Raw genomic sequence first — 48,490 nt, 5'->3', positions numbered from 1 at the left:
TCCTACAGCCTGCGGTAGGCCCTTCCGGCTGTCACAGCCTGCCGACAGTGCTAAGGTTCTGCCTTGGCTTTTGTACTTTTCCAAGGAAGCTTTTATGCCGGACGCCTCGTCCCTCAACGCTGCATTCATGGTGGTTCAGAGCAATAGCCTGGACGAGCTGCGCAGCCTGGTGGTCAGCATCATGCGGCGCTACCCATTGGCTCCCTTGGAGAATGAAATCGCTCTGGTCCAAAGCAACGGTATCGCCCAATGGCTCAAGCTGGCATTGGCAGAAGATCCTGAAGAGGACGATCTCGGTGGTTGCGGAATAGCCGCTGCCATCGATGTGCAGCTTCCAGGCAGTTTCATGTGGCAGCTCTACCGTATGGTGTTGGGCCGAGACGAAATCCCCGCCACATCCTTGCTCGACAAAGCTCCCCTGACCTGGCGGCTGATGCGCCTGTTGCCGCAAGTGATTGATCGCCCCCATTTCGAACCGCTACAACGCTTCCTCACCCATGACACCGACTTGCGCAAGCGCTACCAGTTGTCCGAGCGCCTGGCAGACCTGTTTGACCAATATCAGGTGTATCGGGCCGACTGGCTCGAAGATTGGGCCGAGGGCCGGCATCAGTTACGTAATGTTCGAGGCGAGATAAAGCCACTGCCTCCAGTCAGTTGCTGGCAGGCTGAATTGTGGCGTGCTCTTTTGGAAGATGTCGGTGAGCAAGGCATGGCCCAGAGCCGCGCCGGTGTTCATCAACGATTTATCGAGTGCATAAATTCCCTCGAACATGCACCAGCAGGACTACCCTCGCGGGTGATCGTGTTCGGTATATCCTCGTTGCCCGCCCAGGTGCTTGAAGCGTTGGCCGGACTCGCACGTTTCAGTCAGGTGCTGTTGTGTGTACACAACCCTTGCCGACACCACTGGGCCGATATCGTCGCCGACAAGGATCTGCTGCGTCATCAATACAAGCGTCAGAGCCGCAAGAACGGCATGCCGGTCGTACTCGATCCTGAAACGTTGCACCAACATGCTCATCCGCTGCTCGCCGCCTGGGGCAAGCAAGGCCGCGACTATATCAACCTGCTCGACAGTTACGATGACCCCAACAGCTATCGCGCGGCGTTTCGTGATGGGCGCATTGATCTGTTCAGCGAAAATCAGCCACATAACATGCTCAACCAACTTCAGGACGACATCCTCGAGTTGCGGCCACTGAATGAAACGCGTGAGCGCTGGCCTGCCGTTGACTTGACGCAGGATGGGTCGATCCGCTTTCACATAGCCCACAGTGCCCAGCGCGAAGTGGAAATCCTTCACGATCAGTTACTCGCACGCTTCAGCGCTAATCCAGATCTGCGCCCACGAGATGTAATTGTGATGGTGCCGGACATCGACAGCTATGCGCCGCATATCCGGGCGGTGTTCGGACAACTGGATCGACATGATCCACGCTTCATTCCATTTACCTTGGCCGACCAGGGCCAGCGGGGCCGCGATCCGTTGCTGATTGCTATCGAGCACCTGCTGAAGCTGCCCGATAGTCGTTTCCCGGTGAGCGAGATCCTCGATCTGCTCGACGTCCCTGCGTTGCGCGCCCGATTTGGCGTACAAGAGCGTGATTTGCCTACTCTGCATCGCTGGATCGAAGGAGCAGGCGTGCGCTGGGGAATGAACGCCGGGCAACGTGCCGGCCTGGGCTTGCCGGATGAGCTTGAACAGAACAGCTGGCATTTCGGTTTGCGGCGGATGTTGTTGGGGTACGCAGTTGGCAGCTCCAGCGCCTGTGCCGGTATCGAACCCTACGATGAAATCGGTGGTCTGGATGCTGCGTTGATCGGTCCGTTGGTTGCCCTGCTCGATGCATTGGAACTGGCCCATCACGAACTCACTCAAGTCGCTCAGCCCAAGGTGTGGGGCCAGCGCCTGCAAATCCTGATGCAGCTGTTTTTCAAGGCCAGTAATGAGCACGACGATTATCTGCTCACGCAACTTGAGGAGTTGCGCGAAACCTGGCTGCAGACCTGTGAATCCGTTGGGTTGGTCGATGAATTGCCGCTGACGGTGGTTCGCGAAGCCTGGCTCGCGGGGCTGGATCAGGGGCGTCTGTCCCAGCGTTTTCTCGCCGGCGCAGTAAACTTTTGCACGCTGATGCCCATGCGGGCAATCCCGTTCAAGCTTGTCTGTTTGCTGGGGATGAACGATGGCGATTATCCCCGGGCGCAACCCCCGCTGGATTTCGACCTCATGGGCAGTGACTACCGGCCAGGGGACCGTTCCCGGCGTGAAGACGATCGCTATCTGTTGCTCGAGGCGCTCCTGTCTGCGCGCGATCAGCTGTACATCAGTTGGGTCGGACGCAGCATTCGCGACAACAGTGAACGGCCTGCTTCAGTGCTGATCGGGCAGTTGCGCGATCACCTCGCCAGTGGCTGGCGGTCGCTCGATGAGCATCAGGATATGTTGACCTCCATGACCGAGGAGCATCCCCTGCAACCGTTCAGTTCGCGCTATTTCCATGACGGCGATCAACTATTCAGTTATGCCCGTGAATGGCAGGTTTTGCACCAGGTGCATGCGCCACAACATGAGACGGAGCTACTCGCGCCCCATGTTCAGGAGGAGCCGCTGAGTCTGGCTCTGCTGCAGGATTTCTTGCGTAACCCGGTCCGGCACTTTTTCACGCAGCGCCTCAAAGTGTACTTCGAGGCCGCCGAGGCGCCCCTGGCTGACGAAGAACCGTTCGTGCTGGACGCATTGCAACGCTACACACTGAGCGACAGCCTGCTCAACGCCGCACTCCGGCAGCCCGACAATATCGATCGGGCACTCGAAGATCAGGCGCGGCGTTTGCAAAACAGCGGATTGCTGCCCATGGCCGGCTTCGGCGAATGCCTGCAACGAGAGTTGATCGAGCCGTTACCGGACTTGCTGCAACGTTACCAACACCTTCTGGCGTTATGGCCGACACCATTGACCAGCGCGCTCCCGGTCAGTCTTGAGTTGCAGGGCGTGCGTGTTGAAGGCTGGCTCGCCGGTTTGCATCAACGCGCTGACGGTGGCGTGTTGTCGGTCACGACCATTCCCAACAGCATCGGCTCGATCAAAAGTCGAAAATGGCATCGGTTGATCAAGCCGTGGGTCAATCACCTGGTGGCCTGCGCCAGCGGACTTATCCTGACCACGGCACTGGTGGCGAGTGACGATACGCTGCTGCTTGAGCCGCTGGAGAAGGATCGAGCGGTTCGTTTTCTGGGTGATCTGCTGCTCGCCTGGCAGGCCGGCATGCGCCAGCCGCTGCCGATCGCGGTCAAGACGGCCTTCGCCTGGCTTGCGCAGACTGATCCGCTCAAGGCTGAGGCGGCTGCCAGAAAAGCCTACGAAGGCGACGGCCAGACCAGTGAAGGTGAGCGCCGTGAAAGCCCTGCGCTGTCACGCCAATTCGCTGACTTTGACGCATTGAGTGCCGACGAAACATTCTCCGGTTGGTGCGACGCGTTGTATCGCCCCCTGTTTGAAGCGCCATGGCGCTCGTTGGCCAGCGAAGGGGCACGCGCATGAGTACCAAAACACCGCTGGCTCTGGCCTTCCCACTGCACGGCAGTCAACTCATCGAAGCCAGTGCGGGTACCGGCAAGACCTTTACCATTTCTGCTCTCTATCTGCGGCTGATCCTTGGCCACGGCGGCGAATCGAGCGGCTTCGGCCGTGAATTGCTGCCCCCGCAGATTCTTGTGGTGACCTTCACCGATGCCGCCACCAAGGAGCTGCGTGAAAGAATCCGTACGCGGCTGGCCGAGGCTGCGCGGTTTTTCCGTGAAGAAACCCCGGCGCCGGATGGCTTGATTGCCGAGCTGCGCGAGCAGTTTGACCCGGCACAATGGCCCGGTTGCGCCAATCGCCTGGACATCGCCGCGCAATGGATGGATGAAGCGGCCGTCTCCACCATCCACAGTTGGTGCCAGCGCATGCTGCGCGAACACGCGTTCGACAGCGGCAGCCTGTTTACCCAGTCCCTGGAAACCGATCACAGCGATCTGCTCGGTGAAGTGCTGCGCGATTACTGGCGATTGTTCTGTTACCCGATGCAGGGCGACGCGCTGAACTGGGTTCGCGCTAACTGGGGCGGGCCGGCAGCGTTGTTGCCACGAGTGCGCGGCCTGTTTGGCAGTGAGCGCGACAGTGATGACGGCAAGGCCCCTGCAGAATTGATCAATGAGTGTCTGCAAGAACGGCGTGCCGCGTTGCTCGTGCTGAAGATGCCGTGGCGTCAGTGGGCCGATGAGCTGCTTGTGATCTGTCACGAAGGCGTTGCGAGCAAAGCCGTCGACGGACGCAAGATGCAGGCGCGCTACTTCGAGCCCTGGTTCGAGAAACTCAAGGCGTGGGCCGAAGACGAGGCCATGGAGCAACTGGACATCGGCACCGGTTTCACCCGATTGACCCCTGACGGAATGGCCGAAGCCTGGAAGGGCCAGGCACCGAGTCATCCGGGTCTCGACGCGATGCCGGGGCTCAAGTCGAGCCTCGACGCGCTTCCCACCCCCGATGCCGCCGTATTGCAACATGCGGCGAGATGGGGGGGCGCGCGTTTTGAGGAAGAGAAGCGTCGTCGTGCGGAAATGGGGTTCGACGACATGCTGTTGCGCCTCGATGCGGCGTTGCAATCCGACAGCGGCGAGCGCCTTGCTGCGGTGATCCGCGAGCAGTTTCCGGTTGCTCTGATCGATGAGTTTCAGGACACCGACCCGGTGCAATACCGGATCTTCGAGAGCATCTACCGCATCGAGGACAACAGTCCGGATACCGGTCTGTTCCTGATCGGTGACCCCAAGCAGGCGATCTACGCGTTCCGTGGCGCCGATATCTACACCTACCTGCGTGCGCGTCAGGCCACTGCCGGCCGCCTGCATACGCTGGGCACCAACTTCCGCTCCAGCCATGGCATGGTCAACGCGGTCAATCACGTATTCGAACGCGCCGAGTCCCGCGAGCAGGGACGCGGCGCGTTTTTGTTTCGGGAAAAAACCGGGGAAAACCCGGTGCCGTTCCAGCCTGTTGAGTCTCAGGGGCGTAAAGAGCGGCTGCAGATTGCCGGGCACGATGTCGCGGCACTGAATGTCTGGCACCTGTCGACGGATCAGCCGCTGTCAGGCGCGGTCTATCGCCAGCAATTGGCGGCGGCCTGTGCCAGCGAAATCACCGCGTTGCTCAATGGCGGGCAAACCGGTGCGGCGGGATTTGTCCGCGACGCAGAAGACTTCAGAGGCTTGCGACCCTCTGACATTGCGATTCTGGTACGCGACGGCAAAGAGGCCCAAGCCGTACGCGCAGAACTCGCGGCCCGTGGCGTGCGCAGCGTTTACCTGTCGGACAAGGACTCGGTGTTCGCCGCCCAGGAAGCGCATGACCTGCTCTCCTGGCTCAAGGCCTGCGCGGAGCCGGATGTCGAGCGCTCTCTGAAGGCTGCGCTGGCTTGCATCACCCTCAATCTGCCGTTGGCTGAACTGGAACGTTTGAATCAGGACGAGTTGGTCTGGGAAGCCCGGGTCATGCAGTTTCGTGGCTATCGCGAACTGTGGCGCAAGCAAGGTGTGTTGCCGATGTTACGGCGCCTGCTGCACGACTTTCACCTGCCGCAGACCCTGATCGCACGCAGTGATGGCGAGCGGGTACTGACCAACCTTTTGCACTTGTCGGAACTGATGCAGCAGGCTGCCGCTGAGCTTGATGGTGAGCAAGCGCTGATTCGTCATCTGGCCGAGCTTCTGGCGTTGTCTGGTCAGGCCGGCGAAGAGCAGATATTGCGTCTGGAGAGTGACGAGCAACTGGTTAAGGTCGTGACCATTCACAAGTCCAAGGGGCTTGAGTATCCACTGGTGTTCCTGCCGTTCATCTGCTCGGCAAAACCGGTGGATGGCAGTCGCTTGCCGCTGCATTACCACGATGCCTCCGGCAAAGCCCAGGTGACACTGAAGCCGACCGCCGAATTGATCGCCCTGGCGGATGACGAGCGTCTGGCCGAGGACCTGCGTCTGCTCTACGTCGCCCTGACTCGCGCGCAGCATGCCTGCTGGCTGGGTGTCACGGACCTCAAGCGCGGTAACAACAACGGTTCGGTGCTTCATCTTTCGGCGCTTGGCTATCTGCTGGGTGGCGGCGCAAGGCTGGATGAGTCAACCGGTCTGAGCCGCTGGCTGCAGGATTTGCAACAGAACTGCGCGGCCATCAGTTTGGGGGAGTTGCCTCAAGCCACTCAGGAGATCTACCGGCCCGAGCGTAACGAAGCGATCCTCAGCGCTACATTGGTGCCCAAGCGCAAGGCCAGCGAAAACTGGTGGATTGCCTCCTACAGTGCTTTGCGCATCAGTGACGTGTTGAGCGTGGGCAGCGATGAGGCGCCGGACAGTCCACAAGCGCAAAAGCTGTTTGATGATGAGCGTCTCGACCCGGATGCGCCACGCGAGATCGTGGCCGGTGGCGCCGATATTCATCGTTTTCCTCGCGGTCCGAATCCAGGAACCTTTCTTCATGGTCTGCTCGAATGGGCCGGAGACGAAGGTTTTGCCGTTCCTTTTGAAACGCTCAAGGATGCGATTGGCCGACGCTGCAACCTGCGCGGCTGGGAAGGCTGGATCACCACTCTGAGTGACTGGCTGCAACACTTGCTCAAGTCGCCGCTACCAGCAGGTGGCGGACAGCCTCCGGTGGTTCTCGAGCAACTCAAACAGTACCGCGTGGAGATGGAGTTCTGGTTCGCCAGCCACAAGGTTGATGTTCTCAAACTCGATGAGTGGGTGCGCCAGTACACCCACAACGGTGTGGCACGAGTGGCCGCCGAGCCAGTACAGCTCAACGGCATGTTCAAAGGCTTCATCGACCTGACCTTCGAACACGAGGGGCGCTACTACGTGGCCGACTACAAATCCAACTGGCTGGGTGTCGACGATGCAGCCTATACCGAGCAAGCCATGGAGCGCTCGATCCTCGACAACCGCTACGACTTGCAATACGTGTTGTATCTGCTGGCGTTGCATCGGCAACTGAAGGCGCGGTTGTCTGACTACGATTACGATCGGCATGTCGGTGGTGCGTTGTATGTGTTTCTGCGGGGGACCCGGGCAGACAGTCGCGGCGTGTATTTTGCGCGGCCGCCGCGCGAACTGATCGAGCGCCTGGATCGTCTTTTCCAGGGTAAGCCGGAACCCAAGGCCGAACCCGCATGGGAACAGGGAGTCCTGCTATGAGCCGTACCTTCGCCGATCTGTCATCGGCTATCGACAACCCGTCGAGCCTGGCGCCACTGACCAGTGCCTCGGATCTGCTGATCTTGCTTGATCGCTGGGTCGAGCGAGGCTGGCTTCGTTCGCTGGACAAGGCCTTTATCGGTTTTCTGTACGAACTCGCACCCCAGTCCGATCCACTGGTGTTGCTCGCTGCCGCACTGACCAGCCATCAACTGGGTCACGGACATGTCTGCCTCGACCTGTTCGAAACCCTCAAGGCCCCGGATTTCGCCCTGTCTTTACCTCCTGAAGGCGATGAGCAAAGTGATGTCTTGCTCCTGCCGTCGCAGTTGCTTGAAACGCTGGATGGCGCCCATTGGTGCAAGGTGCTGGCGGGCAGCGCTCTGGTTGCACTGGCTGCGGACAGTAGCGAAGCGGCGCATCAGCGACCGTTGGTGCTGTCCGGCAAGCGTCTGTACCTGCGGCGCTACTGGGCCTATGAGCGGCGTATCGATGCGGCGTTACGCACACGTCTGGCCCAAGGCGAAACGCCGCCGGATGACTTGCCCCAGCGTCTCGATGAATTGTTCGGCCCCGCCAGGCCGGGAGCAGTGATCGACTGGCAGAAACTCGCCTGCGCGCTTGCCACTCGGGGAGCCTTCAGCATCATCACGGGCGGTCCGGGAACCGGCAAAACCACCACGGTGGTGCGTCTGCTCGCGCTGCTCCAGGCGCCGGCGGTGGAAGCCGGTCAGCCGCTGCGCATTCGTCTGGCGGCGCCCACGGGCAAGGCTGCTGCGCGGTTGACCGAGTCCATCAGCCAGCAAGTGCAGTCGCTGAAAGTCACCGAAGACGTGCGCGAGAAGATCCCCTGCGACGTGACCACTGTCCATCGTTTGTTGGGCAGCCGGCCCGGCACCCGACACTTCCGCCACCATGCCGGCAACCGCTTGCCGCTGGACGTGCTGGTGGTCGATGAAGCTTCCATGATCGACCTGGAAATGATGGCTAACCTGCTCGATGCGTTGCCGGCGCATGCGCGTCTAGTGTTGCTCGGCGACAAGGATCAGCTCGCTTCGGTGGAGGCCGGGGCGGTGCTCGGCGATCTGTGCCGCGATGCCGAGGCAGGCTGGTACAACCCGCAGACCCGGCAGTGGCTGGAGTCGGTCAGTGGAGAGTCCTTGCAGGACAGTGGCTTGCACGAGGACCGCGACGGCTCGCATCCGCTGGCGCAGCAACTGGTGATGCTGCGCCATTCCCGACGCTTCGGTGAAGGCAGCGGCATCGGTCAGCTGGCGCGGCGGGTCAATCAGCAGTTGCCGGAGGAGGCGCGCCAGTTGCTGGCGGCCGGTCACTATGATGACGTGTTTTCCCTGCCGCTCAAGGGCGAACACGATCACACGTTCGAGCGGCTGCTGCTCGACGGTCATGGGGAAGGTCCAAAGGGTTATCGCCACTATCTGAATATCCTGCGCCAACAACGCCCGCCAGCGGAAAGACCGCTGGAGCATCCGGACTGGATCAACTGGGCGCGGGAAGTGCTGCAGGCGTTCGATACCTTCCAGTTGTTGTGTGCTGTGCGCAAGGGGCCTTGGGGCGTTGAAGGGCTGAATCTGCGGATCACCGAAACGCTGGTCAAGGCACGCCTGATCGAGCATGACCAGCAATGGTATGAAGGCCGGCCGGTGCTGATGACCCGCAACGATTACGGTCTGGGTCTGATGAACGGCGATATTGGCATTGCCCTCAAGTTGCCCGAGCGCGAAGGCCCGGACGCCGGCAAACCGGTGCTGCGCGTGGCCTTTCCGCGTAACGACGGGCAGGGCGGTGTGCGTTTCGTGCTGCCGAGCCGGCTCAACGATGTGGAAACGGTGTACGCGATGACGGTGCACAAATCCCAGGGCTCCGAGTTCGCCCACACCGCGCTGATCCTGCCGGACGCCTTGAATCCGGTGTTGACCAAGGAATTGATCTATACCGGTATTACCCGGGCCAAACACTGGTTCACTTTGATCGAGCCCCGGGCCGGCGTGTTTGAAGAGGCGGTGCAGCGCAAGGTCAAGCGCCTGAGCGGATTGATGCTGGAACTGGAAGAAGGTGGCGAGGTTCGGGAATGAAATAACCTGATGTTCGGTGCCGATTATTGACCATCTGGTCAGCAGCTGCTGTCTCGCTGGTGTTACTGCGCTGTGCTATCGTTGCGGCATCATTTCGGTACGATCCAAGAGAATCCCTGCATGAAGGTGGCTGTCTGGGCGACAGAGCGCGTGGTTCGCTGCAAGCACGCATTGCTTGTCGGTCTGCTCTGTTTGCTGACCGGCGCCGCCATGGCGCAGGCACAGACGCCGGTGGGCATGGCCGAGCAGCGCGCCCAGTCGGTGACGCAGGTTGTGCTGGGCATCCTCAGTTACGCGCGCTGGCCGGTGGAACCCGCACAATTGCGCCTGTGCATCGTCGGCCCCACCGAATACACCGATGACCTGGTCAAAGGCACTACGCAAGCCACCGGTCGTCCGGTCGCTGTGCGCCGACTGCTGGCCGACAACCCGGCGATCGTCAGCGAATGCGATGCGGTGTACATCGGCAAACTCACCGCAGATGAACGCAGTCGGCTGTTCACCTCATTGATCGGCCATCCGGTGCTGAGCATCAGCGAAGGTGGCGATCAGTGCACGGTCGGCAGCCTGTTCTGCCTGCGGGTCGGCGATCAGCAGGTGTCCTTCGAGGTCAATCTCGACTCCGTCGCCCGCAGCGGTGTACGCATCCACCCGAGCGTACTGCAGTTGTCGCGCCGCAAACCGGCGGCACCATGAAGCTGTTTCGTTCCAGGAGCCGCCCGACACTGGGCTCGGTCATCGGCCGCGGCCATTTGATTGTCGCGCTGGTGGCCGTGACGATGGCCAGCGTGTCGCTGACCCTGCTGGGCGTTCTCGCGCTGCGGGTGTACGCCGATCACAACCTGCATCTGATTGCACGTTCGATCAGCTACACCGTGGAAGCGGCGGTGGTGTTCAACGATAAGGACGCCGCCACCGAAGCGCTGGCCTTGATCGCGTCCACCGAAGAGGTGGCGGATGCCCAGGTGTTCGATACACAGGGGCAGTTGCTGGCGCGTTGGCAGCGGCCCGAAAACGGTCTGTTTTCCCAACTGGAAATGCAGGCTGCCCGGACCATTCTGGAAAAGCCGATCAGCCTGCCGATCGTGCATCAGGATCGTGAAATCGGACGCATCCTGCTGGTCGGTCACGGCGGTAGCCTGATGCGCTTCTTGCTCAGCGGTCTGGCGGGGATCATTCTCTGCACCGCAATCAGTGCCTGGGTCGCGCTGTATCTGGCGCGCCGACAGCTGCGCAGCATTACCGGCCCGCTTCGCAGTCTCGCGGCGGTGGCTCATGCCGCCCGCAGCGAGCGTGCGCTGGACCGCCGGGTACCACCGGCGCAGATCGCCGAGCTCGACAACCTCGGCAACGACTTCAATGCCCTGCTCGACGAACTCGAATCCTGGCAGACCCATCTGCAAAGCGAGAACGAAACCCTCGCCCATCAGGCCAGCCACGACAGCCTCACCGGTTTGCCCAACCGGGCGTTTTTCGAGGGGCGATTGATTCGCGCCTTGCGCAACGCCGGCAAGCTCAATGAGCGGGTGGCGGTGCTGTTTCTCGACAGCGACCGCTTCAAAGGCATCAATGACAACTTCGGTCACGCCGCTGGCGACGCGGTGCTGGTGGCGGTCGCCAATCGGATCCGCGCGCAACTGCGTGAAGAGGATCTGGTGGCGCGGCTCGGCGGCGACGAGTTCGCCGTACTGCTCGCGCCGCTGCACAAGATCGAGGACGCCGAGCGCATTGCTGACAAGATTCTCGCCAGCATGGACATGCCCATCGCGCTGCCGGGCGACACCAGTGTGGTGACGTCGCTCAGTATCGGCATTGCCGTTTTCCCTGATCATGGTGTCACGCCAGGCGCCTTGCTCAATGCGGCCGACGCGGCGATGTATCAGGCCAAGCGCCTGTCGCGTGGCGCTCAATTCACTGCCGGGTCGGAGAGCCCGGTCGTCAATCTGCAAACCAGGAGCTGATTCCGTGTTCACATTTCCCGCTCGACTGTTTTCCGCCTTGCTGATGATCGCCGTACTGGCGCTGACCGGGTGCCAGACCGCACCGCAGAAAGGCCTGACCCCGGCGCAGATCGCCGTCCTCAAACAACAAGGCTTCGAAGCGACCGACGAGGGTTGGGAGTTTGGCCTGTCCGGCAAAGTGCTGTTTGGCAGCGATATCGAAAGCCTGAACAACCAGAGCACCGAAATCGTCGAACGCATCGGCAAGGCACTGCTCGGCGTCGGTATCGAGCGGGTGCGGGTCGACGGTCATACCGATGCCTCGGGCAAGGAAACCTACAACCAGCAACTGTCGCTGCGTAGGGCCAAAAGCGTGGCCAAAGTGCTGACCACCGTCGGTATGAAGGAAGAGAACATTCAGCTGCGCGGACTGGGCAGCAGCGAGCCGGTGGCGTCCAATGACACTGCCGCCGGACGCACCGAAAATCGCCGGGTGTCGATTGTGGTCAGCGCCGATTAATCGGCAAACCGCATCTCGCGGGTCTGCCCCATCAGCAGACCCTGATTGCGCTCGGTCACCTCACGGATGTAATCCCACAACAGGGTGATCCGCTTCAACTTCCTCAGATCCTCCCGGCAGTACATCCAGAACTGCCGGGTGATGTCGATTTCTTCGGGCAGCACTGGCAGCAGGCGCGGATCCTGCGCCGCGAGGAAGCAAGGCAGAATCGCCAGTGAACGCCCTTGCTGCGCCGCGACGAACTGCGCGATCACGCTGGTGCTGCGCAGGTTTGCGCTGGCGCCGGGCAGCACGTTCGCCAGGTACAGCAGCTCCGAGCTGAACGCCAGGTCATCCACGTAACTGATGAATTGATGCTTGCCCAAATCGGCCGGGCGGCGGATCGGTGGGTGCTGGTCGAGATAGTCCTGGGTCGCGTACAGCTGCAAGCGGTAGTCGCAGAGTTTGCAGCACACGTACGGGCCGTGTTCCGGGCGTTCCAGGGCAATGACGATGTCGGCTTCGCGTTTGGACAGGCTGATGAAGTGCGGCAGCGGCAGGATGTCCACCGAGATCGCTGGGTAGGCGTCGACGAAGTGGCTCAGTTGCGGGGTGATGAAAAAGCTGCCGAAACCTTCGGTGCAGCCCATACGCACATGCCCCGACAGCGCCACACCAGAGCCCGAGACCTGCTCGCAAGCCATGTGCAACGTGCTTTCGATCGACTCGGCATAGCCCAGCAAACGCTGGCCTTCAGTGGTCAGGACAAAACCGCTGGTGCGCGATTTTTCGAACAGCAACGTACCCAATGCCGCTTCCAGCGAACTGATGCGCCGCGACACGGTGGTGTAGTCGACGGCGAGCCGTTTGGCCGCGGTGCTGGCCTTGCGGGTACGGGCGACTTCGAGGAAAAACTTCAGGTCGTCCCAGTTCAGCGACCCCAGGGAGGTGATGTTTTTTTGCATGATGGACGGGCTTATATGTGCGTTCTTATTAGAAGTTTGCACATCTATACTCCAAAAACAGTCCGACAACCAATTCGTGACACACGCCTCATCTCAAGGCGAACCCTTTCGCCTTGGCTCCTACGATAAAAACAAGTTTCGGAGACCAGCATGAACGCATCGCTTACGCCCAACGAAACCACGGTCCAGAAGGTCAAGTTGCTGATCGACGGCGAGTGGGTCGAATCGCAGACCACCGAGTGGCACGACATCGTCAACCCGGCGACCCAGCAAGTGCTGGCCAAGGTTCCGTTCGCCACTGCCGCTGAAGTCGACGCCGCCATCAGTGCCGCGCACCGCGCGTTCCAGACCTGGAAACTGACCCCGATCGGCGCGCGGATGCGCATCATGCTCAAGCTGCAGGCACTGATCCGCGAGCACTCCAAGCGCATCGCCGTAGTGCTGAGCGCCGAGCAGGGCAAGACTATTGCCGACGCCGAGGGCGATATTTTCCGTGGCCTGGAAGTGGTCGAACACGCCTGTTCCATCGGCACCCTGCAAATGGGCGAGTTCGCCGAAAACGTGGCGGGTGGTGTCGATACCTACACCCTGCGCCAGCCAATCGGCGTGTGCGCCGGCATCACCCCGTTCAACTTCCCGGCGATGATTCCGCTGTGGATGTTCCCGATGGCCATTGCCTGCGGCAACACCTTTGTGCTCAAGCCTTCGGAACAGGATCCGCTGTCGACCATGCTGCTGGTGGAGCTGGCGATTGAGGCGGGCGTTCCGGCGGGCGTGCTCAACGTCGTGCACGGTGGCAAGGACGTCGTCGATGGCCTGTGCACCCACAAGGACATCAAAGCGGTGTCGTTCGTCGGTTCGACCGCGGTCGGTACGCATGTCTACGACCTGGCTGGCAAGCACGGCAAACGCGTGCAATCGATGATGGGTGCGAAGAACCATGCCGTGGTGCTGCCGGACGCCAATCGCGAGCAAGCGCTGAATGCCTTGGTCGGCGCCGGTTTCGGTGCGGCAGGGCAACGCTGCATGGCCACCTCGGTGGTGGTGCTGGTTGGTGCGGCGAAACAATGGCTGCCGGATCTGAAAGCGCTGGCGCAGAAACTCAAGGTCAACGCCGGCAGCGAGGCGGGCACCGATGTCGGCCCGGTGATCTCGAAGAAAGCCAAGGCGCGGATTCTTGATCTGATCGAAAGCGGCATCAAGGAAGGCGCCAAGCTTGAACTCGATGGTCGCGACATCAAGGTGCCGGGTTACGAGCAGGGCAACTTCGTCGGCCCGACCCTGTTCTCGGGCGTGACCACCGACATGCAGATCTATACCCAGGAAATCTTCGGCCCGGTGCTGGTGGTGCTGGAAGTCGACACCCTCGATCAGGCCATCGCACTGGTCAACGCCAACCCGTTCGGCAACGGCACGGGCCTGTTCACCCAGAGCGGTGCAGCGGCGCGCAAATTCCAGACGGAAATCGACGTCGGCCAGGTCGGCATCAACATCCCGATTCCAGTGCCGGTGCCGTTCTTCAGCTTCACCGGTTCCCGTGGTTCGAAACTCGGCGACCTCGGTCCGTACGGCAAGCAAGTGGTGCAGTTCTACACCCAGACCAAAACGGTTACGGCGCGCTGGTTCGATGACGACAGCGTCAACGACGGCGTGAACACCACCATCAACCTGCGCTGAGGAATCGCCATGAAAATCGCATTTATCGGTCTGGGCAACATGGGCGCGCCGATGGCGCGCAACCTGATCAAGGCCGGCCATTCACTGAACCTGGTCGACCTGAACAAGACGGTGCTGGCGGAGCTTGAGCAACTGGGCGGCACTATCCGCGCCTCGGCCCGTGAAGCAGCCGAAGACGCCGAATTGGTGATCACCATGCTCCCGGCGGCGGTGCATGTGCGCAGCGTCTGGCTTGGTGAGGACGGTGTGCTGGCCGGTATCGGCAAAGGCGTGCCGGCGGTGGATTGCAGCACCATCGATCCGCAGACCGCCCGCGATGTGGCCGCCGCTGCTGCCAAACAGGGCGTGGCCATGGCTGATGCCCCGGTCTCCGGCGGCACTGGCGGCGCGACCGCCGGCACGCTGACCTTCATGGTCGGCGCCACTCCGGAACTGTTCGCCACCCTGCAACCGGTGCTGGCGCAGATGGGCCGCAACATCGTGCATTGCGGTGAAGTCGGCACCGGGCAAATCGCCAAGATCTGCAACAACCTGCTGCTGGCGATCTCGATGGTCGGCGTCAGCGAAGCCATGGCGCTGGGCGATGCACTGGGGATCGACACCTCGGTGCTGGCCGGGATCATCAACAGCTCGACCGGGCGTTGCTGGAGTTCGGAAATGTACAACCCGTGGCCGGGCATCGTCGAAACGGCGCCGGCCTCGCGCGGTTATACCGGTGGGTTTGGTGCCGAACTGATGCTCAAGGATCTGGGGCTGGCCACCGAAGCGGCGCGTCAGGCGCATCAACCGGTGGTGCTCGGCGCGGTGGCGCAGCAGTTGTATCAGGCGATGAGCCAGCGCGGGGAGGGCGGCAAGGACTTCTCGGCGATTATCAACAGCTATCGCAAGCCACAGTAACTTGGACATCAATACTTTTGTGGCAACGGAGACTTTGTGGTGAGGGGATTTATCCCCGATCGACTGTGTAGCAGTCGCAATCACTGAGCCTGCGTTTCAACTGACACAATGCGGGGGGGCGCTTTGCGCCCATCGGGGATAAATCCCCTCGCCACAAATCTCACAGGCGCCACAACCATGGCGTCAGCCAGAATGCAGTAGGTGTTGCCGGGAAATCACGTCGGGTGGTTTCCCGGCTTTTTTTGCATCAGGCGAAGACGAAATATTTGCGCACGGTCTCGACCACTTCCCAGGTGCCTTTCATCCCCGGTTCAACCACGAAGATGTCGCCGGCACGCAGGTGAATCGGCGCCATGCCGTCCGGGGTGATGATGCAGTAGCCTTCCTGGAAATGGCAGTACTCCCACTTCACATAATCGACCCGCCACTTGCCCGGGGTGCAGATCCAGGTGCCCATGATCTTGCTGCCGTCTTCGCTGGTGTAGGCGTTGAGGTTCACGGTGTGCGGGTCACCTTCGAGTTTTTCCCATTTGCAGGCATCGAGTACCGGCAGCGGGTGGGTGTCGCGCAGAACGGTGATGGGGGCGGTCGCGGTCATGAGAACTCCGGGCAGTGGGCGGATGGCAAAGAAACCAACTCGCACCCTATAGCGCCCGGTTGCCGCTCAGTTGTCTGTGCTCGACATCGAGCTGCTCAGAAACGCGCAAACCGTCAAAGGTTTTCCAGCGGGCATTCGACCCGCGCCCGTTCAAGGTCGATTTCGAAACCTTCCAGTTGCGCGTATTGCCGCGTCAGCTCAGCGATGCTGCTGTTGATCTCGCGTTTTTTTGCCTCGATAGCCTGTTGGGCCAGATCCCATGGCATGGCCTCGCCATGATGCGCGGCAAAAATCGTCTGCAATTCCCGGAGCCTGAAGCCCATCTCTTTTGCGCATTTGATGAAGATCAGCAGTCCGATGCTTTGTTGGTCGTAGAGGCGATATTTACCTTGGCGCCGGGGCGCGGGCAGCAGACCGATCGACTCGTAGTGGCGAATGCTTTTGATGGTGGTGCCGGCACGTTGCGCGGCTTGGCCGATGTACATAAAAGTCCTTTTTCAATGTGAAACCGTGCGGCGCATTATCGGCAGACTTAGCGGCGGGCGATAGCGTGCGCCTGTTGCAGCCAGCGCTGGCGCTGCCGGTCGCTGGACTCAAGCAGCGGGCCGAAGGTCAGCGTGCGCAGGGGGGTGATACCACAGAACTGCAGGGTGGTCTTGCGCACCTGATGCAGTCCCGGCATCCGGTAGATCCAGCGGTAATACCAGAGTGGCGTGTCCATCGTCACCAGCAAATGCGCGGTGCGCCCCTTGAGCAACTGATCGGGAAAGGGTTTGCCTTTTCGGTATTTGAAGGCGAATCCCGGCAGCAACACCCGATCAAAAAAACCTTTGAGCAGCGCTGGAATGCCGCCCCACCAGATCGGGTAGACCAGCGTCAGATGTTCGGCCCAAAGGATGTCGGATTGCGCGCGGCTCAAGTCTTCTTCCAGCGCTTGAACCTGTTGATACCCCTGGCGCAACACCGGGTCAAAAGCCATCTCTCCCAGGCGTAGCTGACGCACCTGGTGTCCGGCATCGAGCGCTGATTGTGCGTAGCGCTCGGCGAGTGCGGCGCAGAAACTCGTCGCGCCGGGATGGCCGAGAATCAGCAGAATGCGTTTGCCCATGGTCATGCTCCTTGCCGTTGAACGCCAAGGATGAAGTCTGCCCCTCAGGGGAGAGTCAAGGCTTGCAGCAAGGCTTTGGCATAACCGGGCAGCGCGCTGAAGTCCCGGGCGCAGAGCATCAGGGTGCGGCGGGCCCATGGCTCGTTGAGGGTGATGCTGTTGAATGAGCGCGGCGTCGCGCGTTCAATGGCCGCCAGCGGCACGATGGCGAGGCCGGCGCCTCGGGCGACCATGCGCAGCACCCCTTCGAAACCGTCGGCGCGGATCCGCACCTGCATGCGCGAGCCGCTGTGCAGCGCCTGTTCTTCGAGGTAGATCGCCAGCGCGCTGTCGGTGCTCAGACCGACGAAATCGTAGTGCAAAGCGGCGCTGAAACTGACCTCGGCGGCGTCGGCCAGTGGATGTCCGTGCGGCGCGATCAGTCGCAACGGGTCGTCGCGAAACGGCTGGGTCTGCAGATCGGTGGTGTCCACCGCATCGGAGACGATGCCAATATCGGCTGCGCCCTGGCGCAAGGCGTGGATGATGCGGGCACTGGGCAGTTCCTGCAGATCGATGTCGAGGTTGGGATGCTCGCGCAAAAAGTCCGCGAGCACTTCCGGCAGGTATTCGGTGATCGCCGTGGTGTTGCACAACAGTCGCACCTGTCCTTTGACGCCCTGCGCGTAGTCGGCCAGATCCTGCTGCATGCGTTCGGCCTGTTGCAGGAGGATGCGCGCGTGGTGGGCCAGTGCCTTGCCAGCGGGCGTCGGGCTCACGCCACGGCGGCCGCGCTGCAGGAACTCGGTGCCCAGCGAGGCTTCCATCGCGCGAATGCGCGCACTGGCGGCGGCGAGCGAAAGATGACTGCGGGCGGCACCGGCAGTGATGTTGCCGGCGTCGAGGATGTGCAAGTAGAGGCGCAGGTCGGTGAGGTCGAAGTGCATGGGGCAGCCTGTGGTTTTTGTGGTGTCTGGTCGGGCCTCTTCGCGAGCAAGCCCGCTCCCACAGTGGATCAGTGGTGAATCCAAAACTGTGGGAGCGGGCTTGCTCGCGAAGGGGCCATCAGCCGCAAAGCAATTAACAGCCTCTTGCATTGACGGAGGCAGCCTCAGTATATGGCAGATTTTCAGCGCACCCGCCAAAGCGCACAGTAGCGCCATGAACGCACTCGCAGATTTCTACCAGAACCTTGGCCTGGCCCTGTCCCTGCTGGTCGTCGCCACCTTCATCATGGCCGGACTGGTCAAAGGCGTAATCGGCCTCGGTCTGCCCACCGTCGCCATGGGCCTGCTCGGTCTGGCTATGGCGCCATCACAGGCAGCCGCGTTGCTGATCATTCCGGCGACGCTGACCAATGTCTGGCAATTGGCGTTCGGCGGGCATCTGAAAGGGCTGCTCAAACGCCTGTGGCCGCTGTTGCTGATGATCTTCCTCGGCACCGCCGTCGGCACGTTGTCGATCGGCATGGCAGGCGGGCATTGGGTGGTGCGTGGGCTGGGCGCGGCGTTGCTGCTGTATGCATTGAGCGGGTTGTTGCTGCCAACGCTGCAGGTCAAGCCTCGGCATGAACCGTGGCTGGGTCCGCTGTGCGGGCTGATCACCGGGGTTATCACTTCGGCCACCGGTGTGTTCGTGATTCCGGCGGTGCCGTACCTGCAGGCGCTGGGTTTGAGTCGCGATGAGCTGGTGCAGGCGCTGGGCCTGTCGTTCACCGTTTCGACCCTGGCGCTGGCCGGCGGCCTGTTCTGGCGCGGCGCACTGGGCAGTGGCGAATTGAGTGCGTCGCTGCTGGTGCTGATCCCGGCGATGCTGGGCATGGGGTTCGGCCAATGGCTGCGTCAGCGCATCAGTGCCGTGCTGTTCAAGCGGGTGTTCTTTATCGGACTGGGCGCGCTCGGCGCCCATTTGCTGATCAGCGGCTAGCCGACGAGGCGCTGAGCATGTCGATCCGACGGATATCGAAATCACGCTCCAGATACGTCATGCGGTTGTCGAAAAACTCGCGCATGTGCGGCAGGTTCGAGTGCACGTCGAGGTGCGCCTGGCTTTCCCAGATCTCGTAAAAGATGAACAGCGTCGGGTCTTCCTTGTCGCGCAGCATGTGGTACTCGATGCAGCCGGGCTCGGCGCGGCTCGGCTCGACATAGGCGCGAAACAGCGCTTCGAAGGCCTCGGCTTTTTCCGGGCGGGTCTTGGCATGCAGGATGAAACCGTGGCGTTCACTCATCAAAACAACTCCTCAAATGCAGATGGCCGGGAATGCTATTGCAACAATCGGCATTCGATTCGTGCTTTTTGATCAAATGTATTTTGCGCCGACGCGGCTTATTCCGCGCGAGATGGATGGTTAACCTGCCGCCATTCGTTTTCCCATCTTTCTCCAGCCCAATGGCTGCGCGAGGCGTTCCGATGAAAAAAGTGTTGTTGATCAATGGTGGCAAGAAATTCGCCCACTCCGACGGTCGTTACAACGCCACCCTGCACGAAACCGCGCTGAGCGTGCTGGATCGCGGTGGTCTGGATGTCAAAACCACGTTCATCGACGAGGGCTACGACGTCGCCGAAGAAGTGGCCAAATTCCTCTGGGCCGACGTGATCATTTATCAGATGCCGGGCTGGTGGATGGGTGCGCCGTGGACCGTGAAAAAGTACATCGACGAAGTCTTCACCGAAGGCCACGGCAGCCTCTATGCCAGCGATGGTCGGACCCGTTCCGATGCGTCGCAGAAGTACGGCAGCGGCGGCCTGATTCAGGGCAAGCAATACATGCTGTCGCTGACCTGGAACGCACCGCAGCAGGCGTTCGATGACCCGAGCGATTTCTTTGAAGCCAAAGGTGTGGATGCGGTGTATTTCCCGTTCCACAAGGCCAACGAGTTCTTGGGCATGAGCGGGTTGCCGACGTTCCTCTGTGTGGACGTGATGAAGCGCCCGAACATCGAGAATGATGTGGCGCGGTATGAGCAGCATCTCAAGCAGGTATTTGGCCTCAAGGCTTGAGGTGATTTCATGTGGTTACGGTTGTAACTGTGGTGAGGGTTTTAAATGTGGTGAGGGGATTCATCCCCGATGGGTCGCGCAGCGGCCCCCCGATCTTGATCTCGAAAAGCGGGGTCTGCTGCGCAGTCCATCGGGGATAAATCCCCTCGCCACAGGGGTGTTCTCTCTCCACAATGGATTTTGTGCTGACGATCAATAAGGGACACCCGTGAAAGCCAGATCCGATGAATTGCAGATTTTCGTCTGCGTGATCGAGTGCGGTTCGATTTCCGCCGCCGCCGAGCAGGTCGGCCAGACCCCCTCGGCGGTCAGCCGCACACTGTCGCGGCTGGAAGCCAAGCTCGACACCACGCTGATCAACCGCACCACGCGGCGCATGGACCTGACCGAGGAGGGCAAGTATTTCTTCGAGCAGGCCAAGCTGATTCTCGATCAGATGGACGCCCTCGAAGAGCGACTGTCCTCACGCCAGCAAACCCCGTCCGGGCGCCTGCGAATCAACGCCGCGTCGCCCTTCATGCTGCACGCCATCGTGCCGTATATCGACGAATTCCGTGGTCTGTACCCGGACATCCAGCTCGAACTCAACAGCAATGACCTGATCATTGACCTGCTGGAACAAAGCACCGACGTCGCCATCCGTATCGGCACTCTTGCCGACTCGACGTTGCATGCGCGCTCATTGGGTTGCAGCCCGCTGCTGATCGTCGCCAGCCCGGCGTATCTGGAAAAGCACGGCGCGCCGCAGCAGGTCGCCGACTTGAGCGAACACACCCTGCTCGGCTTCACCCACAACGAAGGCCTCAATCAGTGGCCGCTGCGTTACGTGCACGGTGACCGTTGGCCGATCACCCCGGCGATCAGCGCTTCCAGCGGCGAGACCGTGCGCCATCTGGCGCTGGAAGGGCAGGGCATTGCCTGCCTCTCGCACTTCATGACCATCGACGACATTCGCGCCGGGCGCCTCAAGGTGCTGCTGGCGGAATTCAACAGCGGTTATCGCCAGCCGATCAACGCGGTGTACTACCGTAACTCGCAACTGGCGCTGCGCATTCAGTGCTTCCTCGACTTCATCCAGAGCAAACTTGCGGCCTACGCCAGCGCCGATTTCAAGGGTTGATTCGTGATCCCTGCGCAACAGTGATTTGGGCGAGGGCGGGTTTTTCCATCGGAGTGACCGGTCGATACTCGCTGCATCACTTATTCACGCAGGGAGTTTCTCCATGAACGTATTCATCACCGGCGCTGCCGGTTTTATCGGCGGCTCGATCGCCACCGGTCTGGTTCAGGCCGGGCACCGTGTCACGGGCCTGGTGCGCAGCGCCGAACAGGCCGATGAGCTGAAAGCTTTGGGCATCACCCCGGTGATCGGCACCCTCGAAGACAGCACATTGCTGGCTGAACAGGCCCGCGCCGCCGATGCGGTGATCAACGCCGCCAGCAGCGACCATCGCGGTGCTGTCGAAGCGTTGCTCGGTGCCCTGCGCGGTTCGAACAAAGTGTTCCTGCACACCAGCGGTTCGAGCATCGTCGGCGATGCCTCGGGCGGCAAGTCCAGCGATGTCATCTACTACGAAGACAACCTGCCGGAGCCCACCGTCGACAAGGCTGCCCGTGTGGCGATCGACAACCTGATCCTCGCCGCCGCGAAGGACGGGGTGAACTCGGCGGTGATCTGCAACACCCTAATCTATGGCCACAGCCTGGGCGTCAATCGCGACAGCGTGCAGTTGCCGCGCCTGCTCAAACAAGCGCGCAAAAGTGGTGTGGTGCGCCATGTCGGCACTGGCCAGAACATCTGGTCCAACGTGCACATCGAAGACGTCGTCGCCCTGTACCTGCTGGCGCTGACCAAAAACGTCCCGGGCACCTTCTACTTCGTCGAAAGCGGCGAAGCGTCGTTCATCGACATGACCACTGCCATGGCCGAAGCGCTGAATCTCGGCGAGCCACAAGACTGGCCGCTGCAAGACGCCGAAGCCGAGTGGGGTTACGAAATGGCCAACTACGGCCTTGGCTCGAACAGCCGCGTACGCGGCAAACACGCTCGTGAACTGCTGGGCTGGGCGCCAAAGCGTTCGTCGGTGGTGGAGTGGATTCGTAACGAAATGGTGTGAGTTAACGCTGCACCGCGTGAAGCCATTCGCGAGCAAGCCCGCTCCCACAGGTTAACCGCATTCTGGCTGACGGAATGCGATCAACCGGTGGGAGCGGGCTTGCTCGCGAAAGCGGTGGAACAAAAACAGAAAAGTTGAATGGCACGCCGTCATCGTCCGTTTTTTTGTCCCGGTAAACCCCCGCAAATACGCCGCATGCCAGTGGAATTTAATTTTTAGCGGGGACTTCGCAGGGTGCTCGGGAAATTACCGGCTAGGCTGCTACCGCGATGAAACGAGGACGGCTGCGATGGATGTCGCCCTCCACGTGTTGCAGGCATGAGGCCCGTGCAGCACGGCACCGCCCATGGAGTTTTCTGGCAAAAGGAATTTGCGATGGCGAGACACATTGATGCCTTCTCGTAAGGGCGTATTCCCCCGGCGGACCTACATGAATCCGCGATCTCTCGATGAGTAATGGTCGGCCATGACGGCCGGCATCTGTCATTGACTCTGGTTATTGCATTGCACGCTACGCGCGTGGGCGAAGCCGTCACCTCAATTGGCGAAAACAAGGAATAGTTATGATCATTTTGGGTATTACAAACAATGATTTGGCGGGTGCTTGCCTGGTACGTGATGGTCAGATTCTTTCAGCGGTCAGTGAAGAGCGCTTCACCCGCATCAAGGACCATAAAATCTGGCCGGCCAAGTCCATCGAGTTTGTGTTGAGCCAGGCCGGCGTGTCGCTGGAAGACGTCGATCATGTCGCCTATGGATGGAATGCCGGTTTCAGTGCCGACAAACATCTGGCGTTGTACTTCGATCGCATCGTCGAGGAAGTCAGGAGCAACCCCCAGGGCCTTGCGCAGTTCCGTCAGCGTGTGACCGATGAAATCAACAACGACAAGGCAAAGCGCGGCGAATTCGACCGGTTCATCGTCGACAACGGTCTGCAAGGCAAGGCGTACTACATTGATCACCACGAGTGCCATGCGCTCGGTGCCTATGTCTGCTCGCCATTCGAGGACGCGTTGACCCTGACCTGCGACGGACGCGGCGACTTTCAGTCGCTGACCGTCACCTGGTACAGCCCGTCAGAAACCACGGTGCTGCAACGCGAAACCAGTGTCGACAGCCTCGGTTATTTCTACGGCCGGATCACCCACCTGCTCGGTTACAAACCCAACCGCCACGAAGGCAAGGTCACCGGTCTGGCCGCATTCGGCGATCCGCAGAAACTGCTGGGCGTGATGCAGCAGATGATCCGTTTCGAAGACGGCCGCATCAAGGCGCGCTGCGGCGATATGTTCCTGCCGTCCTACAACACCTACAGCGAGCCGCTGGAAACCCTGTTTGCCCGGGAAACCCCCGAGGACATCGCCGCCGCTGTACAGCGTCACAGCGAAGACCTGCTGGTGGCCACCGTCAGCCATCATCTGGCCCTGCGCGGCAGTGCCAACCTGTGCCTGGCCGGCGGCGTGTTTGGCAACGTCAAACTCAACCAGCGTCTGCGTGAGATCCCGGGCGTCAAAGACGTCTACGTGCTGCCGTGCATGGGCGATGGCGGCCTGGCACTGGCTGCTGCGGTCGGTACCGCGTACCTGGAAAACAGCACCCGCTTCAAGAATCCGTCGATGATGCTTGGCCCGGAATCGCGCAGCGTTTCGCAGAACATCAACCTGATCAATCGCGACTACCCTGAACTCGGTTATCACACGCCGTCGAACATCATCGAGGTGTTGACCGAGGCCCTGACGGAAAATCAGGTGCTGGGCATGTTCAAGGGCAAGATGGAGTTCGGCCCGCGTTCGCTGTGCAACCGCAGCATCGTCTATCACGCGCAGGATGCCGAGGTGAACGACTGGCTCAACAAGCGCATGCACCGCACCGAGTTCATGCCGTTCGGCCCGGTCACCGCCATTGAGCAAGCACCGGCCTGCTACGTCGGTTGGGACGAGGAGCAAGTGGCCGCCGATACCATGACCATGACCTACGACTGCCATCCGCAATTTCGCGAGGCGAGTCCGGCCGTGGTGCACATCGACGGCACCGCGCGCCCGCAGATCATTCGCCCGCAGAGCGACCCGTTCATGCATCGCCTGCTGACGGCCTGGCACCAGAAAACCGGTCAGGCAGCCTTGATCAACACCTCGTTCAACCGCCATGAAGAGCCGATCGTGTGCTCTTCCCAGGACGCACTGGATGCGCTGAAAGAAGGCATGGTCGATCTGGTGGTCATGAGTGAATCGCTGATCGTCTGGCGCAAGGGCAAAAACAGCTTCACCCAGCAACGCTTCGAATAATGGATGGTATTCAGGGCTCCTGGGGAGCCCTGCTTCTGGAGTGTCAGGCGTATGGTTGACGAATGTATTTAATCTTTTTCGGGTTCTTTGCGGCGGAAGGGATCATCTATCCGTTCTGGCCGACCTGGCTGGATTCACTGGGTTTCAGTGCCAGTGAAATCGGTTTGCTGATCGCCGCAGCGTATTGGCCGCAGGTGGTGACCGGGGTGCTGATCACCTATGTGGCCGACTGGCGCGTGGATCAGTTGCGGCTCGCCGCTGTTCTGAGCGTTACCGCCGCGTTATGTACGTTGCTGTTCTACTTCATCCCGGCGCACTTATGGATGTTCGTGTGCCTGAGTGTGCTGTTTGGAGGGGTATGGATGGTGGTGTTGCCGCTGTCCGAGTCCTATCTGCTCAAGCGCGACAAACTGGCCCTGCAGAATTACGGTTGGGTGCGGGCGGTAGGCTCATCGGCCTTTATCCTGACCTCGACCCTCGGTGGTTTTCTGTTTGCGCAGTACAGCCAGTCGTGGGTGCCGCTGGTGATCGCAGCGAGCATGTTACTCACCGCCGTGGCGTGTTTGCACCTGAAGCGCCAGGTGGCGCGGGCGCATCTGGAGCCGCCCGGCCCGGCGCGCAAACGGCCTGACTGGCGGGCGCTATTGGCACACAAGAGTTTGCTGATCGCGATTGCCGCCGCCAGCTTCATTCAGTTGAGCCACACCCTGTACTTTTCCACGGCTTCGATCGGTTGGGGAGTGAAGGGCTTCTCTTCCTCAGCGATTGGCATGTTCTGGGCGGTGGCGGTGATTGCGGAAATCACCTGGTTCGCGCTCTCCAACAAGGTCCTGGCGTTTTGCGCGCCGTTGTCCCTGGTGATGTTTTCCAGTGTCTGTGCGGCACTGCGCTGGGCGCTGTTTTCCAACAGCGACGCGGTGTCGCTGATCCTGCTGGGGCAGTGTCTGCACGCGCTGAGCTTTGCCGCCTACCACGCGGCGATCATGCGCTTTATTCGCGACCAGGCACCGCAGGATATTCAGGTCTTTACTCAAGGGGTTTATTACTCCCTGGCGGTGGCGTTGCCCATGGGCCTGGCCACACCTTTCGCCGGCTACCTGTACCAGACCCGGCCGCAGTGGTCCTACTACGTGATGGCGCTGTTCGCGTTGGTCGGAACGGTGCTGGCGTTCATTGCTCATCAGAAAATGCGAAGTTCAACTCATGGCTCAACAAACGTTTACAGCCGTCTGCTTTGATATGGACGGCGTGCTCATTCAGTCGCGCGAGGTGATTGAACACGCCTGGACCACCGTGGCGCGCGAGTACGGGCTCAGCGTCGATCAGGCGTTCATTGACGAGCACATCCACGGCCGCCCCGGTGGTTACACCCTCAAGACCTTGTTTGCCGAGTTCGACGAAGCGCAGCAGGTGGCGATCAAGCGTGAAGTCGACGCCATCGAGCAGGTGACGAACTGTGCGCTGGTGCCGGGCGTCGCGGCGTTGATCGCCCGACTCCGCGAGCACGCCGTGCCCCTGGCGCTGGTCACCAGCAGTTGGCGGGCGCGGGTCGACCACGTTCTGCAGCAACACGACCTGACGTCGGCGTTCGACAGCATCATCTGCCGCGACGACGTACGCAGCGGCAAACCGGCCCCCGATCCCTATCGCCTGGCGGCGGCACAACTGGGTCGGCAAAGTGATGAATGCCTGGTGTTCGAAGACTCTGTCAGCGGCGTGCAGTCGGCGGTCAGCAGCGGCGCACTGTGCATCGGCATTGGCGACGACCCGACGCTGACCGCGCATGGTGCTGCAGGCGTGTATGCCGATTTCACTCGGCTTGCGCTTAGGCTCGACGGCAGGGGCGCGCACGGTTATGCCGATGGAGCGCTGTTCATCAACGCGCGCCCGACCCAGAGGTTTGCCCGGTCATGACATTGACGTTGCAGCACGCCAGCGTGCTCTGGAAATTCCTCGGTGCGGGGCGCCAACACAGCCCTTGTGAACTGATCGTGGTCTGCGGCTCCTACGACTTGCGGGTCTGCGATTACGCCTGCCAACTGTTGAAAGACGGCGTGGCACCCCACCTGTTGTTCACCGGCAATACCGGCAACTGGACCCGGCATTTGTGGGAACGCTCCGAAGCCGATATTTTTGCCCAACGCGCCTTGGCGCAAGGGGTGACGGCGCAGCAGTTCACCCTGGAAACCCGCGCGACCAACTTTGCCGAAAACATCGCGTTTGCCCGAGCGATGTTTCCCGACGTGCGTCGTGCGACGTTTCTGACCAAACCCAATTCGATCCGGCGCGTGGCGTTGACCCTGCCCGTGCAGTGGCCCGGACTGGAAGCCTTTGTGGATGCGCCGTCGTTCGATTTTCCTGATGACGTCAGCAACCTGATCGGGGTGCTGGGCCTGATCGACGAAATGGTCGGCGATGTGCACCGCATCATGGTTTACCCTGCGTTGGGTTTTCAGGTCGAACAGGCGATCCCCGAAGAGGTTCAGGTAGCCTGGCGGTATCTGGTGGAGCAAGGCTTCGATCACCATTTGATCAAGGGCAGGAGTTGACGCTGACTCCCGCCGGGAGACAGACATGCAGTACGACACGCTGATCCGCAACGCCACCGTCATCGATGGCAGCAACACCCCCGGTTACCGCGCCGATGTGGCGATTCTCAACGGGCGCATCGAACGTATCGGCGACTTGCACGACGCCAGTGCGACCGAAGAAATCGACGCCGCCGGCCGCGTGCTCGCCCCGGGTTTCATCGACGTGCACACCCACGACGACACCGCGGTCATCCGCCAGCCGCAGATGCTGCCCAAGCTCAGCCAGGGCGTGACCACGGTGATCGTCGGCAACTGTGGGATCAGCGCCTCGCCGGTGAGTTTGAAAGGCAATCCGCCGGACCCGATGAACCTGCTTGGTACCGCAGCGGCGTTCGTCTATCCGCGCTTCAGCGATTATCGCGCCGCCGTCGAAGCGGCGAACACCACGCTGAACGTCGCCGCACTGGTCGGCCACACCGCACTGCGCAGCAATCACCTCGACGACCTGTTCCGCACCGCCACGCCTGACGAAATCACCGCCATGCGCGAGCAATTGCGTGAAAGCCTTGAGGCCGGCGCGCTAGGTTTATCCACAGGCCTGGCCTACGCCAGCGCCTTTAACGCCTCCACCGACGAAGTGAAGCAACTGACCGAAGAACTCACGGCGTTCGGCGCGGTGTACACCACCCATCTGCGCAGTGAATTCGAACCGGTGCTGGAGGCGATGGAAGAAGCGTTCAGCATCGGCCGTCATTCGCGGTCACCGGTGATCATCTCCCACCTCAAATGCGCCGGTGTCGGTAATTGGGGGCGCAGTCCGCAGTTGCTCGCGGCGTTGGAGGAAGCAGCGAAAACCCAGCACGTAGGATGCGATTGCTATCCCTACGCGGCGAGCTCTTCGACGCTGGATCTGAAGCAAGTCACCGATGCCCATCGCATCACCATCACCTGGTCGACGCCGCACCCCGAAGTCAGCGGTCGCGACCTGATCGACATCGCCGCCGAATGGAACGTGCCACTGCTCGAAGCCGCCAAGCGCCTGCAACCGGCGGGCGCGGTGTACTACGGCATGGACGAGGCCGATGTACGAAAAATCCTCGCGCATCCACTGTCGATGGTCGGGTCTGACGGACTGCCGGAAGACCCATTCCCGCATCCACGCCTGTGGGGCGCTTTCCCACGAGTGCTCGGCCATTTCAGTCGCGATCTCGGGTTGTTTCCGCTGCACACGGCGGTACACAAGATGACCGGCCTGTCGGCGGTGCGGTTTGGCTTGAAAGAGCGCGGCGAGATTCGCGAGGGGCACTGGGCGGATCTGGTGCTGTTCGATCCGGCGACGGTGCGCGATGTGGCAGATTTCGCTGATCCGCAGCGGGCGGCGCAGGGGATTGATGGGGTGTGGGTCAATGGTGTGTTGAGTTATCGCGACGGGCAGGCGAATGGTCGCCGGGAAGGGCGGTTTCTGGCGCGGGACGGGGATTTGCGCAACAACTTTCGCTGACGTTTCGCGGAGTGCGTCACAGTGGTGGCACATTGCAATTAAAGAAAGCCACCGCCAAGCCGAATTGCTGACATCCAGCCCGTCTACACTTTTGGGCCAAACAAGTCAGGGAGCACCCCATGAGCTTCGGCAAAACCACCCCGATCCTGCGGATCTTCGATGAAGCCAAGGCGTTGGAGTTTTACGTCGACTTCCTCGGTTTCAAGATCGACTGGCAGCATCGTTTCGAAGCGAACTTCCCGCTGTATCTGCAGGTGTCCCGTGGCGAGTGCGTGCTGCACCTGTCCGAGCATCATGGCGATGCGACGCCTGGCTCGGCGTTGCGCATCGAGACCGATGAGCTGGAGGCGTTTCAGCAGCAACTGATGGCCAAGGAATATAAATTCTCGCACCCACAGATTCAGGCGATGCCGTGGGGCAGTCAGGACATGACCATTGCCGATCCGTTTGGTAATCGACTGGTGTTCACCAACGCGATCAGTGTCTGATTCGAGACAGGCAAAAAAGCCCGCTGCCATACCATCAAGGTCTGGCCGCGGGCTTTTTCGTTTATTCGGTCGGCACTAACTTGTCCAGCACCCGGTTGACGGCGATCTCCGCCACCATCACTACTTGCGCGATGCCTTGCAGAGTCTTGCGGTGCGAGCCTTCCAGTAGCCCGGCGAAGTCGTTGAGCATCACGGTGGCCGAGCCGAGGGATTCGCAGGCGTCGGCCAGCAACGGTTCGGTGCCGCTGGCCGGATTGGCCATGTAGAGACGATTGGGCTGGTACGGGGTGGCCATGATCGCGGGCCTCGGTGGGCCGAGGTAGTGGTCGAGGGCGCGCTCGGCGGCTTCGTGGAATTTCCTTGATTCGGGGGATTCATAGGGGGAGGCCGCGTCGGTGGGCGGCGGGTTGGGCGTAACTTTGAACATGATTTTGGGTCCTGAAGTAGGAGCCATCACCGCTTCTCTACTAATAAGAAGAGGTGGCAGCTGTGCGCAGGTTAGTAGACCGGGGACCCAGGGAACCGGCGCGCTCGAAAGCGCCCTGCGCACAGCCACCATAGAGCGCAGACGGAAAATGCCTGACTGTTTGATGTGCAATGCACCCTGGAAGAACCTCGGGCTACTAAACCCGATCACTGGAAATCAGTGACGGACTCAAGTTACCGACGGCCTCCGGGGCGCACAAGCCGGCGGATTCTGGCGTAGCCGTAGGCAGTGGCGCAAGGATTTGTAGGCAGTAGGGCGTAACACTGAGTGTCTTTAAACACGGGGGTTGCAGTGGGTTTATTGGGTTGCTGAAATTGAGGAATTGTCTGTCGGGTTTTTGGTGTGGCCACTGGCGCCTTCGCTGGCAAGCCAGCTCCCACAGGGTTATGTGCGAGCCGCAGATTTTGTGTACGACCCGGTCACTGTGGGAGCTGGCTTGCCAGCGATGAGGCCAGAATAATCACCCGCGATGCATCTGCCGAAACTCCCCCGGCGGCATCCCGCGCCTGCTCTTGAACGTGCGATGAAACGACCGTGGTTCGGTAAACCCCAGATACTGCGCAATGTCCTGAATCGGCAAGGTGCTGTTGAGCAAATAATGCTCGGCCAGCTCCTGACGCAAGTCATCAAGAATCTGCTGATACGACGTCCCCGCCTGATGCAACTGGCGCTGCAACGTGCGCACCGACACCGCGAGCTGCTCGGCCACCTGTTCCTTGCGCGGCAAGCCTTCCTTGAGCAACTGGCGCAGGATGCTTTTGACCCGTTGTTCCAGCGATGCATCCTCCAGCGTCGCCATCAAACCCATCGCGTGTTCTTCCAGCGTACGCAGCAATTGCGCATCGGCCTGGCGCAGCGGTAATTGCAGATACGCCAGCGGCACGATCAGCGCTGAATAGGCCTGCTCGAACAGCACCGGGCAATCGAAAAACGCTTCGTACTGCGCCTGGGTAGCATCTGGCGGGCACGGATGTTCCAGCCACACGGCGGCGGGCGACATCTGTGTGTCGGCAATCCAGCGTGCATATTGCAGCCATGAGCCAAGAACGTTTTCCACCAGATGCCGACGAATCCGCGGACGCTCGTAGCGGCAAGTCCAGATCAGGTGTACATGACCGTCCTGCACTTCGGCGCGGCTGACGCCCATGTCGCCCACCAGTTTTTCGAACGGCATGATCCGGCTCATGGCATCGCCCAGGGTCGCGCAGTTCATGGTGATGTAACCGAGCACGCTCCAGGAATTGGGCAGGACGAAATTGGCCGCGTTGAGACCAAACAGCGGGTCGCCCGAGTGCTCGCAGAAATAATCGAGCAGGCGTTCATGGGTTTCGCCCGGCAGGCGCAGGCTGTTGTCGCTCAGTTGCTGCGCCTGCAAACCGGCTGCCGCCAACGCCGGCTCGATGGCCATGCCCAGCTGCTCGGCATGGCGCACGTATTTGAGCAGCGGCGGAACCGAGGTGAAGCCGAGCGATTGCATGATCCGAATCCCTTGATCAAGGCCTGCGTGAGCGAATGAATGCCTGAAAGGTAATTTGAAACCCCGACTAAAGTAAATGGCTGGCACTTGCGCGACGTTTGACTCAATTGGCTACTCGAACTGGCCGGATGCGACCGTGACACTTTTTGGCCGCTGACTAGTATGGAGGCCTGCCACATCACTGATCAGACTGCATAAGAAGGACACACGCATGCGACGCTGGAACGGCTGGGGAGAAGCAACCACGGTGGTCGAACTGCCGGCCCAGGGCGCGAGCTTTCTCCATGAACGGTTGGGGGCCGGGCACGTGTTGCCCGATGCCACGCTGGACGCGGCATTGGCGCGGGTGCCGCTCTCGCGGCTGGCGGCGCACACCTTGTACAGCGTTGATGCCCATGACCGTCTGCTGCACGCCCGGGGCCAGAGCCTGCCGGACTGGCTGGCGCTGCGCGAAGGTGCGCTGGGCAACTATCCCGATGCGGTGGCGTTCCCGGAAACCGCCGAGCAGATCCGTCAATTGCTGGTCCTGGCCCATGAGCAGGACCTGTGCCTGATTCCCTACGGCGGCGGCACCTCGGTGGCCGGGCACATCAATCCGCCGGATTCGACGCGGCCTGTAGTGACGGTGTCGCTGGCGCGGATGAATCGCCTGATCGACCTCGACGAGCAGAGCCAGTTGGCGACGTTCGGCCCCGGCGCCAGTGGCCCGCAGGTGGAAAGTCAGCTGCGCGCTCGCGGCTACACGCTGGGGCATTTCCCGCAGTCGTGGGAGCTGTCGACGCTGGGCGGATGGGTCGCCAGTCGCTCCAGCGGTCAGCAGTCGTTGCGCTACGGGCGCATCGAGCAATTGTTCGCTGGCGGCACCCTGGAAACTTTCGCCGGGCCCTTGGAAATTCCGACGTTCCCAGCTTCGGCGGCGGGGCCTGATCTGCGCGAAGTGGTGCTCGGTTGCGAGGGCCGTTTCGGGATCATTTCCGAGGTCAAAGTTCGGGTCAGTCCGCTGCCCGCCGATGAGCGTTTTTACGGAGTGTTCCTGCCCAGTTGGAGCAAGGCGCTGCAAGCGATCCGCCAATTGGCCCAGGCGCGAGTGCCGTTGTCGATGCTGCGCCTGTCGAACGCGGTGGAGACCGAAACCCAACTGGCGCTGGCCGGGCATCCGCAGCAGATCGCCTGGCTGGAGAAGTATCTGAACCTGTGCGGTGCCGGTGAAGGCAAGTGCCTGCTGACCTTCGGCGTGACCGGCAACCGTCGGCAAAACGCGCTGTCGTTGAGCCAAGCGCGGCAGCATCTGAAAGCTTTCGGCGGCGTGTTCACCGGCACCTTGCTCGGCAACAAGTGGGCGCAGAACCGCTTCCGTTTCCCCTACCTGCGCGAGAACCTGTGGAACGCCGGTTATGTGGTCGACACCCTGGAAACCGCCACCGACTGGAGCAACGTCGACAATCTGCTCAACCTGATCGAAAACAGCTTGCGCGATGCCTTGGCGGCGCAGGGTGAGCGGGTGCATGTGTTCACCCATCTGTCCCACGTCTACGGCGAAGGTTCGAGCATCTACACCACCTATGTGTTTCGCCCGGCGGCGGATTATCCGGCGACGCTGGCGCGCTGGCAGGCACTCAAGCACGCGGCCAGCCAGACCATCGTCGACAACCACGGCACGATCAGCCACCAGCATGGGGTCGGCAAGGATCATGCGCCGTATCTACCGCGCGAGAAAGGCGCACTGGCGATGGACACCTTGCAGGCGCTGAGCAAACACTTCGATCCGGCCGGGCGCCTCAACCCCGGCACGCTGATGCAGGAGTGACGATCATGCACCCGGACTGGAACGCCGCGTGGCGCCAGCAAACCTTGCCGACATTGACCGACGAAACCTGGGACCTGATCGTGATTGGCGGCGGCATCAGCGGTGCTGGAATTCTGCGCGAAGCGGCGCGGCGTGGCTGGCGTTGTCTGCTGCTGGAGCAACGGGATTTCGCTTGGGGCACCTCTAGCCGATCGTCGAAAATGGTTCACGGCGGTTTGCGTTACATCGCCAAGGGCCAGTGGCGCCTGACCCGCGATTCGGTGCGCGAGCGTCAGCGTCTGCTCGATGAAGCGCCGGGACTGGTGGAACCGATGAGTTTCATGATGCCGCACTATCGCGGCGGCTTTCCCGGGCCGCGTGTGCTCGGTGGCTTGTTGTCGGTTTACGACGCGTTGGCGGGACGCCGCAGCCATCGTTTTCATGATGCGCAGCAACTGCGTTTTCTGGCGCCTGGGGTGAAGGAAAATCACCTGCTCGGCGGCACCTGTTTTGTCGATGCGCTGACCGATGACGCACGGCTGGTGATGCGCGTGTTAAGCGAAGCGCGGGCCGATGGCGCGGTAGTGCTCAACGGGGTGCGCGTCGAACATTTGCTGCGCGAAAACGGTCGGGTGTGTGGGGTGCAGATCGAGGACTGCGAAGCGGGTGGATCGCTGCAATTGCGTTGCGGCGTGTTGGCGGTGGCGACCGGAGCGTGGGCTGAGCGCCTGCGTTTGCCCGAGGCACCACGACAGTTGCGGCCATTGCGCGGCAGCCATCTGCTGTTGCCGGGCTGGCGTTTGCCGGTGGCGCAGGCCTTCACTTTTCTGCATGCGCGCGACCGTCGGCCAGTGTTCGTTTTTCCGTGGGAAGGGGCGACGGTGGTCGGCACCACCGACCTCGATCATCGCGAGAATCTGGACCAGAGCGCGAGCATCAGCGCTGACGAACTCGACTATCTGCTGGCGGCCTGCACGCAACAATTTCCAGGTGCCGAAGTGACGGCGAGCGATGTGCTGTCGACCTGGTCCGGCGTGCGTCCGGTGGTCGGCAGCGCGGCGGGTGAACAGCAAGGCAAGCCGTCGAATGAAACCCGTGAACATGTGCTGTGGCAGGAGCCGGGGTGCGTCACGTTGGCTGGCGGCAAACTGACGACGTTTCGCCCGCAAGCCATCGAAGTGCTCAAGGCCTGTGGCGACATGCTTGGCCGCGATTTCGAAGATGATGGCGCAGCGGTTTTTACCGCTGTAGCACCACGGCCGATCCCCGGACTCAGCCCGCAACAGTGGCGACGTCTGGCCGGCAGGCACGGTCGCGACCTGCCGCGACTGGCGCAGTTGATCGACGAGTTGGGTCACGAGACGGTCGGCAACACCGACACCTTGTGGGCAGAACTGGCCTTCGCCTGTGAGGCGGAAATGGTGCTGCACCTCGATGATCTATTGCTACGTCGTACCCGTCTGGGACTGTTGCTGGCGCGCGGTGGTGAAGAATATTTCGCTGCCATCCGCCAACTCTGCCAGCCAAGACTGGGCTGGGACGATGCACACTGGCAGCAAGAGCTGCAGCGTTACCGGGCGTTGTGGCAACGCCATCACGGTCTGCCGGATGCCACGCCTTGAGGCCCCTAAAAGAGAGCGCCATGGATACCCCCCCGAACAAGCACTACCTGCTGGCGATCGACAACGGCACCCAGAGCGTGCGCGCATTGCTCTTCGATTTGCAGGGCAATCTGCTGGGCAAAGGCAAGGTCGAGTTGCAGGCGTATTACTCGACGCAACCGGGCTGGGCCGAACAGGACCCGGAATATTATTGGGCGAAACTCGGCGAGGCTTGTCAGCAGGTATGGGCGCAAACCGGGATTGATCGCTCGCAGATTGCCGGGGTGTCGCTGACCACTCAGCGCGGCACGGTGATCAACGTCGATGCTCAGGGCAAGCCGCTGCGCCCGGCCATTCTGTGGCTCGATCAGCGCCAGAGCGAAGTCGAGGGCGGGATCAAGGGGCCGTGGGGCTGGCTATTCAAACTGGTCGGCGCGCAGGCCACCGTGGATTATTTTCGCGCTCAGGCCGAGGCCAACTGGATCGCCAGACACCAGCCTGAAGTATGGGCGGCGACCGACAAGTTTTTGCTGCTCTCGGGGTTTCTCACCCATCGTTTGTGTGGGCGCTTTGTCGACTCGGTGGGTTGTTGCGTCGGCTATCTGCCGTTCGACTTCAAACGGTTGAAATGGGCCGCGCCCAGCGACTGGAAATGGCAGGCGCTGGCGGTGCGTCCCGAGCAATTGCCGACCTTGCACAAACCCGGCGAAACCCTCGGCTACATCAGCGTCGAAGCCAGCCACCACACCGGGATTCCCGAGGGGCTGCCGCTGATTGCCGCGGGCGCTGACAAGGCCTGCGAAGTGGTCGGTTCCGGCGTGGTCGATGCGAGTACGGTGTGCCTGTCCTACGGCACCACCGCGACGATCACCAGCACCCGTTCGCGCTATCTGGAAATCGTCCCGTTGATCCCGCCGTACCCCTCGGCGGTGCCGGATCAGTACAACTGCGAGGTGATGATTTATCGCGGTTACTGGATGGTCAGCTGGTTCAAGAACGAGTTCGGCCTGCGTGAAATGCAGCAGGCGCAAGAGCAGGGCATTGAACCTGAGCAACTGTTCGATGCGCTGGTCAACGCGGTGCCGCCGGGATCGATGGGGCTGATGCTGCAACCGTATTGGTCGCCGGGGATTCGTGAGCCGGGTGTCGAAGCCAAAGGCGCGATGATCGGCTTCGGCGACGTGCACACCCGCGCGCATATTTACCGGGCGATTCTGGAAGGGCTGGCGTATGCGTTGCGCCAGGGCCTGGAGAACATCGAGAGGCGTTCGAAGGTGTCGATCAAGCGTCTGCGGGTGGCCGGTGGCGGTTCGCAGAGTGATGCAGCGATGCAGCTCACGGCGAATATTTTTGGTCTGCCGGCGGAGCGTCCGCATGTGTACGAGGCGTCCGGTCTGGGCGCGGCGATTTGCTGTGCGGTGGGGTTGGGCTTGTATGCGGATTTCCCCACGGCAATCGCCGCGATGACCCGCGTCGGGACGGTATTCACCCCGCAGCCCGAGGCACAGCAGGTCTATGAGCGTTTGTACAACGAGGTGTACCTGCGCATGTATCGCCAGCTCAAGCCGCTGTACCAGAGCATCCGCAAAATCACCGGTTACCCCGCTTAAAAGTACGGTGGTGATCTCCTGTGGGAGCGGGCTTGCTCGCGAAGGCGGCCTGCCCGTCACCTCATGTGCAAGCTGACACACCGCCTTCGCGAGCAAGCCCGCTCCCACAGGGGAACAGTGGTGTTCTCGCTATTGTGCACATGGCGCTATCGGAGACTTTTTCTGGTGAGATCGGACAGTGTCAGCGCCGGGGGCGGTTGTTAGGCTCACCCCCACGGCACCTCCAATAAGAATTAAAAGCAATGAAGCTGACCTTTCTCCTGTTGCTGCTTTGTGCAACGGCCCCGACGGCGTGGGGCTGGTCGAACCACACGGTGGGCAGCTATCTGGCGTTGCAGGAACTGCCGGCGCTGCGCGATGCGCCGCCGGTCGAGGTCGAGCCGCTGGAGCGTTTTCTCGCCGAGCAGTATCCGGCAGTGGTCGCGCTGCTGGAACAACAGGAAAACTTCGCCCGTGAACACTTCACCCAGTACCCGCCGCGACCCGACAATCTGAAGCTGCCCGCCGTACCGAGTGACGATCTGCGCCACGATTTTCTCACCGCGTTGCGACTCAATCCGCGCATTCATCTGGCGATGGTCATTCAGCCGCTGTCGGGCCAAGACATCCCCGAGCGCGAACATCTCAGTGCCGATCAGGTGATGGTCGAACAGACGCTTTCGCCATGGAATCGTCAGCGTTTCATTCGCGTGGCGGACGGCGATAAAGTCGCGGCGCTGGCGGTACTGGCGAGCGCCGCCGACGAGCCGGATTACGGTCATGACATCAACCTGTTCAGCGATAACCCCGGCGAGGTCGGCGCGCTGTATGGCTTCGGCCCGCAGCCGTTTGGTGATGCGCGTTTTCAGTACAGCTCGCAGGCGCCGTTCCACATGGGCTTCTTCCATGAGAGTCCGGTGGTGTATGCCGCTGCCGGATTTCTTCAGCGCAGTTGGCCGGACTGGCGCGCTTATCAGTACTTGGGCTTGGCGCGTTTGGCGTTCGCCAGTGGCCATCCTTACTGGGGCTACCGGTTCCTCGGTTGGGGCGTGCATCACGTGCAGGATCTGACCCAGCCGTATCACGCCAAGCCGCTGCCCGGGGTCGAGCTGCCGAGTCTGTTGTTGCTGGAAGGCAAGGCGCTAGCCGGTTTTGCCGACGATAAAAAAGCCTCGATCGAACGGGTCGCCACCCGCCATATGGAAATCGAGAAGTATCAATCGACCTGGCTGCGCCGCGTGCTGCGCACCGGTCTGGCGCATCCGATGCTCGCGGCCTACGCCGATGTCGCTCAAGACCAACACTATCCGCCGTACTCGGTGGACTACTTGCGCGACGTGGTCAGCGCCGAGTCGGTCGAGGACTCGGCGGCGTTCGATGAAACCATCGGCCAGTGGCTGGAGACGGCCCCGGTGACCAGTGATTTCAGCAGCGGCAATCAGATGCAGCGCGAGACCTTCGAGCATCCAGCACTCAATCAGCAGCTGTTCAAACTGCTCGGGCATTTCGGCGCGCACAGCCGGATTTATGTCCGTGCGGGACTGGCACCGTAGCCATCGCGGTCACGCAAAAAACAATAAGAACAAGGAAGGAGGAACCCATGATCAACACTCGATTGCGCCTCACCGGCGTGGCCCTGCCCGGTGTCGGCCTGGCAGGGCTGCTGCAACTCTGTGCGGTGGATGCGTTGCAGGCTGCCGAGTTCAGCGTGCTGGACAATCAAGTCACCGGCTCGATCGACACGACCCTGTCCTATGGGCGTTTGTGGCGGGTGCAGGGCCGTGACAAGAACAACGACGACGTCAACACCAACGACGGCAATCGCAACTTCGACACCGGATTGGTTTCCGAGGTGTACAAGATCACTTCCGAGCTTGAGGCCAACTACCAGAACTACGGGATGTTCCTGCGCGGCACGGCGTTCTACGACACCCAGTTGATGGACAAGCGCAACGATTACTACCGCAACAACAACCCGTCGCAGCCGAGCCAGAGTTACCCGCAGGACGACCGCTTCACCAGCCAGACCCGCGACATCGCCGGCAGCCGGATCGAAATGCTGGACGCTTATGTCTACGGTAACTGGGACGTGGCGCAGATGCCGGTCACTGCGCGGGTCGGTCGTCAGGTGTTCAACTGGGGCGAGGGGATCTTCTATCGCGGCGGGATCAACACCACCAACCCGGTCGACGCGGCGAAATACCGTTTGCCGGGGGCCGAGGTCAAGGAAGTGTTGATGCCGGTGGAGGCCGTGAGCTTCAACATTGGCCTCAGCGATTCGTTGACCCTGGAGAGCTTCTACCAGACCAACTGGAAGGAAACCCGCATCGACCCGGTCGGCACTTTCTACTCGCAGACCGACTTGTTCGCCGATGGCGGCAACACCGGTTACAACAACTTCAGCGGCACTGCGCTCGACACCCCTGTGCCGGGCTTCGGCAACGTTATCGGGCTGTACAGCGCACTGGGCAACAATCCGTTGCTCGGCCCGGCGCTGAAAAGCACCGGCCTGTACGCCAACGGTGTGACGCCGGCCTACGGCAATACGCTGAAAGTGGCGTCGATCGGCAAGGACTACAACGCGCGCAACGATGGTCAGTTTGGCTTTGCGTTTCGCTACATCGCCGAGGAGCTCAACAGCACCGAGTTCGGCCTGTATCTGGTCAACTACCACGCCAAGGAGCCGACCATCGCCGCTGACCTCGGTGGCTACAAAGGCATCGATATGAATGCCCTGACCAACATGCTCTCCAGCGTCGCTGGCAGTCAGGCCGGGGCGCTGGCTAACGGTCTGGCGACGGCCGATGTGATGGGCAACATTCAGGCACATCGGCGTTATGCCGAAGACATCCGCATGTATGGTTTCAGCTTCAATACCACTTTGGGCCAGGCCTCGGTGTTCGGCGAGATTGCCTACCGGCCGAACCTGCCGATCGGCATCGCCGCGACTAACGACTTGATCGGCGATCTGGCCAACGGTGCCGCTGTGGCGGTGACCGGCAAGGCGATCAACGTCGGCGGGCAGATGGTCACCCTCGACAGCGAGATCAACAACGCCGAGCGCGTGGAAGCGTTCAACACCTCACTGGGCAGCATCTACAACTTCGGCCCGACGCTGTCGTTCGACTCGATGTTCGGCATCTTCGAACTGGCCTCCGAACACCTGCGCGGCAGCAGTCTGCAATACACCGCCTACGACGGCAGCACGCGCTATTACGCCGGTACCGGCAACACCTCTTATGTGTCCGGCGGTGATCGTGATGATCAGGTCAACCGCAACTCCTACAGCTACACGGTGATGTTCAACGGCACCTGGAACGACGTGTACGCCGGGGTCAACGTGTCGCCTTACGTCGTCTACAAGGACGACTTCAAGGGCAACAGCTATCAGGCCGGCAACACCATCGACGGGCGTAAGGCCTACACCCTGGGGATCAAGGCCAACTACCAGAACAAGCTCGAAGCCGAGGTGCAGTACACCAACTTCTGGGGCGGCGGGCAGAACAACGGGATTCGCGACCGCGACAACGTCGGGTTCAATCTCAAGTATTTCCTTTAAGGGACTACACGAGATTTCAGCAACACCTCATCCCCCCTGTGGGAGCGAGCCTGCTCGCGAAGAGGCAGGCACCTTCAACATTGATGTCGACTGATACACCGCTTTCGCGAGCAGGCTCGCTCCCACAGGTTTTTGTACTTTGGAGAAGATCATGTTTCACACTTCAAGCATGACCCGAATTTCGCTGGCGCTGGTTCTGGGCCTCACCGCCGGCAGCGCCCTCGCCGCCATCACCCCGCAACAAGCCGAACAACTGAAAACCACCCTCACGCCTATGGGCGCCGAGCGCGCCGGCAACGCCGCCGGCACCATTCCGGCCTGGACCGGCGGCATCACCCAGGCGCCCGCCGGCTACAAACCGGGCCAACATCACCCGGATCCATATGCGGCGGACAAGCCGTTGTTCACCATTACCAAGGCCAATCTCGACCAGTACAAGGCCCACCTCAGCCCCGGTCAGATTGCGCTGTTCAACAGCTACCCGGACACGTTCCAGATGCCGGTCTACCCGTCGCGTCGTTCCGGTTCGGCGCCGCAGTGGCTGTATGACAACACCCTGAAGAACGCGACCTCGGCCAAGTTGCTGGAGGGCGGCAGCGGATTCGCCGATGCCTACGGCGGCGTACCGTTCCCGGTGCCCAAGGACGGCATCGAAGTGCTGTGGAACCACATCACCCGTTATCGCGGAATCTACGTGGTACGTCGCGCGTCCGAAGCCCCGGTGCAGCGCAACGGCAGCTTTGCGCTGGTGACCTCGCAGCAGGAAGCGCTGTTCAACTTCTACCGTCCGGGCGGGCAGTACGCCGACCTGAAAAACATCCTGTTCTACTACCTCGCTTTCGTGAAAAGCCCGGCGCGGCTGGCCGGCGGTGCGGCGTTGGTGCACGAGATGCTCGATCAGCTCAAGGACCCGCGCCAAGCCTGGGTCTACGATGCCGGCCAACGCCGCGTGCGCCGTGCGCCGAACCTGGCGTATGACACGCCGATCGCCTCGTCCGATGGCCTGCGCACCGCCGATGACACCGACCTGTTCAACGGCGCGCCGGACCGCTACGACTGGAAGCTCAAGGGCAAGCAGGAAATCTACATTCCCTACAACAACTACAAGGTCGGCAGCCCCGACGTGAAGTACGCGCAACTGCTTACCCCGGGCCACCTCAACCCGCAATTCACCCGCTATGAGCTGCACCGCGTGTGGGTGGTCGAAGGCAATCTCAAACCGGGCGCGCGGCATGTCTATTCCAAACGCGTGCTGTTCCTCGACGAGGACAGCTGGGGGGCGGCGCTGGTTGATCAATACGATGGGCGAGGGGAGCTGTGGCGGGTGTCGATGGCCTACCTTAAAAACTTCTACGATCTGCCGACCACCTGGAGCGCACTGGACGTGTTCCACGACCTGCAGGCCCGCCGTTACTACGTGCAGAACCTCGACAACGAAGAAGCCTCCACCGTGGACTTCTCGCAACCGGTGCCGGAAGACGCGTATTTCATGCCCTCGGCGTTGCGCCAGCGCGGGACTCGCTAGAGTCAGGCAACACGCGCACCGGCCTGCTGATCCAACGCAACCCCTGTAGGAGCGAGCCTGCTCGCGAATCGATCTTTCGTTCAGCGCAGAGGTGAAGGTCAGACGCAGAAATGGCTGACCATCTGCTGCAGTAAGAATGGCCGTTCGGAAGATTGCCCGGTGTGAGCCGGAACGGATGTGCTAGCCTGCAATCAATGATTTCATTGATTGCAGGAGGCGTCATGGCCAGCATCACCATTCGAAACCTTGACGAGAAGCTCAAGGAACAGTTGCGTATCACCGCTGCACACAACGGACACTCCATGGAGGAAGAGGCGCGCCTGATTCTCGGTCGAGCCTTGGCAACGGTGGATCGTGCCGGCGGACTTGGAAGCCGGATACGCAACAGATTCAGTGCTCTCGGCGGAGCAGAACTTGATCTGCCAGAGCGCTTAGAGAAAGCCACCGGGGTGGATTTTTCTGAATGATAGTGCTCGATACCAACGTGCTTTCAGAGTTTATGCGTATCGAACCTGAAGCCAGGGTGCTGGCCTGGGTTGATGCGCAGCCCGCCATGGATCTGGCCATCAGTGCGATAACGGTGGCTGAGATACTCCACGGCATCGCCCGACTTCCCTCAGGCAAACGCAAACAGAATCTTCAAGCTCATGCGATGGCTATGTTCGAGGAAGACTTCGCTGGACGCATTTTGCCGTTCGATGCGCATGCCGCAGTCGAGTACGCGTCACTCGTCGCAGATTGCGAAGCAAAGGGGCGGGCGGTGTCGATGGCTGATGCGCAGATAGCCGCAATCTGCCGTGCTCATGGTGCGGCAATCGCCACGCGGAACGTGAAGGACTTTCAGTTCTCGGGAGTGGAAGTGATGAATCCGTGGGAGGTGTGAGCGTTGGGGCAGTGAGTATGGGCTGACTGGACTGACGCAATCGCGGGCTTGCCCGCGATTGGATTTACCCTTTGGCGCTGACTGAGGTCAGACGCGGAAGTGGCTGACCATCTGCTGCAACTGACCGCCCAGGCGCGCCAGTTCAACGCTGGACGCTGCGGTTTCATCACTGGCCGCGGCGGTCTGTTCCGACACGTCGCGCACGTTGATGATGCTGCGGCTGATTTCTTCGGCCACGGCGCTTTGCTGTTCGGCCGCGGCGGCGATCTGCTGGTTCATCGACTGGATATTCGACACCGTGCGGGTGATGTTCTCCAGGGAGTCGCCAGCCTTGCGGGTCAGGGCCACGCTGCTGTCGGTCAGGGCGCGGCTGTTGTTCATCACGGCGGCCACTTGCTGGGTGCCGTTCTGCAGACCGGCGACCAGACCTTCGATTTCTTCGGTGGATTTCTGCGTGCGCTGGGCCAGACCACGGACTTCGTCGGCGACCACGGCAAACCCACGCCCGGCTTCACCGGCACGCGCCGCTTCGATCGCGGCGTTGAGCGCGAGCAGGTTGGTCTGTTCGGCCACGGCTTTGATCACGTCCATGACGCTGCCGATCTTGTCACTTTCCTGTTGCAGCACGCTCATGGCTTCGGTGGAACGCACCACTTCGCTGGCCAGACGCTCGATCTGCGCGATGGCTTCGTTGACCACCTTGTCGCCTTCACGGGCTTCGCCGTCAGCGGCGGCTGCGGCTTGCGAGGCTTCTTCGGCGTTGCGCGCGACTTCCTGCACAGTGGCGGTCATCTCGTGCATGGCGGTGGCCACCTGGTCGGTCTCGACCTTCTGGCTGTTCACGCCGGCGCTGGTCTGCTCGGTCACGGCCGATAGTTCTTCGGCGGCGCTGGCGATCTGGGTGACGCCGTCGCGGATGCCGCTGATCAGGTCGCGCAGGGTCACGCCCATGCGGGCGATGCCTTGTTGCAGCACGCCGAGTTCGTCGCGGCGGGTGACGGTGACGTTCTGGGTCAGGTCGCCGCTGGCAATGCGCTCGACCACGGCCAGGGTTTCCTGCAGCGGACGGGTGATCTGACGGGTGATGATCACTGCAGCAATCACACCGACCAACAGCGCCAGCAGGGTGCTGATCAGCTGGAAGGTACGGGCCTGGGCGCTTTCGATGTCACGGCGGTCGAGCTGGATCTGGTACAGCTGCTCGCTGGTGTTGACGATCGCGGTGCCCTGATCGGTCATCTCCTTACGCGCCTGCACCGCTTCGCTGTTGGCGTTCTTGTACGCCTGTAACGCGCTGCGGTAGTTGGTCAAAGCGGTTTCCAGCTGACGCAGGGCGTCTTGCTGGGTGGCGGCGAAATGCACGTTCAGTTGCTTGAGGCTGGCGATCGCTGCGTCCAGTTGGCCGACGGCTTTCTGCTCGGTTTCGGCGTTGGTGGTGGCGGTGTAGCCGCGCACTTCATAGCGCGCCAGGATGAACGCTTCCTTGGCCTGGGTGATGGCCTGGAACTGCTCGAAGCGCTGCTCGCTCATGTCCATTTGCTGCACGCGCTTGCTGATCGTTTCGATCAGGTTGTAAGCGGTGTCGGCGTTAGTGCCCATCACGTCGCGGGCGCTGTTGCCGGTGCGGTAGGCGTTGCGCATCTTGTTCAGCGAGGTCTGGTATTCGGCGATAGTCGCGGCCTGCTCTTTCAGCAGTTTGACGTTTTCCGGGCTCTTGAACTTGTTGATCAGCGCCTGTTGTTGCGCGGCGAAGCTTTCGAGGGTGGTTTGTACATTCTGCGCGGCGGTTTCGTCGCCGTTGGTCAGCATGTATTGCAGGCGGACCACGCGCAGCTTGGTCAGACCGGCATTGAGCTGGGTGATGTCGCTCATCCAGTTGCTGCGGTCAATCAGGCCGCCGAGGCTGGTCCAGCCCGTCAGGGCCAGCACGCAGGTCAGGGCCAGGACCAGGCCGAAGCCCAGGCCCAATTTCATGTTCACGCTGATGTTGCCGAACCAGCTATTCATCACAATTCCTCCAGGAACGTAGAGCTACTTGATCGTCGGTCAGGCTGGAAGATTGTTGTTTTTTTGAGCCAGCAAGGGTGTTAGCAGGTCTGTATCGGCCGCAAACACGAGAGCTGAAAGGTTTTTGTCCGACGGAATTTGTAACAAGGGCGCTTCAAGACTTTTTTCACATGCGTTTCACTCGTCACTTACGCCCGTCTCTCTACCCTCGCCGCATCGAATTGACTGTGATGGATGCCGACGAGGCGGCCCGATGTGGAATTGAGACTGAGTCTGTTCGGCGTCAAACGCTCGATTTCTCTGAGCGGACTGGCCCGCTATCGCAATACCTGGGTGGTGCTCGCCGCGTTGCTGCTGGTGATCCCGCTTACCTTGTGGCTGCTCGCCCCGGCGGCGGTGCCGGACCTGGCCCATGGCAATGTGTCCGGCGACCGTGCACTGGCGGCCGGATGGGCCAAGGGCGACATGATTGTGCTGGTGCGTCACGTCGAGCGCTGTGATCACTCGCCGGCGCCGTGCCTGAGTGGCGACGACGGCATCACCGACCGCTCGCGTAGTGTTGCGGTCGGTGTCGGTGCACAGTTTGAACATCTGGGCCTGAATAACGCCGACATCTACAACAGCCCGATGCTGCGCACCGTGCAGACCGCCAGTTACATGTTCAACCGCGCGGCCAGCGGCGAAGATTGGCTAATCAGCTGCAAGGGCCACATCCTGCAGGAAGCGCTGGCGCACAAGCTTGCGGGGCGCAACCTGATCCTGGTGACCCACAGCGAATGCATGGCGGAGCTGGAAAAGGACTTGAATACACCGATTTCTGACCCTGGCTACGGTTCCTCACTGTTTGTGTCTGCCGCAAACAAAGCGGACCCGCGGGTGCTTGGCTTCATCGAAGCCTCCGACTGGCACTCAGTGAGCACCCGATGAACCGACGTTTGCCAAGCGGCAGCGCAAACAAAACCCGCCAGTGACGGCGGGTTTTTTATTGTCTGGCGGAGGGTCGTCAGTAGCCGACGAAGTAGTACGCCTGACGCCCAACCATCATGGTCTTGAGCACTTTGAGCGGTGCGGCGGGTTCGCTGTCTGCCGAGATCACCGCGACGTTCGAGGGGGAAGCGCTGAGGAAGTCGTGCAGTTGCGCGTCAGTATCCAGCCCCTTGAGCACGCGTTGCGTGTAGAACACGCTGGCGCCGCCGACCCGTTCATTGGCCTGGAACAGTGCGACCCGCTGACCGTTGGCCTGCAAGCTCTGAATGTGTTCGGTCAAAGGCAGGAACGACAACTCCTTGTCGGCGTTGGGCAGTGCCCACTGCGCGGCGCCGAGGTAGCTGGCGATCACCACCGTGAGCAATCCTGCGGCAATCGCCTGACGATGGCGGGCGACTTTTCCGATGAAGCGGTCTGCGTTTTCACGCGCCTGCAAGCGCTCGAACAACACGCGTGCGTACTCAGCGGCGATCACCGCCGCCGCCGGGGTCATCGACATCAGGTACACCGTGCGCTTGCTCGAGGCCAGGGTCAGCATGATGAACTGCGCGACGATCCACAGGCTGAAAAACAGCAGATAGCGGTTGGCCTTCAGCTCCTTGCGGAAATGCCACAGCCCCAGGTACACCAGAATGTTCCACGGCAGGAACGCTTCCGGGAGTTTGGCGAGGTAGTAATAGAACGGCTCGTAATGCCCGGCCTCGACGAACGAGCCGCTGAAGCGACCGACGCTGTTGGTCAGCAGCACTTCAGCGACAGCGTGCGAACCACCGCGCTGATAGAGCACGGTGAGCCAGATCAGCAACGGAATCAGGCCCACTACCGTGAGCAGGCCGGGACGCAGCCAGGCGCCGACCTTCAGGCGTTTGTCGATCAGGTTGTCGGCCAGCAGGTAGGCAAAAATCACCACGCCGGGCATCGCCAGTCCCAGCACGCCCTTGCTCAACGTGGCGATGGCGATGCCGACGATAAACAGCAGCGAGTTAGCCGCGTTCGGTGCGCGTTGTGCCTGAAAGAACGCCAGCAGCGCCGTGGTCACGCCGAGCGCCAGCAGCGCATCTTCGCCGACCCCGCGCACGTTGCTCCAGTAGCTGGCCATGGTTGCCAGCAGAATTCCCGCTGTCCAGGCGACCGCTTGCGGGCGTCCGAAGCGGCGCAACATGCCGTACAGCAGCATCACGCTGAGCAGCCCGGCCACCGCCGACGCCAGCCGCACCGCCCATGGCGAAACACCGAACACGCGCATGGCGCCGGCGTCCAGCCACAGGCTCAGCGGTGGCTTTTCCAGAAACGGTTCGCCGAACAGGCGCGGCGTCACCCAGTCATCGTCCAGATGCATCTCCATGGCGATCCCGGCGACCCGGGCCTCGGTAGAGCCTTGCAACTGGTGGTTACCCAAAGCGAAAAAAAACAGCAGGGCGGCGAGTAGAAACAGTGAAGTGGCGGCACGCGGCATGGATTTCAGGCAACCGGAAAGGGCAGGAGCCTTGAGCATACTTCGCCAATGCTTAACAAATTGTGAAACTCACGCCAGTTGACGCGACCAACGCTTCTCCGGCGTTTCAAACAGCGGATTGACCAGCGCCGTCAGCACATGGTCCTGCCAGCGCCCGGCGATATTCAGGTACGCCTTGGCGTAGCCCTCGCGCTCGAAACCCAGGCGCTCCAGCAAGCGCGCACTGCGTTCGTTGCCGGGCATGTAGTTGGCCATGATCCGGTGCAGGTTCTGCGTGTCGAACATGTAGCCGATGCCAGCCTCCAAGCTTTCCTGCATCAAACCCTGACCCTGATGCGCGTGGTCAATGTGATAACCCAGATAACACGCCTGAAACGCGCCGCGAATGATCCCGCTGAAATTACACGCGCCGATCATCTGTTGGCCATCCGGCGTCAGCAGGGCGAAATGCATCGCCAGCCCGGCCTCGAAAGCACTGGCCTGAACTTCAAGGCGTCGACGAATCTGTTCGGTAGAAAAGTATTCGGTGGTGCGAATCGGCGACCAGGGGGCGAGATGGCGCTGGTTGCGTGCATAAAAGTCACTTTCCAGCTCGGCCTGTTCCGGGGCGAGGATGGCGAGCGTCAGGCGTTGGCAGGGCAGGCTCAGCAGTGACATCGGGCGCTCCGGTTGGCAGGATCGAGGGACAGGATTGCCTAGGAGATGGAAAAAAACAAACCGCGCTGGCGCTCTGTAAATTTCTTTGGTTGAGTGCACAGGGTTATCGACTGCGGCATTTCCGGGATTGGAGGAACAAGCAATGGAATTTGCATTGACGGTGAACGGGTTGGCGCTGCGTGTTCGGGCGCCGGACCCAGCGCTGGTCGCTCCGGTGCGGGAGGCGCTGAACGCCAGTTACCACGAGCATGCGCCTTTTCTCGAGTGGGCGGTTGAACACACCAGTGAGGAGCGGGCGCTTTCGTCCATGCTGCAAGCGCGGGCTGATTTCGCCAGCGAGACCGGTGAGCGGCGCTTATTCATCGTGACTGAAGACGAACAAGCCGTCGTTGGCTGCATCGGCCTCGTGCCGCGTCGACGCAAGCGTTATGTCGTCGGTTATTGGGCCAACAGCGCGTTTGCCGGCAAGGGCTACATGCGCGAAGTACTGCAGCAACTGGTCAGGCGCCTGCCGGAGTTCACCTTTTACCTGACCACATCGTCGGCCAACGCTCGCAGTCAGCGTCTGGCTGAAGCGGCGGGGTTTGCGCTGATCAGGGTTCACCCACAGGCGCGGCAATCGCAGCAGCACGGCGTGCAGGACACTTGGGTGTATCGCTTCGGCAGCAAACGCCAGGCAAAAAAAAGCCCGCGGGAGAGCGCGGGCGAACCGTAGTTTCTTGAATGAGCGAGCGGACTGTACCGTGTTGATCGAGCCTGAGCAGTGAAGAAAAATTCATCTCGGCAGCGACCGCTCTGCAATGCCTCAGGGCAGATGATCCGCGGCGAAATCGGCTTCCGGGTCGGCCGTAACGAGCCAGGTCATTTCAGAATTCCGTGACCTTGTCCTCGCGCAAAATCCACCCGGCTTCACCCGCCACCAACTTGTACTGAACCTGACGCATCTTCCCAGTACGCCCGGCGCCAGCGTCGGCACTGTCATACACCGGGAAACGTTGCACCAGGGTGCTTTCCACCACCGCAAACGAGTCCTCGCCCTGATAGCCCGACGCGGTCTTCGGGTTGTCGCTGACCGGAGGCAAGTAGATTGCGCTCAGGGATTTCTTGTTGTTGGCTGAATAGGCGATCAGTTCGCCCGGCATGCCGCGCCCGGGCGAGCGGGTAAAAACGTAGAGTTCGGGGGAGCCGTCGTTATTGATGTCGGCGACTTCGGCGCGTACCACATCACCCGTTAGCGCCTGGCTGATGACCGTGTTGTCGATCTCCAGCCCCTTGGGAGCGATACGCAGCGTCGGTTTGCCATCGACCTGCTCGGTGCTGACGTGAAAAGCGATGCCGTGCAATTCCAGCGTCTGGTCGAATGGCTGCTGCCGGCTGATGGCATCGCCATTGACCAGCCTCAGCGACAACTGATAGTTGGCCACTTCATTACGCCGGGCGGCGTTGCGCATGAGGTAGACCTGAACCGTGTACTCGCCATCGCCGGGCAGTGGACCGAGAAAGTGATTGCCCATGATCGAGCCGTTGAACAGCGCGTAATCGGCACCCTTGGCGAGGAT

Annotated in this window: 39 protein-coding genes and 2 pseudogenes (1 of these 41 only partly in view); 28 read left to right on the top strand and 13 right to left on the bottom strand. The window is 61.2% G+C overall.

Annotated elements, in window-relative coordinates; translation table 11 throughout:
• Window positions 1-94 precede the first annotated feature (94 nt).
• From recC to ACM6I7_RS16835, 6 genes are all read left to right on the top strand, one after another.
• A complete protein-coding gene (gene recC / locus ACM6I7_RS16860; RefSeq protein WP_414888906.1) occupies window positions 95-3,547 on the top strand; it encodes an exodeoxyribonuclease V subunit gamma in 3,453 nt (1,150 codons plus the stop codon).
• Window positions 3,544-7,233 (top strand): exodeoxyribonuclease V subunit beta, encoded by a 3,690-nt coding sequence (gene recB, locus ACM6I7_RS16855; protein ID WP_414888905.1) that lies wholly within the window; start codon window positions 3,544-3,546, stop codon window positions 7,231-7,233. Before recC ends, recB begins: the two co-directional genes overlap by 4 nt.
• Window positions 7,230-9,329: an exodeoxyribonuclease V subunit alpha gene (recD, locus tag ACM6I7_RS16850; RefSeq protein WP_336837879.1), complete on the top strand. Its 2,100-nt coding sequence runs from the start codon at window positions 7,230-7,232 to the stop codon at window positions 9,327-9,329. The genes recB and recD overlap by 4 nt, the downstream gene beginning before the upstream one ends.
• 120 nt (window positions 9,330-9,449) lie before the next feature.
• Window positions 9,450-10,025 carry a YfiR family protein gene (locus ACM6I7_RS16845; RefSeq protein ID WP_027614152.1) on the top strand — a complete coding sequence of 192 codons (576 nt, stop codon included), beginning with the start codon at window positions 9,450-9,452 and terminating at the stop codon, window positions 10,023-10,025.
• Window positions 10,022-11,290: a diguanylate cyclase domain-containing protein gene (locus tag ACM6I7_RS16840; RefSeq protein ID WP_027614151.1), complete on the top strand. Its 1,269-nt coding sequence runs from the start codon at window positions 10,022-10,024 to the stop codon at window positions 11,288-11,290. Before ACM6I7_RS16845 ends, ACM6I7_RS16840 begins: the two co-directional genes overlap by 4 nt.
• Before the next feature lie 43 nt (window positions 11,291-11,333).
• Window positions 11,334-11,789: an OmpA family protein gene (locus tag ACM6I7_RS16835; RefSeq protein WP_171061906.1), complete on the top strand. Its 456-nt coding sequence runs from the start codon at window positions 11,334-11,336 to the stop codon at window positions 11,787-11,789.
• Here the strand turns inward: ACM6I7_RS16835 and ACM6I7_RS16830 are convergent.
• Window positions 11,786-12,733, bottom strand: a complete 948-nt coding sequence (locus ACM6I7_RS16830) for a LysR family transcriptional regulator (RefSeq protein WP_007962101.1) — start codon at window positions 12,731-12,733, stop codon at window positions 11,786-11,788. The genes ACM6I7_RS16835 and ACM6I7_RS16830 overlap by 4 nt on opposite strands.
• A gap of 150 nt (window positions 12,734-12,883) precedes the next feature.
• Between ACM6I7_RS16830 and ACM6I7_RS16825 the strand changes: the two genes are divergently transcribed.
• Window positions 12,884-14,410, top strand: a complete 1,527-nt coding sequence (locus tag ACM6I7_RS16825; protein ID WP_007962100.1) for a CoA-acylating methylmalonate-semialdehyde dehydrogenase — start codon at window positions 12,884-12,886, stop codon at window positions 14,408-14,410.
• A gap of 9 nt (window positions 14,411-14,419) precedes the next feature.
• Window positions 14,420-15,307, top strand: a complete 888-nt coding sequence (gene mmsB, locus ACM6I7_RS16820; protein ID WP_007962098.1) for a 3-hydroxyisobutyrate dehydrogenase — start codon at window positions 14,420-14,422, stop codon at window positions 15,305-15,307.
• A gap of 247 nt (window positions 15,308-15,554) precedes the next feature.
• Here mmsB and ACM6I7_RS16815 read toward each other — a convergent pair whose 3' ends face one another.
• From ACM6I7_RS16815 to ACM6I7_RS16800, 4 genes are all read right to left on the bottom strand, one after another.
• Complete coding sequence (locus ACM6I7_RS16815; protein ID WP_003221437.1) at window positions 15,555-15,905, bottom strand: cupin domain-containing protein; 351 nt, start codon at window positions 15,903-15,905, stop codon at window positions 15,555-15,557.
• 113 nt (window positions 15,906-16,018) lie between these two features.
• Window positions 16,019-16,390 carry a MerR family transcriptional regulator gene (locus tag ACM6I7_RS16810; protein WP_027614148.1) on the bottom strand — a complete coding sequence of 124 codons (372 nt, stop codon included), beginning with the start codon at window positions 16,388-16,390 and terminating at the stop codon, window positions 16,019-16,021.
• 47 nt (window positions 16,391-16,437) lie between these two features.
• Window positions 16,438-17,013 (bottom strand): NAD(P)H-dependent oxidoreductase, encoded by a 576-nt coding sequence (locus ACM6I7_RS16805; protein ID WP_027614147.1) that lies wholly within the window; start codon window positions 17,011-17,013, stop codon window positions 16,438-16,440.
• A gap of 44 nt (window positions 17,014-17,057) precedes the next feature.
• Window positions 17,058-17,939 (bottom strand): LysR substrate-binding domain-containing protein, encoded by an 882-nt coding sequence (locus ACM6I7_RS16800; protein ID WP_097090441.1) that lies wholly within the window; start codon window positions 17,937-17,939, stop codon window positions 17,058-17,060.
• Window positions 17,940-18,153: 214 nt separating this feature from the next.
• Here ACM6I7_RS16800 and ACM6I7_RS16795 point away from each other — a divergent pair, with 214 nt between their 5' ends.
• On the top strand, window positions 18,154-18,918 hold the full coding sequence (locus ACM6I7_RS16795; protein ID WP_414888904.1) for a sulfite exporter TauE/SafE family protein: 765 nt from the start codon (window positions 18,154-18,156) through the stop codon (window positions 18,916-18,918).
• Here the strand turns inward: ACM6I7_RS16795 and ACM6I7_RS16790 are convergent.
• On the bottom strand, window positions 18,908-19,222 hold the full coding sequence (locus tag ACM6I7_RS16790; protein WP_027614144.1) for a putative quinol monooxygenase: 315 nt from the start codon (window positions 19,220-19,222) through the stop codon (window positions 18,908-18,910). The two genes, ACM6I7_RS16795 and ACM6I7_RS16790, sit on opposite strands and share 11 nt — an antisense overlap.
• A 182-nt stretch (window positions 19,223-19,404) precedes the next feature.
• Between ACM6I7_RS16790 and ACM6I7_RS16785 the strand changes: the two genes are divergently transcribed.
• The 9 genes from ACM6I7_RS16785 (at window position 19,405) to ACM6I7_RS16745 (ending at window position 28,917) form a co-directional block, all read left to right on the top strand.
• A complete protein-coding gene (locus ACM6I7_RS16785; protein ID WP_414888903.1) occupies window positions 19,405-19,995 on the top strand; it encodes an NAD(P)H-dependent oxidoreductase in 591 nt (196 codons plus the stop codon).
• A gap of 208 nt (window positions 19,996-20,203) precedes the next feature.
• Complete coding sequence (locus tag ACM6I7_RS16780) at window positions 20,204-21,115, top strand: LysR family transcriptional regulator (protein WP_027614142.1); 912 nt, start codon at window positions 20,204-20,206, stop codon at window positions 21,113-21,115.
• A gap of 103 nt (window positions 21,116-21,218) precedes the next feature.
• Window positions 21,219-22,112 carry an NAD-dependent epimerase/dehydratase family protein gene (locus ACM6I7_RS16775; RefSeq protein ID WP_414888902.1) on the top strand — a complete coding sequence of 298 codons (894 nt, stop codon included), beginning with the start codon at window positions 21,219-21,221 and terminating at the stop codon, window positions 22,110-22,112.
• Window positions 22,113-22,675: 563 nt separating this feature from the next.
• Window positions 22,676-24,397 (top strand): carbamoyltransferase, encoded by a 1,722-nt coding sequence (locus ACM6I7_RS16770; RefSeq protein ID WP_414888901.1) that lies wholly within the window; start codon window positions 22,676-22,678, stop codon window positions 24,395-24,397.
• A gap of 62 nt (window positions 24,398-24,459) precedes the next feature.
• Window positions 24,460-25,635 (top strand): MFS transporter, encoded by a 1,176-nt coding sequence (locus tag ACM6I7_RS16765; RefSeq protein WP_096795297.1) that lies wholly within the window; start codon window positions 24,460-24,462, stop codon window positions 25,633-25,635.
• Window positions 25,601-26,311: an HAD family hydrolase gene (locus tag ACM6I7_RS16760; protein ID WP_414888900.1), complete on the top strand. Its 711-nt coding sequence runs from the start codon at window positions 25,601-25,603 to the stop codon at window positions 26,309-26,311. The genes ACM6I7_RS16765 and ACM6I7_RS16760 overlap by 35 nt, the downstream gene beginning before the upstream one ends.
• Window positions 26,308-26,946 (top strand): YdcF family protein, encoded by a 639-nt coding sequence (locus ACM6I7_RS16755; RefSeq protein WP_115988255.1) that lies wholly within the window; start codon window positions 26,308-26,310, stop codon window positions 26,944-26,946. Before ACM6I7_RS16760 ends, ACM6I7_RS16755 begins: the two co-directional genes overlap by 4 nt.
• A gap of 25 nt (window positions 26,947-26,971) precedes the next feature.
• Window positions 26,972-28,429 (top strand): N-acyl-D-amino-acid deacylase family protein, encoded by a 1,458-nt coding sequence (locus ACM6I7_RS16750; RefSeq protein WP_414888899.1) that lies wholly within the window; start codon window positions 26,972-26,974, stop codon window positions 28,427-28,429.
• A gap of 119 nt (window positions 28,430-28,548) precedes the next feature.
• Entirely contained in the window at window positions 28,549-28,917 is a 369-nt protein-coding gene (locus ACM6I7_RS16745; RefSeq protein ID WP_095139854.1) for a glyoxalase superfamily protein, read from the top strand.
• Between the two features lie 61 nt (window positions 28,918-28,978).
• Here the strand turns inward: ACM6I7_RS16745 and ACM6I7_RS16740 are convergent, their stop codons facing one another.
• Window positions 28,979-29,344 carry a DUF6124 family protein gene (locus ACM6I7_RS16740; protein WP_027614134.1) on the bottom strand — a complete coding sequence of 122 codons (366 nt, stop codon included), beginning with the start codon at window positions 29,342-29,344 and terminating at the stop codon, window positions 28,979-28,981.
• Window positions 29,345-29,864: 520 nt separating this feature from the next.
• Window positions 29,865-30,881, bottom strand: coding sequence for an AraC family transcriptional regulator (locus ACM6I7_RS16735; protein ID WP_027614133.1), 1,017 nt, complete (start codon window positions 30,879-30,881; stop codon window positions 29,865-29,867).
• A 211-nt stretch (window positions 30,882-31,092) separates the two neighbouring features.
• Between ACM6I7_RS16735 and ACM6I7_RS16730 the strand changes: the two genes are divergently transcribed.
• From ACM6I7_RS16730 to ACM6I7_RS16695, 8 genes are all read left to right on the top strand, one after another.
• Window positions 31,093-32,688 (top strand): FAD-binding oxidoreductase, encoded by a 1,596-nt coding sequence (locus ACM6I7_RS16730; RefSeq protein WP_414888898.1) that lies wholly within the window; start codon window positions 31,093-31,095, stop codon window positions 32,686-32,688.
• Window positions 32,689-32,693: 5 nt separating this feature from the next.
• Window positions 32,694-34,289: a glycerol-3-phosphate dehydrogenase/oxidase gene (locus ACM6I7_RS16725; RefSeq protein ID WP_414888897.1), complete on the top strand. Its 1,596-nt coding sequence runs from the start codon at window positions 32,694-32,696 to the stop codon at window positions 34,287-34,289.
• 20 nt (window positions 34,290-34,309) lie between these two features.
• Window positions 34,310-35,878 (top strand): FGGY-family carbohydrate kinase, encoded by a 1,569-nt coding sequence (locus ACM6I7_RS16720; RefSeq protein ID WP_414888896.1) that lies wholly within the window; start codon window positions 34,310-34,312, stop codon window positions 35,876-35,878.
• Window positions 35,879-36,120: 242 nt separating this feature from the next.
• Window positions 36,121-37,410 carry a phospholipase gene (locus ACM6I7_RS16715; RefSeq protein ID WP_027614129.1) on the top strand — a complete coding sequence of 430 codons (1,290 nt, stop codon included), beginning with the start codon at window positions 36,121-36,123 and terminating at the stop codon, window positions 37,408-37,410.
• A gap of 47 nt (window positions 37,411-37,457) precedes the next feature.
• Window positions 37,458-39,416 (top strand): DUF1302 domain-containing protein, encoded by a 1,959-nt coding sequence (locus ACM6I7_RS16710; RefSeq protein ID WP_336837834.1) that lies wholly within the window; start codon window positions 37,458-37,460, stop codon window positions 39,414-39,416.
• Between the two features lie 151 nt (window positions 39,417-39,567).
• Window positions 39,568-40,941, top strand: coding sequence for a DUF1329 domain-containing protein (locus ACM6I7_RS16705; RefSeq protein ID WP_027614127.1), 1,374 nt, complete (start codon window positions 39,568-39,570; stop codon window positions 40,939-40,941).
• 221 nt (window positions 40,942-41,162) lie between these two features.
• Window positions 41,163-41,408 carry a FitA-like ribbon-helix-helix domain-containing protein gene (locus ACM6I7_RS16700; RefSeq protein WP_414888895.1) on the top strand — a complete coding sequence of 82 codons (246 nt, stop codon included), beginning with the start codon at window positions 41,163-41,165 and terminating at the stop codon, window positions 41,406-41,408.
• On the top strand, window positions 41,405-41,824 hold the full coding sequence (locus ACM6I7_RS16695) for a type II toxin-antitoxin system VapC family toxin (RefSeq protein WP_027614125.1): 420 nt from the start codon (window positions 41,405-41,407) through the stop codon (window positions 41,822-41,824). Before ACM6I7_RS16700 ends, ACM6I7_RS16695 begins: the two co-directional genes overlap by 4 nt.
• 87 nt (window positions 41,825-41,911) lie before the next feature.
• On the opposite strand, the pseudogene ACM6I7_RS16690 reads toward ACM6I7_RS16695, so the two are convergent.
• Together ACM6I7_RS16690 and ACM6I7_RS16685 are read right to left on the bottom strand one after the other, a co-directional pair.
• Window positions 41,912-42,508: pseudogene (locus tag ACM6I7_RS16690) on the bottom strand (methyl-accepting chemotaxis protein); the annotation flags it as partial.
• 309 nt (window positions 42,509-42,817) lie between these two features.
• Window positions 42,818-43,798: pseudogene (locus ACM6I7_RS16685) on the bottom strand (methyl-accepting chemotaxis protein); the annotation flags it as partial.
• A 288-nt stretch (window positions 43,799-44,086) separates the two neighbouring features.
• Between ACM6I7_RS16685 and ACM6I7_RS16680 the strand changes: the two are divergent.
• On the top strand, window positions 44,087-44,758 hold the full coding sequence (locus tag ACM6I7_RS16680) for a histidine phosphatase family protein (RefSeq protein WP_097090453.1): 672 nt from the start codon (window positions 44,087-44,089) through the stop codon (window positions 44,756-44,758).
• A 76-nt stretch (window positions 44,759-44,834) separates the two neighbouring features.
• Here the strand turns inward: ACM6I7_RS16680 and ACM6I7_RS16675 are convergent, their stop codons facing one another.
• The gene (locus tag ACM6I7_RS16675; protein ID WP_414888894.1) at window positions 44,835-46,313 is read right to left on the bottom strand and encodes an ArnT family glycosyltransferase; all 1,479 of its coding nucleotides are present in this window, start codon (window positions 46,311-46,313) and stop codon (window positions 44,835-44,837) included.
• A 30-nt stretch (window positions 46,314-46,343) separates the two neighbouring features.
• Window positions 46,344-46,931 (bottom strand): ribosomal protein S5-alanine N-acetyltransferase, encoded by a 588-nt coding sequence (gene rimJ, locus ACM6I7_RS16670; protein ID WP_414888893.1) that lies wholly within the window; start codon window positions 46,929-46,931, stop codon window positions 46,344-46,346.
• Window positions 46,932-47,073: 142 nt separating this feature from the next.
• Between rimJ and ACM6I7_RS16665 the strand changes: the two genes are divergently transcribed.
• Window positions 47,074-47,646 (top strand): GNAT family N-acetyltransferase, encoded by a 573-nt coding sequence (locus ACM6I7_RS16665; RefSeq protein ID WP_414888892.1) that lies wholly within the window; start codon window positions 47,074-47,076, stop codon window positions 47,644-47,646.
• Between the two features lie 151 nt (window positions 47,647-47,797).
• Here the strand turns inward: ACM6I7_RS16665 and ACM6I7_RS16660 are convergent, their stop codons facing one another.
• Window positions 47,798-48,490, bottom strand: the 3' portion of a protein-coding gene (locus ACM6I7_RS16660; protein WP_027614119.1) for a hypothetical protein. Its footprint extends 231 nt past the window's final position; 693 of the gene's 924 nt are visible here — the last part of the coding sequence; its start codon lies off the right edge, out of view — the gene reads right to left on this strand; it ends in the stop codon at window positions 47,798-47,800.

The sequence above is a fragment of the Pseudomonas sp. IT-93MI4 genome, from assembly GCF_949767635.1.
In the GTDB taxonomy this organism is placed as follows: domain Bacteria; phylum Pseudomonadota; class Gammaproteobacteria; order Pseudomonadales; family Pseudomonadaceae; genus Aquipseudomonas; species Aquipseudomonas putida_A.
Note: the sequence above shows the minus strand (reverse complement) of the source record. Positions and strands in the feature narration are given on the sequence as shown.

What these genes read in the sequence shown, in the direction of transcription:
- recC (WP_414888906.1), top strand. Translation starts at nt 95, where the DNA reads ATGCCGGACGCCTCGTCCCTCAACGCTGCATTCATGGTGGTTCAGAGC.
- recB (WP_414888905.1), top strand. Translation starts at nt 3,544, where the DNA reads ATGAGTACCAAAACACCGCTGGCTCTGGCCTTCCCACTGCACGGCAGT.
- recD (WP_336837879.1), top strand. Translation starts at nt 7,230, where the DNA reads ATGAGCCGTACCTTCGCCGATCTGTCATCGGCTATCGACAACCCGTCG.
- ACM6I7_RS16845 (WP_027614152.1), top strand. Translation starts at nt 9,450, where the DNA reads ATGAAGGTGGCTGTCTGGGCGACAGAGCGCGTGGTTCGCTGCAAGCAC.
- ACM6I7_RS16840 (WP_027614151.1), top strand. Translation starts at nt 10,022, where the DNA reads ATGAAGCTGTTTCGTTCCAGGAGCCGCCCGACACTGGGCTCGGTCATC.
- ACM6I7_RS16835 (WP_171061906.1), top strand. Translation starts at nt 11,334, where the DNA reads ATGATCGCCGTACTGGCGCTGACCGGGTGCCAGACCGCACCGCAGAAA.
- ACM6I7_RS16830 (WP_007962101.1), bottom strand. Translation starts at nt 12,733, where the DNA reads ATGCAAAAAAACATCACCTCCCTGGGGTCGCTGAACTGGGACGACCTG.
- ACM6I7_RS16825 (WP_007962100.1), top strand. Translation starts at nt 12,884, where the DNA reads ATGAACGCATCGCTTACGCCCAACGAAACCACGGTCCAGAAGGTCAAG.
- mmsB (WP_007962098.1), top strand. Translation starts at nt 14,420, where the DNA reads ATGAAAATCGCATTTATCGGTCTGGGCAACATGGGCGCGCCGATGGCG.
- ACM6I7_RS16815 (WP_003221437.1), bottom strand. Translation starts at nt 15,905, where the DNA reads ATGACCGCGACCGCCCCCATCACCGTTCTGCGCGACACCCACCCGCTG.
- ACM6I7_RS16810 (WP_027614148.1), bottom strand. Translation starts at nt 16,390, where the DNA reads ATGTACATCGGCCAAGCCGCGCAACGTGCCGGCACCACCATCAAAAGC.
- ACM6I7_RS16805 (WP_027614147.1), bottom strand. Translation starts at nt 17,013, where the DNA reads ATGGGCAAACGCATTCTGCTGATTCTCGGCCATCCCGGCGCGACGAGT.
- ACM6I7_RS16800 (WP_097090441.1), bottom strand. Translation starts at nt 17,939, where the DNA reads ATGCACTTCGACCTCACCGACCTGCGCCTCTACTTGCACATCCTCGAC.
- ACM6I7_RS16795 (WP_414888904.1), top strand. Translation starts at nt 18,154, where the DNA reads ATGAACGCACTCGCAGATTTCTACCAGAACCTTGGCCTGGCCCTGTCC.
- ACM6I7_RS16790 (WP_027614144.1), bottom strand. Translation starts at nt 19,222, where the DNA reads ATGAGTGAACGCCACGGTTTCATCCTGCATGCCAAGACCCGCCCGGAA.
- ACM6I7_RS16785 (WP_414888903.1), top strand. Translation starts at nt 19,405, where the DNA reads ATGAAAAAAGTGTTGTTGATCAATGGTGGCAAGAAATTCGCCCACTCC.
- ACM6I7_RS16775 (WP_414888902.1), top strand. Translation starts at nt 21,219, where the DNA reads ATGAACGTATTCATCACCGGCGCTGCCGGTTTTATCGGCGGCTCGATC.
- ACM6I7_RS16770 (WP_414888901.1), top strand. Translation starts at nt 22,676, where the DNA reads ATGATCATTTTGGGTATTACAAACAATGATTTGGCGGGTGCTTGCCTG.
- ACM6I7_RS16765 (WP_096795297.1), top strand. Translation starts at nt 24,460, where the DNA reads ATGTATTTAATCTTTTTCGGGTTCTTTGCGGCGGAAGGGATCATCTAT.
- ACM6I7_RS16760 (WP_414888900.1), top strand. Translation starts at nt 25,601, where the DNA reads ATGGCTCAACAAACGTTTACAGCCGTCTGCTTTGATATGGACGGCGTG.
- ACM6I7_RS16755 (WP_115988255.1), top strand. Translation starts at nt 26,308, where the DNA reads ATGACATTGACGTTGCAGCACGCCAGCGTGCTCTGGAAATTCCTCGGT.
- ACM6I7_RS16750 (WP_414888899.1), top strand. Translation starts at nt 26,972, where the DNA reads ATGCAGTACGACACGCTGATCCGCAACGCCACCGTCATCGATGGCAGC.
- ACM6I7_RS16745 (WP_095139854.1), top strand. Translation starts at nt 28,549, where the DNA reads ATGAGCTTCGGCAAAACCACCCCGATCCTGCGGATCTTCGATGAAGCC.
- ACM6I7_RS16740 (WP_027614134.1), bottom strand. Translation starts at nt 29,344, where the DNA reads ATGTTCAAAGTTACGCCCAACCCGCCGCCCACCGACGCGGCCTCCCCC.
- ACM6I7_RS16735 (WP_027614133.1), bottom strand. Translation starts at nt 30,881, where the DNA reads ATGCAATCGCTCGGCTTCACCTCGGTTCCGCCGCTGCTCAAATACGTG.
- ACM6I7_RS16730 (WP_414888898.1), top strand. Translation starts at nt 31,093, where the DNA reads ATGCGACGCTGGAACGGCTGGGGAGAAGCAACCACGGTGGTCGAACTG.
- ACM6I7_RS16725 (WP_414888897.1), top strand. Translation starts at nt 32,694, where the DNA reads ATGCACCCGGACTGGAACGCCGCGTGGCGCCAGCAAACCTTGCCGACA.
- ACM6I7_RS16720 (WP_414888896.1), top strand. Translation starts at nt 34,310, where the DNA reads ATGGATACCCCCCCGAACAAGCACTACCTGCTGGCGATCGACAACGGC.
- ACM6I7_RS16715 (WP_027614129.1), top strand. Translation starts at nt 36,121, where the DNA reads ATGAAGCTGACCTTTCTCCTGTTGCTGCTTTGTGCAACGGCCCCGACG.
- ACM6I7_RS16710 (WP_336837834.1), top strand. Translation starts at nt 37,458, where the DNA reads ATGATCAACACTCGATTGCGCCTCACCGGCGTGGCCCTGCCCGGTGTC.
- ACM6I7_RS16705 (WP_027614127.1), top strand. Translation starts at nt 39,568, where the DNA reads ATGTTTCACACTTCAAGCATGACCCGAATTTCGCTGGCGCTGGTTCTG.
- ACM6I7_RS16700 (WP_414888895.1), top strand. Translation starts at nt 41,163, where the DNA reads ATGGCCAGCATCACCATTCGAAACCTTGACGAGAAGCTCAAGGAACAG.
- ACM6I7_RS16695 (WP_027614125.1), top strand. Translation starts at nt 41,405, where the DNA reads ATGATAGTGCTCGATACCAACGTGCTTTCAGAGTTTATGCGTATCGAA.
- ACM6I7_RS16675 (WP_414888894.1), bottom strand. Translation starts at nt 46,313, where the DNA reads ATGCTCAAGGCTCCTGCCCTTTCCGGTTGCCTGAAATCCATGCCGCGT.
- rimJ (WP_414888893.1), bottom strand. Translation starts at nt 46,931, where the DNA reads ATGTCACTGCTGAGCCTGCCCTGCCAACGCCTGACGCTCGCCATCCTC.
- ACM6I7_RS16665 (WP_414888892.1), top strand. Translation starts at nt 47,074, where the DNA reads ATGGAATTTGCATTGACGGTGAACGGGTTGGCGCTGCGTGTTCGGGCG.